Source organism: Shewanella hanedai (assembly GCF_007197645.1).
In the GTDB taxonomy this organism is placed as follows: Bacteria; Pseudomonadota; Gammaproteobacteria; order Enterobacterales; family Shewanellaceae; genus Shewanella; species Shewanella hanedai.
Map to the genome: position 1 here is coordinate 1 of NZ_VKGK01000020.1, position 57671 is coordinate 57671.

Here is a 57671-nt window from a genome sequence, read left to right on the forward strand (position 1 = left end):
TTTGTATTCGACTCACCGCTTCTTTAATTCCTTTATCGTCGTTAGCAACGGTAAAGAAGATATCGAGAGGTCGAATGTAAATGTCGAGTTGGAACTTGCCAGTATCAACACCGACGTTAATGTTTTGATTAGTGTTTGTTTTCATAATAAGCTAACTCTTGCTTGGTTTTCTACTCATGACTTCAGGGCGGGCTCCTGACCCAGTAGACTATTCGAGTGTTTTGCTTGGAGTCGTTTGTCGCGTTCGTTCTTGTTATCGGTCTCTCAATAGAGGAGCCATTGCTCAATCGAACTACGACAAATGAAAGCTTTAGTTGCAGCTAAAGCCTGGGTCTCACATTACCCGAAACTGGGAATTATTTGTAATTAGGTGGGTTTATTATCCATACAAGGCGCTAAAGAACGGACAAAAAACAGTTGGCTTTTGTTCACTGCGTTCACTATTTTAGCCAACAATTATTTGCTCCTTAGTCGAGCGTTATATGTACTTAATAAGCTGTTTATCGCCGTAAGGATAAAATCATCTAAAATTCATAAGGACGTCAGGTATTTTTCATTCTAATCCTATACATTCAAACCCTTACTTATAACAAGAACCTGTCATGCAATTTACAAGTGAGTGATTCGATATGAAAAAGATTTTAGTTTTTTTGTTTTTATTACCTTTCTTCAATGTTGGAGCAAGTGAGCACAAATTATACCCGATGCCTGGAACACAAGTTATTCCGATTAAAGATACTATATCGAATAAACAATACGAGCTACTCATCAAACTACCCGATAATTACGCGAAAAATAAGGACAAAAACTACCCGGTTGTTTACTTTACAGATGCCGTCGAGCATATCGAATTATTATCATCTGCCTCATATATGATTATGAAAGATGTAATTTTAGTAGGCATCTCCTGGCAGAAAGACATTTCAGAGGATTTAAAGCAACAATATGGGGTTCATGTCAGTCGTTATATGGATTACACATTTAAGAAGACCATTAATCCAAGACATCCCAAAATAAAATTTGGCCAAGCTGATAGTCACCTGGCTTTTATTCGCAAAGATGTTTTTAAGTTTGTAGAAAGCAATTACCGAACCGAACCTAACAATCGAACCTATTTCGGTTTTTCCGCTGGTGGAGTATTTGGTGTTTACGCACTGATGGTACAACCCGACACATTTAAAAATTACATTCTCGGTAGTCCATTGGACGAGAAAGTTCCTACTCTCTTTGCTCAAGAACATGCCGCTTTAAAAAATACACAATCTGCGATTAATGTCTTTATTTCTTATGGTGAATTAGAGAAAGAGTCAGAGCCATTTGTCGAAGATTTTGTTAGCCAACTAAGAAATAAAAAATATAAGGGATTAGCTTCAATAAAGCGCATTGTTGTTGAGTCCTATGGACATAGCGATTCGTCTCCTCTGGTGGCGGCACACAGTTTGAAATGGTTAAAAAGCTTGCAGCCAAAGTCAAAAGAGGATCAATAATGAATCCGATTAGCGATTTTATTGCATTGTCGCGTTGCGTGTTTTCGGTGACCAGCAAAAACAATTCGAAACATGAGTTTACGGTTCTGTAAGGTCCATTACATGGGTCTAAAGCCACGAGGTGGTAGATGAATTTATGTAGAGTGCAATTGCTAAGGAAAGCGAAATATTAATTCCCTAGGTTAACTCCTCCTCAACTTGGGTAGAATTAGCTTTGTTGAGGAGGAATTGTTATGCCAATACCACTTAGAACGTCAAAGAGTGAGTATTGGCTAGCAGCAGTTCAACCGATTAAAAATCTTCGTCGTCGCCAAAACCACCGAAGCTCTCTTCTTCACCAAAACCATTATTTGCTAATGTGTCAGCACCGAAGTCTGAGCTTGGTTCGCTATATTCAGAGGCAAAACCTGAGTCATCACCTAAGAAGCTTGAATCTGCACTTTCATCAGTTGAGGTTCCAGCATCTGCAGTTTGAGTATCAGCTGCGTCTGCTTCAGGTGTCGCCTCTGCAGTGGGTTCATCATCACCAAACAGTGCGTTACTGATTAGGTGACCTGCAACCATACCGGCAGCAACGCTGGCTGCGGTTTGCATAAAGCCACCAAATGCACTTGGTTGGCGAACAGGTTGTGGCTGAACAGGCGCTGGAGTTGTGCCGCCCATCATACGGCTCAGGGTGCCACGCTCAGATTCTTTTCTGAAGTGTTCAACTTGTGACTCTAAAAAGTCATTTTTTGACTTCATGTCTTTAAGTGCCATCTCTTGCACTAATACAGCTTGCGTCAGCTTGTAGACGATGTCTTCTTGAGATGCGATTTCTTGGCTAATTAGGGCATCAGCTTCAGGATCTTTTGGCTTATTTGGGATCGCTTTTAGTTTATCGGCGACATTTTGAATCAGTTCTTTTTCTTGTGGAGTCATGTTAATTCCTAAATAAGGCATACATCATTTGTGTATTCGAACTGCATCCTAGCGCAAGGTTCGCTCCTTGCGAACAAATAATAAAGCGACTTATTATCAAAAGCTTAAATAACTCTCAGTTAACAACAATTAACAAACAAGCAGCTTTAAAAACTTACAAAGATTAAGAGAGTTTTATCTAAACAGTGCTGGTGCTACAGGAGAGTACTTGTTGGTGTAGTTGTTTACTTGAATGCAAAAAATGCCTAGATCATGAGAGATGATCTAGGCGTTGTTTTTTTTGATTACCGCTAAATAGTTCAGTTTGAGTTATTTACTTAAAAAGAGATAAAAAGACCCACAACCGTCGCTGATAATAAGTTGGCTAGCGTGGCAGCTAACAGCACTTTCATCCCAACAGAGGCAATATAGCTAGACTGTTTAGGGATCATGGTGCTTAGCGCAGCCACAACCATGGATACTGAGCCGATATTAGCAAAACCACATAGGGCAACTGTAATGACGGCCACAGCCTTAGGTGACATCACTTCGCCAGTGGTTGCGACAAGGGTTTCACCTGAGATATAAGGTGCAAAGCCTGCGTAGGCAACAAACTCGTTTAATACCAATTTTTGCGCAATGAAGTTACCCGCAACGTTGGCTTCAACCCAAGGTACGCCAATTAACCAAGCGATAGGTGAGAACGCATAGCCCAATAGTAGTTCTAAGGTAATGTTCTCAAAGCCAAACAAACCGCCAGCCCAGCCGATCATGCTGTTGAGCATGGCCATTAAGCCGATACATGCAATCAAAATTGCGCCAACAACTGCCGCAATTTGCATACCTGCTATTGCACCTTTAGCTATGGCATCGATAAAGTTTGTTGGTTTTTGATCGTCAGGCAGGGCCGGAACATCGTTCACTGGCTGCTCTGTTTCTGGGATCATCAATTTTGCAAACAATAAGCCGGCTGGCGCACTCATAAAACAGGCCATCACTAGGTATCGTACTTCAACTCCCATACCGGCAAGTCCTGCTAACACAGAGCCTGCAATAGAGGCTAAACCCCCAACCATGATGGCAAAAATCTCAGATTTGGTTAGATGTGGGTGCCAAGGTTTTACAAATAGTGGCGCCTCAGTTTGGCCACACACAGTGTTAGCAATTGCGTTCATTGATTCTGCTTTAGAAGAACCAATGATCTTTTGTAAGCCGCCTCCGAGGATTTTTACAAAGAATGTCATGATCCCCATATAGTGCAGCAAGCTGACTAATGCAGCGGTGAAGATAATGGCTGGTAGCACTTGAAAAGCAAAGATGAAACCTAAGTTTTCCACTTGGAATGTCACCAAGTTACCGAACACAAAGGTGATGCCCTTGGTGGCAAAGCCAAGCACATTGGCGACTCCATTTGAGACCGCTAATAGCATGCTTGCGCCAAAGCTGGTGGCGAGCACGAAGCCTGCGATAGAGAATTGAATGATTAACGCGCCACCGACAGTGCGCCAGTTAACTTGTTTTTTTGCGTTACAAAAAAGATAGCCTACGACGAGTAGGGCAGCGATACCGAGTAAAGATTGCAACATAATAGAAAGGCCTATTGATGAATATGATTAATCAATTGATTAATAACGTGGATTAAACGCTCGGCGTGTTGCTGAGAGAGCTTGATGACCGTGTTTGGGTTGCCACCTTCGTCAGTCGTTGAGTTCATATTGAAGGTAATGATGGTGTCGACTATCTCCATTTGGGCCGCCTTAATGGGGTGCAAAGCTGCTTGTAGGTATTGCTCAAGTGGTAAGAAGTTAAACTCCCCTGGCTGATAAGAGTTTTCAGTTGCGCCGCAGGTTATCGATAGAATGACTTTCTTGTGTTTGAGCTGGTCGCCTTTTGGGCCGAAAGCGAAGTTATAACTAAACACTTCATCAAACCAAAGCTTCATCAATGCAGGGTAAGTTGACCAATAAAGGGGAAATTGAAAGATGATGATGTCGGCTTGCGTCAGGCGTGCCTGTTCCGCTTTTATATCTATGCAGTAGTTAGCGCAAACTTGGTCGAGCTTGTGCACTGAAAGAGAACTCATTTTTTGCAGTCTATTCAGGATTTCGTTGTTCGCAATTGAGCGTTTGAGATCGGGATGACCCGAAATCAGCAGCACCTTGCTCATTGATTGATTCATGGTGTTTACACTTAAATGTTAGTAAAAAGTAGGGATAAAAATGCTGACTGAACTTGCCTCAAAACAATTTTATTGAGGGCGCCCATTGTTTTATATGTGTGGTATTTTTGGTCGGGAACAGCAGCGCGCTAATATTGCACAGGCGATGATTAAAGTAGATTGGCTTGGTTAGATATTGATATAAGAGTCACATTTAACTTGTGCCTTAGGGGGATTTTTAATCAAGTTACTTATGGAGAGAGTCAGGTAATGAGAGGTTAAGTGGTAGGGATCAAATGGTGGTATTGATTATATTTCTTTTGTACTGAATCAAATCTAAGTAAAATAGTTGTAATGCCAAAGGCAGTCACATTGAGTGATTGTGTGGATTGAAAATTTGGATTTGAAAGATGAAAGCCGCACCAACAAAAATAACCTTTTTTGAATTTTTGACTCCTTTTGTCGCATCGGGCAAAAAAACCATCACAATTCGGGATGAGTCAGAGTGCCATTATGTGCCCGGTACGCAAGTGGAAGTGTTCACCCTTGAAACTGATATCAAGGTTTGCGATATCGAGATTGAATCGGTTAATCCTATTCAGTTTAGCGAGATAAATGAGTTTCATGCAGAACAAGAGTATTTGGAACTGGGCAGACTCAAAGAGATCATCTCTGAGGTTTATCCAAACACAGAACAACTCTATGTGATCTCATACAAGTTGGTTTAAGGGTTTAATGTTATTTGGCTGACGACGATAAGTCAGCCAAATACTCTCATATTCCAGTTCAGGCTATTTGGTCAGCATCTTTCTAATCTGCTTTGCACGCTCTTCATCGCTAAGCTCTGATGGTGGCGGAGTGATAATTCCAATTTGACACGCTTTTCGTTCAGCCAGTTCATTCATCCAACGCTGCAAGTGCTCCAGACCTGACATGTCGACGCCACTCCATTCATAAATACGCACCCAAGGCCAAGTTGAAATATCGGCTATGGAGTACTCATCGCCAGCTAAATAGCGGTTATCGGCCAGTTGCTTATCCATCACCTCAAACAGGCGGCGACTCTCGTTTTGGTAACGAGCGATAACGGCGGGGATCTTCTCAGGAAAGTAGCGATAAAACACATTTGCTTGCCCCATCATAGGTCCAACACCGCCCATCTGGAACATTAGCCACTGAATGACCTGAGAACGCTTTTTAGGGGTTGCTGGTAGGAGTTTTCCTGATTTTTCTGCAAGATACAATAAAATTGCACCAGATTCGAATACGGCGAAGTCATCATTGTCACGATCGATAATGGCAGGGATTCGACCATTTGGATTGATGGCGAGAAATTCAGGTTTCTTTTGATCAGCTTCCATTAAATCCAGATGATGAACTTGGTATTCGAGTCCCATCTCCTCTAATGCGATAGATATTTTATGGCCATTGGGTGTCGCTGCTGTGTAGAGGTCAATCATGATTACTCCAAAGTTTATATCGTAGTTTAATATTGAGTTATTTCGTTAAGTGTTAGTACCTGCATTGACACTTTGCACTGCAACTCGTTGTTCTATCTGTTGTTGCCACCGTTGTAGATGAAGCTGAACCGGCGTTGGTGTGATATCCAGATGCTGAATAAAACTCACCATGACATAAGCTGTGATATCTGCAATAGAAAAAGTGTTACCAGCGATATACTCATGCTGACTGAGTTGAGTCTCTAATGTGGGCAGAAAATCGATTAGTCTCAGTTTTGATTCCTCGCCCCAAGCCTCAATGCAGTTTTCTCTGTCTTCATAGATTTTAGTGATGTTCCTAAAGGCCTGAAAGCCGACGAATAAGCCTTGGAGCTCACAGATGCGCTGCCACATCTCCACGTTTGCCTTTTCAATCGGGCTATTGCCAAAAAGTGAATTAACCGGTTTGAGCAGTTCATCGAAGTAGCGGCAGATGGCAACAGATTCACACAGGGTTTGGCCATCATCTAACTTGAGCACTGGAATACGCCCGTTGATGCTCATGGCTTTAAATTCATCGGTTAAGTTTTCTCCGCCACGAATATCGACGTTGACTCTATCAACGCTGACGCCCAGTTCGGCAAGGAAAATATTAACGCGTCTAGCACTCGGTGTTGGAGCCAATTCATATAGTGTCATTAGGGTTTCATCTTATTGGTGGCAGTAAAGACTTTAACGGAACGATTGGTTAGGTTAGAATCTAAACTATATCTGAACGTTCGGTCAAGAATAAGTTTTGACTAAATAAGAGTAAAAAGATCTATGGCAAGAAGTTGTAATTTCGACAGAGAAGAGAAGTTGGTACTGGCTATGGAGCTGTTTTGGCAACAGGGTTATGAAGCCACTTCTATTGCAGATCTGGTTGCCTACCTCGGCATAAACCGCTTTAGCTTGTATAACACCTATGGTGACAAGTTAAGCCTGTATCGTGAATCTCTTCGCTACTACTTAGAGCAATATTCGCAGCCTAAATTGAAACCCTTAGCGGCTAATGGCGGGCTTGATGGACTGTTAAGCTATATCGAGCGCTTTGTGGTGATACAAAAGGAGCAGAAATATGGTTGCTTCCTGCAAAATGCGATACTGGAGAAGATCATCTCTGATGAGGTGGTTAAGCAGCAGTGTGAGCGACTGTTCGAGGGTATGCTCGCTGCGTTTAATTCAAGTATTGAGTACGCTAAAGCTAGCGGAGAACTCAGAGCCGATGTCGACCCGATACAAGTGAGCCGTTTTCTCTTAATGCAGATGCAGGGAATACGGATACTCGGTAAAGCGGGTCAGTTTGAGGTGATTGAGGGAGCTTATCAGGTATTGAAAAGCACCCTTATCTCTTTAAAAGAACAAGAGTAGCTGACTAGTAATCCAGATCCAGTGCAAAACATAAATAGGCCATTAATTTTTGGGTCTGCTCAAACTCCTTGGCACACCAAGAGACAAAGTCTTTATCTTGGAGTTGTGTCGCCTCAATAGGTTTGATGGCGATAAAATCTTTGCGTTTTAGCTCATCGAGCATAGGGTGAGTTTTGTCATAGCCTTTAGGCGGCCTGATCAAGCTGCTTCCTTCCATCTCAAACCCAGCAGCTCTTATCTGAGCGAGTGCTTTTTTATAAGCATTGGGGTTTTCATCAATACAGGTACGCAATTTATTGAGTGCTTTTGAATCTGGGTGCCAAATTCCTGCGCCGAGAAAACAGCCTTCGTTTGCAATATGGAGATAGAGCCCTGGAGCATGCACATCTTTGCCCTGAAAGTGCCTAAATTGAATACCTACATTGGTTTTATAAGGAGTCTTATCTTTACTGAATCTGGCATCTCTTTGGGGACGCATTAGGCTACCGCCTACTTTTTTAGGCAGGGCGATGAGTCTGGGCGACAAGGCAAGAATATGAGGTTGCATCGCCTCGATAAATTTAAGAGCCGGAGTGCGAACTTCAGCCTCATATTGAGTCTGATTGGCTTTGAACCATTCACGATCGTTATTTTTGGCCAGTAGGGATAAAAAAGAGAGGCTCTTAGGGCTAAACATAGAAATAGGATGCCTGATGTAGATGAATAATAAAAAAGTATCATAAGTGAAATATCAATGACATAACTTGATTTAATTATGCTGCTATATTCTTTATACAATAATGAGTACTTCTCTCTAAACACAATGTTAATAACTTGTTAATTTAAGGTCTCTCTGTTAGGTTCAGTAATGTAACTACTTGAAAGTAGAGTAAATGGCGTTAGTCGCAGCCGATACTTTTGCGCTATTTTCAGATTAAACAGTAACTCTATACTAAAACAATAACGGAGAGACTTTATGAGATTATCGAAAATTGCGGGAGCTATCATTGCCCTGACAGTGAGTGTATCAACGACCGCAACAGCTGATGACAATCGTTACATCATACAAGTAGATAATGGTAATAAGGGTGTTGTTAAGGCACTGGCTAACAAACTCGGTGCAAAGATCCATGTTGATGGAAATGGCTTTATCTCTGCCACATTTGCAGGTAAAGACCTATCTCAAGTGAAAGGCTTGATGCATAACCCTCATATTAAGCTGGTTGAAGCTGATCAACGTCGTCAATTAATGTCGGTATACAGTGACGATGCTGGCAACCCTATGGCGCAACAAATTACGCCATATGCGGTTTATCAATCTCAGGCGAATCAAGTGGCATTTAACGCCAGTGCTGGCATGAAAGTCTGTATTATCGATTCAGGTTTAGATGCCAGTAATGGCGATTTTGAATGGAATAATATTTCAGGTGACAATGATTCAGGCACGGGTAACTGGAACGAAAACGGTGGACCACATGGTACACACGTCGCCGGTACCATTGGTGCTGCTGATAATAACATCGGTGTGGTTGGCATGGCGCCAGGTGTCGATATGCATATTATCAAGGTGTTTAACGACGATGGTTGGGGCTACTCATCTGACTTAGCGCAAGCAGCAAATCTTTGTAGTGCCGCTGGCGCGAATATTATTAGCATGAGTTTAGGTGGTGGCGGTGCTAATTCGACAGAATCAAATGCATTTCAATCATTTGTTGATGCGGGTGGCTTAGTGGTTGCCGCTGCCGGTAATGATGGCAATAACGTACGCTCATACCCCGCAGGTTATCCTTCAGTGATGATGATTGGCGCTAACGATGCCGATAATAATATTGCGGATTTCTCACAATTCCCATCTTGTACTTCGGGGCGTGGTAAGAACGTCAAGACTGATGAGACTATTTGTGTTGAGGTCACGGCGGGGGGCGTTGATACACTATCAACCTATCCGGCGGGTATGGCGACAGCATCAAATATGTCTGTCGATGGTACGACATATGCTAGCTCTGCAATGGAAAATGCGGGTGCGATTGCTGGTGGTACTTACTACATGGGAACTGCAGAAGCGACGGACAGTGGTGCCAATGGCAATATCTGTCTTATCGACCGTGGTGTCATCTCTTTCCACGATAAAGTGGCACATTGTGAAGGTTCTGGTGGCCTAGGCGCGATCATTATCAATAATGAAGCGGGTATGTTGTACGGCACATTAGGTGACACTAATGCGACGACGATTCCGGCTATTGGTGCAGCATTTGAAGACAGAGCCGCTATTTTGGCTGCTGCTAACATCAGTATCGATATTGGTACATCAGATTATGGTTTCATGAGTGGCACATCAATGGCGACACCTGCTGTGTCGGGTATTGCAGCGCTGGTCTGGTCTAACCATAACGAGTGTACAGGTAATGAAATTCGTGATGCGCTAAAAGCGACGGCAATGGACAGTGGTGCGGCGGGTAACGATGCTTATTTTGGTTATGGCATTGTCAAAGCCGCGGCAGCAGATGCGTATCTGACGGCAAATAGTTGTGCTGGTGACGGTGGTGGAGAGCCAGGTGGTGACTTTACGCTGAGTGCAAATGGCTACAAGAGTAAAGGCGTTAAAAAGGTCGATTTGAGTTTTAGCGGCGCAGCTGGCAGCAATGTCGATCTGTATCGTGATGGCAATAAAATAGCGACAACATCAGCCAGCTCAACTTATACCGATACCATTACAGGTAAAGGTGGTGGTAGCTACACCTATAAGGCCTGTGATGAAGGGATGTCAACGTGTACCGCAGAGCAAATCGTTGTTTTTTAATTTAAATCAACAAACTGCCTAGTTAGGCTGCACATAGAAAAGGTTCTTCTAATTTAGTGCCTTAAACGTGAAACAAAAACCGCAGATATCGCTCTGCGGTTTTTTGTTCGTAGAAGAAAAAGGCTACCTAAATCAAAGCTCCGATTAATTAAGTCATTTTATGCTTCTGTGCATAGTCAGCAGCTAGGAAAGCTGCTTTAATAAGTTACTCTCTGATATTTAAAGGTTGTTATGTCTTTTCCCGTGTTAGATCTTGTCTCTTTGACCTGCTTTTTCGTGTGCTGGATAGGCTATACTAGCTTTGCGCGTCGTAAGGCGAAGACCACTAATTGTATTGCTCGTTGCTTGCATCAACACCGTATTTACTGGATGAATGAGTTGATTGGTCGAGAGATTAGAGTGGGGGAGGCGGCTTTACTGGCTAATCTTGAACGAAACATTACCTTTTTCGCATCGACAACCATGTTGATCTTGGCCGGTGTGCTTACTCTGTTTGCTCAAGTCGACAAATTAGAGTCTGTGATCGCGACGATTCCTTTTACCGCAGTGCCCAATCATACAATGATTCAACTTAAACTGGTTCTGCTGACCTTTATTTTTGTGATGGCGTTTTTCCAATTTACTTGGTCAATGCGTCAGTACGGTTTCCTCAATGTGATGATTGGTGCTGCCCCGGTTGATCAGTCTGGGACTGATGAAAGTTTGAAAAGCTATGCTCTACAGATGGCCATAGTGCAAGATCAAGCGGCGCACTCTTATAACTACGGACTGCGTGCGTATTATTTCTCGATGGCGGTATTGAGTTGGTTTTTTCACCCTATATTGTTTATTGGCGTGAGTTTATTGGTGGTGTACACCTTATATCAGCGTGAGTTTAACTCTAAGGCTGTGATTGCCATTACTGCGGCTATGCAGGTGTTATCTGAACATAAGGGACATGAACATAGAGCTTAAGATTAAGGTCTGAACATAAAACCTCTGTAGGCCTGAAGTGATACGTGTTTTTTAAATAGTTTTTTTATCTGATATATAGTCATTAAATGGTTTAAATGTTTTCAGCTTGTTAATTTTAAGTTGTTTAAGTTGGGTTTTAAGTGTTTTTTTAGCAATTTATTTCACTTTTGTGTATTTTTGTTTCCCTTTTTGTTTGGTTTGAATTATTGTCTTCGCCGCTAGGAGAGCAGAGTATTTAAATGAATTAAATTCTCAAGAGTATAATGGATTGAACAAGTTAAGTTTCAAGTCTACAGATCCTCAAATAATTTTATTCTCCTAGCTTCATAAATATAAGGGAATAAATTGATGAACAAATCTACAACAGCGCTAGCAATCTTACTGGGTCTAACAAGCATGAGTGCAGTCGCTGCACAAGATAATGCTTTTCAACATGAAGCCAGTCTGGATTACCAAACAAATTCTGAAGAAGTCAGTGATGGTGCTTGGAATGCCCAGTATCGTTACTATGTTGCTCCAGTTGATCAAAGCAAAAGTCCTTATGCACTTAATGGCTTTCTTGCACAAACATCAAACATAGGTGCTAACTACAGCACTTTTGATGTAGCTGATTATGATCAATACGGTGTTGATGGCACTTATGTTTTTGATTCAAAATGGTTTGTTTCTGCTAACTATCAGCAAGTAGACGTATCTAGCACTGATTTTAATACCTATGGCGCTCAGGTGGGTTACTACTTCAATGAGTCATCTTCTGTATCTGCATTTTATCAAGACGGCGATAGTAATGTTGAAGAGAGCTATGGTCTAAACCTACGTAGTTACATTGCGCTTCAGTCTACAGCTGGTGTTGATTTGAAAGCGACTTGGGTACATTTAGATTCAGATGATGTGTTTAACCTAGGTGCAGACTGGTATGTGAATAACTCATGGTCAGTTGGCGCTGGCTACATTAATAGTGATGCTGATGATACGTTCAATATTCGTACAGCATATTGGTTACGTATCTCTGACAGTTTCTCTGCCAACTTTAACGTATCTAAAGTCCTTGATTCTGATTACGATGGCGTTGGAATGGGTGTAGGCGTTGTGGGTCGTTTCTAAACTAATTTCAACATTAGTTAACTAGCTTGGCATAAACACTGTGACAAGCCGGTAAATAGACATAAAGCTGTAAGGTTTTGCCTTGCAGCTTTTTTATTTCTGAGTTATTAACTTTCTGCTCATCCTCTCTCCTATCTTCATTCTCATCTTATTTTAACGACCAAAAGTTTATATAAAACATCTATTTATAATCTACAAAAATAGAGATAAAAACGATGTTCTGTTCATGTGTTTCTCAGTGTTATTGAGTTATAGCTTACTGTCTAGTTTCGGAGTCGGTCGTGATTCTGCGGTTAGGTAATTCAGTGATCTTGCTGACAAATAAAGTCGTATTGATGGCTGTTCGCTGTGTGTAACACATACAGGAATAAACATATGAGAATCCTAAGTAACCCAATAAAAGCAACACATCCCAAGTTAACTGCGATTTCGTCTGTGGTATTAAGCTGTCTGTTCATCGCGCCTGCGTGGTCGGTAAGCAGCGATGTTGAAATCATCACCAAGGCTCCATTGAATAAATCTGTTTCAAAACAAGCAGTGCAAAAAGATCGTGAGGTTAAAAGCGTCACTCGCTACAACATGCAGTTGGGGGGCTTTAAGCAGGAGACGCGTTCACTTAAATTTGAGCTGCCGGACACAAGTGTCATTATTGCTCAAAAGACACTCGCCTATATTACCGCTTCAGGCTCTTTAGTTTGGCAGGGAGAGGTAGTTAACCAAAACTCACCTTTGTTTCCCGGTGATAACCAGATTATTTTAGTTAAATCAGGTGAGTTTCTGTCTGCCACCATCAAATTCAATGGTCGATTGTTTAAGATGAAACCATCAAATAATCAGCAGATTGAGCTAGAAGAGATAGATCAAACCTTGCTCCCCGACGAACACAGTGAGGCGTTAACGGAAGGTCGAAATAGTCCATTCAACGAGCGAGGCGGATATTCAGCGCAACCACTATCTGTGAGCCCATCGGCGGCAACAGGTTCTGTGATTCGAGTGTTGGTCGGTTATACCAGCGAAGCGTTAAATCAAAATCCTGGCATGCAGGCGTTAATCGATTTGGCGGTGGCTGAAACCAATCAAGGATTTACTGATTCAGGGGTCAATGCACAAGTTGAGCTAGCTCATAGCTATGAGCTTAACTACGCAGAATCAGGCGATCATGGTTTAGATTTGGACCGATTTCATCTGCCCAATGATGGCTACATGGATGATGTTTATCAAATCAGAGAACAATATAGTGCTGATGTTGCCGCTATCTTAATTGGTGATGCCAGTGCATGTGGGCGTGCAAGAGAGATTGGTGCGTCAGAAGATACGGCCTTTATGGTGGTAAAGGACAGTTGTGCAACTGGATATTACTCTTTTGGTCATGAGTTAGGTCACCTGATGTCTGCACGACACAACCCTGAAAAAGACAGCAACACCACTCCTTATGCCTTTGGTCATGGGTTTCTTTATAGCCAAGGTGGTTGGCGCTCTATTATGTCTTATAACAGTAATAGTTGCTGTACCAGACAGAACTTTTGGTCAGATCCTACTCGCAGTTTTCAAAATGTGGTGAGAGGAACGACGGGTACCCACGATAATGCCAGAGTGCTGAATTTGACGGCGGCAACCGTGGCGGGATTTAGAACCGGTGGCGATGGTAATCTGCCACCAATGGCTGCATTTACCTACAGTACGAATGATCTGAGCGTCGATTTTACCGATGCTAGCAGCGATCCCGAGAATCAAATATTGACCCTGTTATGGGACTTTGGTGACGGCGCCACTTCAACCACCTCATCACCGACCCACGTTTATCAATCAGATGGAAGCTATCAGGTTTCTTTGAGGGTGACGGATGAAGCTGGAGCCAGTAACACTCACAGTCAGACTGTTAGTGTTACTGCGGGGGCGGTGAATCAAGCACCTGATGCGAGTTTTATCTATAACGCGCAGGGGTTAACCCTTAACTTTATCGATCAAAGCCAAGATCTGGATGGGCAAGTCGTATCCTGGGCATGGGACTTTGGCGACAATAGCCAATCGAGTGAACAGGCACCTAAGCATGTCTATCAAACTGCTGGTAGTTATTGGGTTGAGCTGTTGGTGACGGACAATGAAGGTGAGAGTGCAAGCCATAGAGTCTTGATTGAGGTGACTGCGCAGACGCTAATCTCAACGGAAAATTTTGAATCAGGTCTAGGGGATTGGAGCAACAATAGTAGCAATGATTGGGATTGGAGCCGACTAAACAGTGCGACAGCATCAAGTTCAACGGGTCCTGATTCAGGTGTCGGCGGACAAGGTTATTATCTCTACTTTGAGACTTCAAATAACAAAGGTGCTTATACCGCTGGCGAGCAGGCTGTTATTGAGAGCCGTGAATGGAATATTACTCAACCACGTTTGAGTTTTGATTATCATATGTATGGTGCCAATATTGGCACCTTGGCCGTCGATCTGTTTAAAGATGGCAGTTGGAACAATAATATTTGGCAAATATCTGGCCAGCAGCAAGGCTCAAGTTCTGAGGGTTATCGTCAAGCCAATGTCGACCTATCTGCATATTCAGGAGCTGTTCGTTTTAGGCTAAGGGCTGTGGCCGCTGGGGGCTGGAAAGGGGATATCGCCATTGATAACTTGCAAGTGTATGGCACCCCGTTTACGCCAGAAAATCAGGCGCCTGTATTTACACTTAATCCTAGTGTGATTGCCGATGCCAGTGTCAATCTTGCTTATAACGCTGATATCTCTACTGCAGCAACCGATCCTGATGGTGATGTGCTCACCTTCAGCGTGCTCTCTGCTCCTGCCTGGATAAGCTTGACCGCCAATGGCCAAGTTACAGGTACGCCGGAAAGTGCCGATCTTGGATTGAATACTATGCAGGTTAGAGTGACAGATCCACAAGGAGCATCAAGTGAGGCTCAAGTAGAGCTTTACGTGGTAGAAGCAAGCATAACAGCACTCACGTCATTGGATTTTGAATCTGGATTCAACAACGGCTGGAGTCAGGGCACTGGTGCAAGTCACGTCTGGGAAACGGAAGCAGGAACAACGCCATCGAGTTCAACAGGCCCCGCTTCAGGTGCCAATACTCAAAGTACCTATGCTTATTTGGAAACCTCAAAAGACTTTGCTTACAGCGCGGGAAATACGGCATACCTAGATAGTCCAACCTTAGCCGGATCTTCACGTCTACTTAGTTTCCATTACCATATGTACGGTGCTGAAATAGGGAGCCTCTTTGTTGATGTCTTTCATCAAGGAAGTTGGCAAATAGCACTTTTTCAAGTCAGTGGTGAGCAGCAGATTAGCAGCAGTGAAGCTTACCAGCATCAGGAGGTCGATCTCTCCGCTTTTGAGGGCGATATTCGCGTTCGATTCCGTGCTGAAGCTGTTGGAGGCTGGAAAGGGGATATTGCCATCGATGATATTAAAGTCGAAGGTTATCCTTAGGGGCTTAAGCGGTTAAAGTCAGCCAGCATGAAAATTAAGAGGCTAACAGCACTATGTTAGCCTCTGTCGTATCTGACGATGGTTAAAATTTTTAGATTGAGAGTGACTCATAAACGCTTCGTTAAACTCAAAGGAAACTAAAGTTTTGGTTATAATTTAACCAGAGTTGAGCGATAATTATAAGAGTAATAAGGAACCTTATAAGGCAATCATAAGAACAATAGGAATAATATTAATTGTAATATTATTCAAGTGTAAATTAATAATTAATCGCCTTCACATCCTTGTTATTATTTTTTGGATGTGTTTGACCATTGGAATATATTCATGCGCTAGTAGTTCTTATGACTTACATATTATTTTTTTGGTTATGTATTCACCAAGCTGTCAAGGTGTTTCATACTTGTTTGTTTATATTTTTTAATTGATATTATTAATTAAAATTACTTGTTATTCATTTGTTAACTGCCATTTCTGAGTCTTTAGACTGATTTTATTCATGTCGCTGTAATATTAAATTGGTTTTTATTGAATATTGGTGTAGATCAATGTGAGTGTAAGTTTTATTGCATTTTTTAAAAATCTAATTCTCGACTTGAATTTATTTGTGGCTATTTAATGTATTATTTTAAATAAATAATTAAGATTTATAGGCGTGATGATAAGTTTTTAAACTGCCTTTTATTGATTGTAACTTGAGCAGTCTCTTTGTTTTACGTAAGAAATTTAAATATATAAAAATACGCGTTAAATACTTGAAATATAAAATTTAATTCTATTAGTATCCTTACTGTATTTTGTTGAAACCGAATGACTTCCCCATCCTTTCGACAGTTTAAATATACATACTGGTGTGACCAATGTTAATTTTTAACTTGTTTTTACTATTTCTGTAGATAGAATGACTGCTGTGATAGATCTACGTTGGTACTATGTACTATGGAAGTGGATTTGTAGTATGCATTAAGTTAAAAGACGGTTGTTATCGGATTGTTAGGTTAATGCTGTAAAGAAATTGGAATAGGGTTTTCCCTATAAGCCGTATATGGAGATTTTAAAATGGCAAAAGATGGCACAGTTGCACCTAAAGAACGCATTAACATCAAATATGTTCCTTCAACAGGTGACCAACAAGCGGAAATGGAACTTCCATTAAAAATGTTGATCGTGGGTGATTTTAAAGGCCACGGAGAAGATACACAACTTGAAGAACGACAGTCAGTATCTGTAAATAAAACAAATTTTGAATCTATAATGAAAGAAAGTGGCCTTGCAGTTAATACTACGGTCGCTAATAAATTAACTGATGATGAATCTGACGAATTAACTGTAAATTTAAATTTCAGTTCCATGAAAGACTTTTCTCCTGATTCCATCGCGACACAAATTCCTGAAATAAATAAACTCATTGAACTAAGAGAAGCCCTCGTTGCTTTAAAAGGTCCACTGGGTAATATCCCATCATTTCGAACAAAACTGCAGGATTTAATTGAGACCGAGGATTCTCGTGAGCAATTATTAGCAGAACTTCAAACTCTAGATAACTAGTACTTAAGTACTGGGAATCACTCAATATGGAAAAATGACGTGGACAGTATCCCCACTAATTTTGAAGGTTCATTAAAGGAATATAATTTCATGGAATCAATGGAAAAAGCGCAGGAAAGTAGTCAGGTATTGAATGGTAATTTGTTAGATGAAATCTTGGCTCAAACCAAGATGTCACCAGTCGACGAAGGCTATGATGTTGCTAAAAAAGGCGTCGCAGCCTTCATCAGTAATATTCTTGAAACGCGATCTAGCAGCGAACCAATCAATAAAGCGCTTGTTGATAAAATGTTGGTTGAGCTGGATAAAAAGATTAGCAGTCAAATGGATCAAGTTCTGCATAATGAATCTGTCCAACAGATGGAATCATCGTGGAGAAATCTGAAGTTATTAGTTGATAGAACAGACTTTAGAGAGAACATTAAAATCGAAGTACTTCATGTGACTAAAGGTGAGTTACTTGATGATTTTGAGTTTGCGCCAGAAACCGTTCAATCTGGCCTCTATAAGCATGTATATTCTTCAGGTTATGGCCAATTTGGTGGTGAACCGATTGGTGCTATTGTAGGTAATTACGCCTTCACTCCCTCTTCACAAGATATGAAGCTACTACAGTACGTTGCTGCTGTTGGTGCAATGGCACATGCGCCATTCTTGTCGTCTGTTGGCCCTGAGTTTTTTGGTATTGATTCATTTGAAGAGTTGCCAAACTTGAAAGATCTCAAGTCAACGTTTGAAAGCCCTAAATACACTAAGTGGCGTTCATTAAGAGAGTCAGAAGACGCAAGATACTTAGGATTAACCGCGCCTAGGTTCCTATTGCGTGTCCCTTATGATCCTATCGATAATCCAATCGGCTCGTTTAATTATCGTGAAGGTGTGCATGCAAGCCACGAAGATTACCTTTGGGGTAATACTGCATTCGCTTTAGCGACACGTCTGACCGAAAGCTTTGCTAAATACCGCTGGTGTCCAAACATTATTGGTCCACAAAGTGGTGGTGCAGTTGAAGATCTCCCTGTTCATGTATTTGAATCTATGGGGGCGCTGCAATCAAAGATCCCAACGGAAGTGTTGATTACGGATCGCAAAGAATTTGAGCTTGCTGATGAAGGTTTTATCAGCTTAACCATGCGTAAAGGCAGTGATAATGCTGCATTTTTCTCTGCAAACTCAATTCAGAAGCCAAAAGTGTTTCCAAACACTAAAGAGGGTCAAGAGGCCGAGACTAATTACAAGTTAGGTACTCAGATCCCTTACATGATGATCATTAACCGTTTAGCGCATTATATTAAAGTGCTGCAACGGGAGCAGATTGGGTCATGGAAAGAGCGTCAAGATCTTGAGCGAGAGCTTAATAGTTGGATTAAGCAATTTGTTGCTGATCAGGAAAACCCACCCGCTGACGTGAGAAGTCGCAGACCTCTGCGTGCCGCTAAAGTGGAAGTGATGGATGTGCAGGGCGATCCAGGTTGGTACCAGGTGTCTATGTCTGTTCGACCACACTTTAAGTACATGGGAGCCAATTTTGAACTCTCTTTGGTTGGACGTTTAGACCAGGAGTAACTCAAATTGTTTAATCATGACGACACTCTTGGAGTGAGCTTTTTTCAGCGTTTAGGCGATGAAAAAGAACACGTTTCAGATGGACCTGAATCCATTGAATATGTCATTGCTTCGATTAAACGCAATATCTCTGGCCTGCTGAATACGCGGGTCGGAGAATCTCAAAGTTGCCCAGAACTAGGATTGTTTGATTTTAATGATGCTAATTCTGGAAGCTTTGATTTAGGCGTTAGGATCAAGTCAGGCATAAAGATGTGTATTGAGCGTTTCGAACCGCGATTATCTCATTTGGATATTCGCGTGTTACACGATAACACTTGTCCTTTTAGTCTGCGTTTTCATATCTTCGGAAAAATTAACGTTAAAACTGAACAAGAAAAGATTGAGATAGATCTGTTTCTGGACAGTAACCGTACCTATAGGGTGAGTTGACCGTGTCTCAAGACAAATATTTCAGGGATGAATTGGCCTTTCTCAGAGAGCAGGGGAAGCAATTTTCCGATCTTCATCCTCAACTGGCTCGCTATTTACACGGTAACAATACCGATCCTGATGTGGAGCGTTTACTCGAGGGCTTTGCCTTTCTAACGGGCAGATTGCGCGAAAAAATTGATGATGAGTTTCCTGAGCTGACTCACTCAATGATCAACATGTTGTGGCCTAATTACCTGCGACCAGTTCCCAGCACGAGCATTGTTCGTTTCTCTCCACTTGAGCGTGGCATCAGCCATAAGCAAACGATTGAAAAAGGCTGCATGCTGGACTCAACTCCTGTGAACGGTGAAGTGTGCCATTTCACTACGTGCAGAGAGGTCAATGTCTACCCGTTAGTGGTGAACAATATCGACTCTTTGCATTCCAGAGAAGCATCAATCGTTGATATTCATTTTACTAATTTAAGCGATCTCTCATTAAATGAGGTCGGCCTTGATGATCTTCGATTTTATTTAGGCGGGCAAGATTACAGCGCACAGATGCTCTATTTATGGCTCAACCATTACCTAGACGTGATTGAAATTCACGTGGGTGATAGACATTACTCACTGCCAAAATCCAGTTTCAAATGCGTCGGTTTTGCCAGTGGCGATGGCATCTTGCCTTACCCGCAAAATGTGTATGAAGGGTATCGAATTTTACAGGAATATTTGTCATTTCCAGATGCCTTTATGTTCTTCGATATCTGCAATATCTACAAATGCCTGCCAAGCGGTTTAACGGGTGACTTTTCCATTAAATTAAAGTTCTCTCGTACGCTGCCAGCAGATGTGCTTATTCGGGATGAATCTTTTCAGCTCTACTGTGTGCCTGTGCTGAACCTTTTTTCACATGACGCTGACCCGATTGATCTAACCGGTAAAAAAATAGAATACCCCATTTTGCCATCGAGCCGAAAGCCCTCTCATTTTGAAATTTTTAGTGTGGATAAAGTGGAAGGCTGGGTGGATTCTGATGAAGGTCGATTCCGTGGTGAAGAGCGTATTTATACGCCATTTGAGAGTTTCCAACATGAAATTGAGCGCGCACGAGAGCGTGTCGCACTCTACTATCGCCTTAGAGTAAAAGAGAGTATTCGTGAAGATGGTTTCGACCACTTTATCTCTTTTGTCAGAGGGGATGAGACGCAAAGTTTCGATGTCAGCGAGGCGGTGTCGGTTAGCTTAACCTGCACTAATCGTCAGTTACCGATGAAGTTAGGCAAAGGCGATATCTGCATTGCCACCGACAGTTCACCTAATTTTGCCACCTTTAAAAATATCACCGAACCCAATGCATCATTACGTCCCGTTTTGGATGGCAGCATGTTGTGGACCTTGATATCCAATTTGTCATTGAATTATCTCTCACTGCTTTCCAAAGATGCCTTGTGCTCAATCATTCGCGCTTATGATTTTAAATCGCTTATCGATCGACAAGCTGAACGGATCACACAAAAGCGACTTGATGGCATCGTCAGTATTGAATCCAAGCCCACTGAGCGAATTCTGCGGGGCATGCCTGTGCGGGGCTTGATGTCTGAGATCGTGCTGGATCAAAGCTATTTCGGCTCTGAAGGCGATCTGTATCTCTTTGCCACGGTACTGAGCCGTTTTTTTGCTCTCTATGCCAGCATCAATTCATTTCATCAGTTGATTGTTATTAATGCGGCTAATCAGGAAAGGTATACATGGGATATTCAGATAGGTCAGCAGCCATTGATTTAAACGATGGTGAAAATGAGCTGATACTTCCTGAAGATGTTAGCTCCTATAATTTTTTCCAGCTAGTTGAATTAATGCATAAATTGGATGGAAATAATCCAGAAGGACAGGATTGGGAAAGCTTAGGTAATGTGTTTTTTTCTGCCAATCCCAGCTTAGGTTTTCCAGCAAGTGATGTGACAGGGATTGAGAGACACCCAAAAGAGAGAGTACAGATTGAGACCACTTTCTTAGGCCTTAATGGCGTGCAATCCCCTTTACCCAGTTACATGTTAGAGGAGTTGCTGCACGACGATAGGAACATCAAGCGAGATTTTTTAGATTTTTTTAACAACAGATTAATAGCGCTTTTTTATCGAGCGTGGCGAAAGTATCGATATTACATCCGTTTTCAAGACAATGCTGTCGATAAGTTTTCATCCCAAGTGTTTGCACTTGTGGGCTTGGCAAATGAAGACGTGCGTGGGGAAACCCCTATTAATTGGTGCAAGATGCTGGCGTATGCGGGCATGTTGGCGGGCAGAAGCCGTTCACCACAGGCTGTGGCGGGCATTGTTGCTCACTGTTTCGATCTTGAAGATGTATCGATTCGAGAGTTTGAATTTAGGCATGTGGAGATCCCCGATTCTCAACGTTGCCAATTAGGGAAATACAACTCTCAACTCGGTATGGATACGGTATTAGGGGAGAGAGTAGGGGATATCAGTGGCAAATTTGTGTTGTGTATTAAAGATCTATCACTAAGCAGATTTCACGATTTTCTTCCTTCAGGCAAAGAGTTTATGCCGCTGTGTAAAGTGATGGAAGTGATCCTGAGAGAGCAGATGGCATTTGATTTTGAACTGACGCTAAAAACAGATGAAATCCCTTTACTCCGCTTAGGTGAAGAGAAAGGAGGCCAGTTAGGTTGGTCCTCATTTTTGGGACAAGCTGAAATTAAAAAACAACACGTATTAATACAAATAAGGCAGTAATGAGGTGAATCTTGGATAAATCAATATCTCTCAATATCGTTAATTCCCAGATGTTGGAATCAGGGCTAATGCCTTTTGTTCGTTTTACACAGCAAGGCGGTATTTTAGGGTGTGATATCAATGCCGATTGGCGATTAAAGGACAGAGAAGGAGAGGTGTACTCTCAGCACTGTAAAATTCTTTGGTTGGATGAACAGTTCTGCTTAGAAGATCTGTGCGGAGAGGTCTTTGTTAATAACTCCTCTTTGCCTATCGGCCTGAATCGCATTGCCAGTTTAAATGAAAACGATGAGATTCAAATTGGCCCTTACAAGGTCAGAATTTCACTGGGATTAGCGTCAGACCCTTCCACCGGTCTAACTAAACGGGTTTCTGAGATGTTCAGCGAAAATGACTTTGCTGAGTTAATGAAAGAGCCTGTTGCAGAAAAAGCGGCGGAGATCCGTGATACATCCGTTGACGACCCTATGTTGGCGTTAGATGCATTACAGAATCGGAGCAAAGAAAACATATTGAGTTTTGAATCTAGGAAAGAGGAAGAGCTTGATCATATTAGCCTAATCGACACTGACGTTGTGGTTAGTAATAAAGAGTTAACCATGCAGGCAGATTCGGAATATACCCAAGATTCTGCCATTGCATTGAAGAAGCACACTTACTTGGATGAATTTACCATGGACGAAAAGACCCTCGATTTGTTGGAATCTGAATTACATGCTGGGCTTGAACAGCCCGCTGAATCGTTAGGTGAGCATATCACCAGCGGCCCTCTGTTTAGAGGATTAGGCGTACAAATTGGCTCACTGCAAAATAGCGATCAGATGCAATCGCTGTCTGTGGATCTTGGTGCTGCACTAAAGTCGGCAATTACAGGACTGCTCGCTTTGCACAACACGGCGAACCAGAGTCGTTATGAGTTGATGAATAAAAACATGCAGCCGATTGAAGATAACCCCCTTAGATTAGGTTTGGGTTATGAAGAGACGGTTAAAACTTTATTCTCACATGATAGAAGCCCGGTACACCTTTCATCTGCAGCTGCAATTGCTGAAAGTCTGCAGTCGATTGAGCATCACAATGAAGCCGTTCAATCGGCGATCAGTGAAGCGTTGGATTACATTTTAGCGGCATTTTCGCCCACTAAATTGTTAAAGCGTTTTGCCCAATACCGTAAGTCTAGTGATCTTAATTTAGAAACCGGTGATGAGTGGGCTTGGTCTATGTACGAAAAGTACTACGAAGAGCTGACCTCTAACCGCCAAAAAGGGTTTGAAAAGCTTTTTTGGGAAGTATTTGAACAGGCATACGATCGTAAGTTACGTGAACTTCAAAGGGATATTTGATGAAAACACTGCGTCTTGTACTTGTCATTATCTTGATGGGGCAGCTGACAGCGTGTGGTTCTGTATGGGAGGGCACTAAAAAGGTTGGTGCGGTGATTTGGGATCCCTCAATTCCTGTTGGAGAACCTAAAGATCTGCCAACACAACTGACTTATAGCATCGTGGCTCAAAAGGATGTGAATCGAAATCCTAATGGGGATTCAACCCCGATTGAGTTTCAACTTTTTGAGTTAGAAGACGATTCTAAGTTGCTCGCTGCAGATTATGATTCTTTGGTGAATGATTTCGAAGACGCTTTGGGATCAAACTATATCGATCATAGCGACTTCACTATGTTACCTGGGCAATTTAAGTTTATTGAGCCTTTTGAAGTCGACGATGATACACGCTACATAGGGGTCATGGCACATTTTGGTGATCCAGAAGTTTCACAATGGAAAAAAGTGATAAAAATCAAACCAATTGGTAGGGAATACCATATTTTGATTTTATTTAAAGAACAGGAAGTCATTCTGGATAAAGTGGAATAAACATGTCGTCAAGAAATCGAGTAATTTGGGCTGAAGGTCTATTCATAAAACCACAACACTTTCAGCAGCAACAGCGTTATTTTGAATATGTCACCGATGAGCGATTAAGCTCGGTAAACAGTTATCTGTACGGTGTATCTCAACTCGAGCTAAATCCTGAATATTTAGGCTTTGGCCGCATTGCGATACAAAGAGCCAAAGGCGTCATGCCTGACGGAACCGTGTTCAATATTCCTCAAGAAGATGTATTACCAAATGCACTTGAGGTTATCGACGGTTCATTGGCAAACCAAATTGTGTATTTGGCACTTTCACTGCGCAGTGATTCCATCACCGAAGTCACAGAGAGCTCCTCTTCGGCGAGCTCACGCTTTGTGTCTCATCGACATGAAGTGCGTGATATTCATAGCGAACAGGGCGACTTTTCAACCATCGATGTCAGCCCAGTGCAGATGAGACTGATGTTTGAAAAGGAAGACCGCAGCGCTTATTCGTCGGTGGCGATAGCTAAAATTTTAGAAAAGCGCCCTGATGGCAGTGTGGTGCTAGACCCTAACTTTATTCCTTGTCATTACAATGTATTAGGTGTGCCATTTTTGCACCGTTTTATTGGTGAAATGGCTGGGATGATGCGTGAAAGGGCAAAAAATATAGCAGTAAGAATTGGCTCCCCAAGCCAAGGTGGCGTGGCAGATGTATCTGATTTTATGCTGTTACAGGCATTAAACCGAATGCAACCCATTCTGCAGCACTTATCACAGTTAAAAGGCCTGCATCCTGAGCAGTTATATCTGACCTTGGTCAGTATTTGTGGCGAGCTATTTTCCTTTACCGATGACAGCCGTATCGCACCAATATTTACCCCATACGATCATGATATGCCCGTTGCCTCATTTGGTCAGTTGATGAATATGTTACGCCAGTCGTTGAGCATTGTGCTTGAGCCTAAAGCGGTGTCGCTGCAATTGCAGAAACGTAAGTACGGCTTAATGGTCGCGCCAGTTCAAGATCCTGATCTGATTAAAGAGGCTGATTTCATCTTAGCGGTGCGAGCCAAGTTGCCATTAGAAGAGCTGAAAAAGCTCTTTATCCAACAAACTAAGATTGCATCGGTTGAGAAAATTCGTGAGTTGATCTCATTGCAGCTTCCCGGTGTTGGGCTTACACCTTTACCCGTTGCACCAAGACAGCTGCCATACCACGCAGGCTACACCTATTTCCAACTTGATAGGACAAGTAAATCTTGGGAGATGCTAAGGCACTCTACTGGGTTTGCTTTCCATGTTGCTGGCGATTTTCCTGAACTTGAGCTGCAGTTTTGGGCGATAAGGAATTAATACCATGAAACCACAAAAACAGCCGCTGACAGAGCAACAACTTGATGACGTTTTGTTTGATGAAGTTCGCAATATTGATGCTGATAAGGAGTATTGGTTTCAATTACGTGGTGACAACATTAATCAGTTGGTCGATGCCGCTACGCCGTTAATGGGCATGGTATTTCGAGTGCGTAAATTGGCGGTTTTAGATGACGTACAAAAGCTTTATCACAATACGGTTGATGACATCACGGCCATTGAAGCTGAGCTCACCGAATCTGGTTATGATCGGGCGATTATCTTAGCGTACCGCTATGTGCTGTGCTCTTTTATTGATGAAGCTGTCATGAATACGCCTTGGGGAGCGGACAGTGTTTGGGCTGAACATTCATTGCTCACCCGCTTTCATAATGAAACCTGGGGCGGCGAAAAAGTCTTTAGTATTTTACAACGACTCGAAACTGAACCTGCAAATTACCGTGAGCTGCTTGAGTTTATCTATTTGTGTTTATGTTTAGGTTTTGAAGGGCGCTACAAGGTTGTGGTGAATGGCCGTGAAGAGTTCGACAAAATTGTAAATCGACTCTATGAGACGTTAAGGCATCTTAGGGATGAAGAGCCTGAATTGCTCTGTAATGCGACCGATCACGTTGTGAATACCAAGTTCCAAATTGGTCGACAGATGCCAATTTGGACCATCTTCGCAGGCTTCTCTGTGATGCTGACGGTGATCTTTATTTTCTATTCGGTGTCGCTAGCCAATAAATCAGCCGGTGTGTTAGACCAACTGTTTCAGATCTTAAATTAAGGACGTTTTATGATCCGTATTGAATTAAGTACGCTTATTACCAAGTTAAACCCAATCACCAAGCTTGCCATGGAAGAAGCGGCTTCATTGTGCATTGGCAGAAGAAATGAAGAGATAACCCTATCTCACCTCTTGTATAGCTTATTAGAAAACCCGCTTTGCGATGTTAAGGTGCTGCTTAAGCATTCCGAGTGTGATGTTAACGAGTTCAAAACAATATTAGGCAATAGCCTACCAACAGGGGATACCTTAGACACATACCCTGCATTTTCACCGCTGTTGGTTGAGTTGCTGCAAGATGCGTGGTTGTTATCGACCACTGAGTTACAAGAAACAGAGCTGCGATCGGGCACTATTTTTCTTGCCGCTTTGATGCAATCGAGTCGTTACCTGCCTTTTGAGTTGGTGAATTTTTTCAGTGACATCAACAGAGAAGCATGGCGCAAGAACTTTACTGCGTTAACTTCCGCGTCAGCAGAATCAACAGCAACAGAGAGTTCGGGGACTCGCCAGCCTTTGACTGATACTGCCAACAGCGCGTTAGATAAGTTCACCACCAACTTTACTCAGTTTGCTAAAGATAATGAACTCGATCCTGTGCTATGCCGCGATGATGAAATTAATCTGATGATTGATATTCTTTGTCGTCGTCGCAAAAATAATCCCATTGTTGTCGGCGATGCCGGTGTGGGTAAAAGCGCGGTTGTTGAAGGGCTCGCACTGCGCATAGTGGCCGATAAAGTGCCTGATTCGTTAAAGGGAGTGCAGTTACTGTCACTCGATCTTGGGCTACTTCAGGCGGGCGCATCGGTTAAAGGCGAATTCGAGAAGCGCTTAAAAGGGGTTATCGACGAAGTTAAGCACTCAGCCATCCCGATTATTTTGTTTATCGATGAAGCTCATACCTTAATTGGTGCCGGTAACCAAGAGGGCGGTGGTGACGCTGCCAACCTCTTAAAACCTGCATTGGCCCGTGGTGAGCTGCGCACGATTGGCGCGACAACCTGGAAAGAATACAAAAAATACTTTGAAAAAGATCCGGCGCTCACTCGTCGTTTTCAGTTGGTTAAGTTGGATGAGCCAACTGCCGAACAAGCGGTGACTATATTACGTGGTTTACACGGAGTGTATGAATCTGAGCATAAAGTATTGATCCAAGATTGCGCCCTTAAAGCGGCGGCTCACTTGTCAAACCGCTACCTTTCTGGACGCCAATTGCCGGATAAAGCCATTGATGTGTTAGACACTGCGTGTGCAAGAATCGCTATCAATTTAACATCTCCACCAAGGTACCTTGCTGAGCTTGAAGGGATTATCCATCAAACAGAAGTTGAGATGTCCTTGCTATTAAGGCAAGCCTCACTGGGTCAAGTGGTTGATGAAGAGCATTTGACGAAGCTAAGAGAAAGAACCGCTGATGCGATGTCAGAACATGAAACCCTTGAGTTTACATGGCGACAACAGCAAGATTTGGTTAATAAAATCATTGAATTAAGAGGCGTCATCTTAGCCGATGATGCTGAGAGTGATCTTGAGGCTTTGCGCATCGAACTCAATATCATTGAATCTCAACTTGAGCTATTAAGTGTTGAGAATCGACTGGTTATTCCACAGGTGGACGAGCATCAAATTGCATCTGTTATCGCTGATTGGACTGGCGTGCCCGTTGACCAGATGAACAGTGACGAGCTACATAAGATCACCAATCTGCCACAACTACTGGGTGAATCGCTTAAAGGGCAGGATATTGCGATATCTCGGTTGCATAAAAATATGCTCACAGCTCGCGCTGACTTGCGTAAAGCGGGTCGTCCTAAAGGCGCGTTTTTACTGGTGGGGCCTAGTGGCGTAGGTAAAACTGAAACCGTAATTCAAATTGCTGAGCAACTCTATGGTGGCAAACAATTTTTGACCACCATCAACATGTCTGAGTATCAAGAAAAGCACACTGTATCGCGCTTAATCGGCTCACCTCCTGGCTATGTCGGTTATGGAGAGGGAGGTGTATTAACAGAATCGATTCGTAAAATGCCTTACTCCATTGTGCTACTTGATGAAGTCGAAAAAGCCCATCCCGATGTGCTGAATCTGTTCTATCAAGCATTTGATAAAGGCGAGTTGGCCGATGGTGAAGGACGCTTAATTGATTGTCAGAATATCCTTTTCTTTTTGACCTCGAACTTAGGTTATCAAACGATAGTGGATAACGCTGAAACCCCTGAGTTGATTGAAAACAGTCTTTACCCTGAATTGTCCGAATTCTTTAAACCTGCGCTCTTAGCTCGTATGGAAATCGTGCCCTTCTTACCCCTTGGGGAAAGTGTATTACGTGAAATTATCGCGTCTAAATTAGCGGCGTTAATCCAGAGACTTGAACTTAGGTACAAGGCTGAGGTGACGTGTGAACAGGCACTCACCGATGAGATCATCAAACGTACGACGCGCACTGAAAATGGTGCCCGTATGTTAGAAGCGATTATTGATGGACAGATGTTACCGCCAATAGCCCTGGCTTTACTCAATAAACTGGCTGATAAAGAGCCTGTTTTAAGCATTCGCTTAGGCTGTGTGGATGGCGAGTTTGTGGGAGAGGTTAGCTAGTGAGCACGGCGCAATGGCTGCAGCACACATCTAGCCTGCTTGAATGTAAGCAGGTTGATGATTTGATCGACCAATTTATGCAGACTTTAGAAGTTGAGTTAGCCCTGTCTGACTCATTCTTCTTGAAGCCGTCAGCTGATGGGCGTCACTTGGTGCCGTCAGCGTCAAACGACACTGGCCTATTGAAGGTGGATGGTCAAGCAAGCTGGAATGTGACTGATTTTCAGCATCCATTTGCCCATGTTCTGCAAACGGCAAAGCCGATGATGTTGGATTACTACAGCCTGGCTTATTGGCATGACAACCCTGAATTTGCCGCGCTCATATCTGAGATTCAAAGCGATGAAGGCTTACTTCTCTACCCTTTGAAGCAAGATAATCATGTGTTAGGCCTGCTTTGTTTTGCCTTGAAGGCGAGTGACAGCGTGCTTCAACGTCAGGAGTGGCAGCAATATTGTGAGGTCTTTGTCCGCCATTGGCAGTGGTTAAATAAAGTGGCAGATCAAACTGGCCAAGCCTGTCAATTAACGGATTCGATTGCAGAAATAAGAGACGAGATGACCTTACAAGTAAACCTTGCTCGTTTGTCTGATGAGCTGGTGGGTGAATCAAGTGGGATGGATAGACTGCGTAGAGATATTTTACGCGGTGCAGGGACGGTTTTATCTGTGTTGGTACAAGGTGAAACTGGCACCGGAAAAGAGTTGGTGGCTAAAGCGGTACACGATTATTCATGCCGTCATAACGCACCATTTGTGGCGATTAACTGTGCGGCTATCCCTGAAAACTTACTTGAGTCTGAGTTATTTGGATATGAAAAAGGTGCTTTTTCAGGGGCCAATAGCAATAAGAAGGGATTGATAGCGCAAGCCTCTAAGGGCACGCTTTTTCTCGATGAAATTGGTGATATGCCGCTGACCTTACAATCTAAGTTGTTACGTGTGCTTGAGTCGGGTCATTTTCGCGCGTTGGGCGCAGCCGCTGAGGTTCACTCTGATTTTCGCTTAGTGGCAGCAACGCATGTGAATTTAAAAGAGAAAGTTAATTCTGGTGAGTTTAGACGAGATCTTTATTACCGCTTAAATCAGTTTCCGGTCATGGTGCCTGAGCTTAAAGACAGATTGGATGACTTACCGAAACTGATCCACCATTTTATCGAACGTTTCAATAGCCATAATCAAGCACAAATCAGTGGAATTCGTTCTGAAGCCTTAGGCAAACTAAAAGCGCATCAATACCCCGGTAATGTGCGTGAACTGAGAAATGTCGTTGAATATGCTTGCGCTTTAACGTCCCTGAACGGTGAGATTGATGTGCCGGCATTGCCTGTTTTTGAAGAGTCATTAAGTGCTGGGGAAGGCAATGTTCAACATGAGTATGAATATGAAGATATCGGCGACTTGAAGCTGGCAGTGGCACAATTTGAACGCAATGTTATCCGTACTCGGATAAATCGATTTAAAGGCGATCGCACGAAAGCGGCGATGAGCTTAGGCCTACCTAAAAGAACATTTTCTCATAAATGTTTAAAGCTGGAGATAAATGAATAATGTTACAGGGTAAGGGATGGATCCTGTTTGGACTGCTATTTTCAGCTGCAAGCTGTTACGCAGAGGAGCATCAGCTGAGCGATGCTAAAGCGTGTGTGCTCATTAAGAGCAAACTTGAGCGGCTTTATTGTTTTGACCAAGCTTTTATGACGCCTTTAGCTGCCAATAGCACTGAAGATGTGGCCCAAGTTCGTGGTACTGAGTGGATTAGGGCACATGCGAGCGAAGCCACTCGTCAAGGTGAGACGCACTTCCTATTTGGGGCTGAAAAGGATAAGCCAAACAATATATGGCTGACGGCAAGCGCCATCGGGGCGATCCCGCCAAGGCCGATTTTAATGCTGAGCTGCATCGATGAGATTAGCCGTGTTGAGCTGATTATCCCCGAGGAGATAAGCGAGGGGTCTGTACGGGTGGGCGTGAATAAACCCAGCAGTCAGGGACAGTTATGGATGAGTGATAATTCAGGTTTGGTGTTTAGAACGGGTCGCGGTATTCCTGCTATTCACGTGATGAAAAGCATGCTCTCTGGCGACACTGTCTCATTCCGTTCTGATAATGCTGTCTTCAATGACTTGCAGTTTGATGGGACAGGCTTATCGCAAGCCATCACGTCTCTTCAAAAAGCCTGCAGATGGTAACGATATGATGCATCAATATATTAAAAAAATCTCAGACCCCATTGATACGGCTAATCCTGTCGGTGAGCGGCTATTTGACGATGTACTGTTTGATTTCGTCGAGGGTCAGTTAATGAAAGTGGGGTCTCTTTCTCATGCTGATGTGCAGTGGGGGGAAGTCGAAACGGCGGTGGTGACTCTGCTCGCCACGCGGACGAAAGATCTTAAGTTAATTACCTACTTAATGCAGTGCCTTCAGTATCAAGCCAGTCTGGACCGATACAGTTTATCCCTTGGGGTTTTAGATGCCTTTATGAAGGAGTATTGGGAAACGTGTTATCCCGCTCCTGGGGCCCGTGGTGTACTTCCAAGACGTAAGTACTTCTCGCAAATTGTGCAACGCACGGTTAAATCTGGCGAGAGTCTAGACACGCAATTTTGTGAACCACAGAGCAAAGAGCTGCTGCTCGGTCGACTAGCCAGTTTGCAAGATTCAGCTGAAAAGCTAGCACTGCCAACCGATGGGTTGTCGCTGTTAACCACAAAGTTAACTCAACAGTTTGAGCGACATGACAATAAGGTTTCAGCCACGCCCCAAAGCGCGCCTATTCAGTCTATTGACGGTACAGCATCTAAAAGTGCACCTAAATTAGAGATCGATTCGAGCAGCGAGAAAGCGACAAAACAAACTCTGCTCAAGGTTGCTGATTTTATTTCAGAGTTTGAGACCGGCATGGGGCTGAGTTTGCGGATCCGCAGATTCGCGACCTGGTTTTCTATCACCGGTGGTCCTGAAAATGCGAATGCGGCTGGCGAGACGAGTTTGATGCCAATTCCCCCAGACAGGGTGAGTGAGTACCAAAGTCAGTTAGAAAAAGGCGCGGATATGGCGTTACTCAGACGTGTGGAGTTGAGTTTAACCTTGAGCCCTTTTTGGCTTGATGGTCATTTTTTAAGTGCACAAATCGCGGTTGCACTAGGGCAGGAAGATTGGGCTAAAGCGATATATGAAGATACCACGGCATTTATTGAACGTATCCCTACGTTATTAACCATGTCGTTTAAAGGAGGCGTTCCTTTTGCGAGTGCTGAAACGCGTGCTTGGTTAGATGAGGGCTATGGACACAACCGCTTTGAAGGTAATGGACAAGGTGTTGAGCAAAAAAGGGCTGAGGTTGTTGAACTCGCCGAGTCAGGAGGTTTATCTGTTGCTTTTACAAGTTTGAATGAGCATCTACAACAGGCATCGGAGCCTAGAGATTCATTCTATTTACGTCTGCTTGGTGCAGATTTAAAACAGAGTAATCAGCTGTCAGCAATGGCTAATATCGATTACCAAGTCTTGTATCAGCAAGCAAGTCATATGGTCTTAGCAGACTGGGAGCCAACTCTTATGGCTCGATTAAAACAAAAAGCAAATCTGGATTAAGTACAGGGAATAAGTATATGTGGTCTAAGCTCAAATCTTTTTTTATCAGGCTATTACCGGAACTAAAATCGGCTTTGCCTATTTTGTTGGTTGCCATTTTTGTTTTGATTAATGTGGGGATCTGGTGGGCAGGTCCTTGGCTTGTTATCGATGAAGCTAAGCCTTTATCAAGCGTAAATTCTAGAATCATCGCCAGTATCATTTTTTCATTGTCTTGCTTTACAATTTGGGGCTGGTTCCAATGGCGTAAATTGAAGCAGTACAATGTGGATGATGAGAAGTCGCAGCAACTAAAAGATGATCCAATTATTGGCAGGCTGGAGCGTCAGGAAGTTGAACTGAATGACGTGATGTTAGGCCTTAAGGAGAGTCTCAACACCCGAAACTACCTTTATGCCTTGCCTTGGTACTTAGTGCTTGGGGTCGAAAATGCCGGTAAAACGAGTTTGATTAATCGTTCTGGGCAAAAGTTTATCTTTTCATCGGTGATGCGAGCTTCGGGTCAAAAAACGGAAAATCCTTATTCGTTTGATTGGTGGATCAGCGATGATGCAGTGCTGATCGATCCCGATGGCGAACTGCTGACGCAACGGACTGAAGAGGGCAACAATAACGGCGATATGACTAAGCGTCTTTGGATGCACTTTGTTGAATGGCTTGATAAAACACGTAGCCGTCGTCCATTAAACGGGGTGGTACTTGCCCTTGATATGGCCAATATGGTCAGCTCGGCGACATCAGACCGTAAAGCCTATGCGCATCTGATGCGTGCTCGTTTACGTGAGTTGATGGAGACGTTATCGACACGTCTGCCTGTGTATATCACCTTAACTAAGTTAGATCTTCTTTTGGGTTTTGAGCCCTTCTTTCGCCATTACAATCAGGCCGAGCGTGATGAGATCATGGGATTCACCTTTTCGCTGAACTCCGTCAATGATCTTGATAGTTGGATTGAAGAGTTCAATGTCGATTACACCGGCTTTATTACACGCATTAATGCGCATCTTCCTCGTGCTCTGCTCCAGTGTCGAGACAAGGAGGAGCGAGCGGCCATCTATAGCTTTGTTAGACAGATAGCGGGTGCTCATCAAGTGCTGCAAGAGTTTTTTGCTGATGCGTTAGCCAGTGATCAGTTTTCAACATCAGCTTTAGTGCGAGGGGTATATTTTACCTCGGTATACCAACAAGGAGTGCCGACCAATGCTTATGTCGATAGTGCTTCTCGTCGTTATGGATTAAGAGAGTCGATTAACAGTGCTCAAAAAAGTGATAATTCGACACCTTACTTTATCCATACCTTGTTCCAAAAAGTTATCTATCCAGAGGCTGGCTTAGCCTCTGATAACTTTAAAGTGGCTAAGCAGAAAAGACGTTTGATGATGTTGTCGTTTGTGGCATGTTCTATCGCTTCGGTATTGTTGGTGGGAACGTGGCATCGGTATTATTTACAAAACAGTGAACAAGCCGATGCGGTACTTAATAAGGTGACTGAGTTTAATGAACTCAATGATCAATCGAGTTTTGATCAGTTAGGAAAGAGCATTATTCCGCCGCTAAATACCATACGTACAGCAACATTAGAGTTTGGTTTCTTCCGTGAAAAATCGAGGTTCATTTCAGATTTTGGACTCTATCAAGGTCACACCATTGGCCCTAAAGTCGAAGAGACTTACCTGAAATTACTGTCATACCGTTATCTACCGACCTTGTTAAAGCAAGTGGCCGCAGATATGTCTAATGCGCCAGCCAATAGTAATGAAAAACTTGCCATCTTGAGGGTTTTTCGAATGATGGTTGATAAAAGTGGTCGTCATGATGACTTTGTAAAAGCCTATTTTACTGATGCTTGGCAAAAGTCTTATGAAGGCGATCGGATACTGCAAACGCAACTGATGGCGCACCTTGAATATGCGCTCATGCATACCGATCTTCAGGCGATGCGAGATGCGGGCGCGGTAGAAGCTGAAACCAAGTTAAGACCTTATGATTTCTTGATTTCGAAAACCCAAAGAGAGTTGAGCAGCTTACCGATAGAGCAGCGCGTGTATCGTCAGCTTAAGCAGTCTGCATCTTCACAACTTGGCAGTGCCTTGGATCTGAAACTCGCAACGGGACCGGCTTACGAATTGGTGTTTGAACAGCGTTCAGCCAATACGGATGGGGCTGATGCGATGAAAATTCCTCGCTTGCTGAGTAAGCAAGGTTTTGAGCGTTATTTCATTCCGCAATCGGACTCTATCGCCGATCTGGCGTTGATTGATAGTTGGGTGTTAGGCCAATCTGAATCAACCGATTTTAGTGACGCGGATAAGATTGCCTTAAGAAATAAGATCATCAATCAATACATTTTGGATTATCAGTCATCGTGGCGCAAAGCGTTAAATGACTTTGAGCTAAAGGACTTTTCTGACATTAACCATGGTGTGTTGGTGATCGATAACTTTGCTATCAGTAATCGTCCGGTTAATCGGATTCTAAATAGCTTAACCAAAAATACAGAGCTTTTCCCCTCCATGCCCGATGACCCAAGTGCAATGGCGGAGATTATTGTTACGCCTCAATACCAGATAGCGGCTAAGATCGATGGCGATTTTACGGTGTTAAATCAGCTGACTAAAGCTGATGGTACCGAACCTGTTTATCTCGATGAGGTGATGGAATCTGTAGGACGTTTACACGCATATCTAAAGTCGATACAAGATGCGCCTGATGTGGGTAAAGCAGCGTTAAAAGCGGCGCAAGAACGCCTAACCCTTAATGATGCTGATCCTATTTATGCACTTGAAAGGATCTCGGCCAATTTACCTAAACCTATGGATACCATGGTGGGTAAGTTAGCCAGCGAGAGTTGGAAAGTGGTACTGCAAAGCGCAATAAAGCACTTGGAAGTTCGCTGGTATAACGAGGTTTATCAAGAGTATCAACAGAGTCTAGCGTCACGTTATCCTTTTAATCCTGCTTCAAATAAACAGGTGTCGATAGATGATTTCCAAAACTTCTTTGGCCCTCAAGGTACGTTAAATCGTTTCTATAACGACCAGATGAAGATGTTTCTCGAAGAGAACTTTGATGCGTTGAATCAATTTAGTAAAGGAGATGCCAATTTAGTTCGCAACGAGGTGCTGCAATCACTAAAGCAGGCACAGCAGATACAGAAAGCCTTCTTTAATCCTAAAGGTAATCTGGATGTTGAGTTTTCATTAGAAGCATTACAGATGAGCCCCAATAAACGCCGAAGTGTGATGAACATTGATGGCCAGTTTGTGGAGTACACTCACGGCCCGCAACGAGGCATCGATCTGGTTTGGCCTAACACCTTAAGGGAGTCTGCAGTCAGCAAGTTAACCTTAGTGCCGAGTGAATCCAACGCATCACCCCGCTCTATTATGTACGAAGGTCCCTGGGCGTTCTTTCGCTTATTAGACAGCGCAAGAATGTCGGGTAGTAGCTCAACCAGTATCGATTATCAGTTTGAAGTTGATAAAGGTGATGTGACTTACCGTTTACGAACTCGGGATAATGTGAACCCATTCACGAGCAAGTTACTGAGTAGCTTTGAAATTCCTAAAACTTTGTATTAATTGATGACAGGGGGCTTCCCCCTGTTTTTTATGTAATGGAAAACAACGCCATACGTTGTTTGTTGGTGATGCCTTAATGCACAACACGAGTCGTAAACTTGAATGTTTTAACCTAGCTTCAGATCTCATCAAACTGAGAAATACTGCCGCTTATCAGCAAATGAGAGTCGAGATAAATCGACGTAATAATCCCTTGAGTGGCGGAACCGATTGGGAAAAAGTACATCAATTAGCTGAGCAGATTTCATCGGGATTGGGAGCCGATTTACTGACCTCTGCTTATTTTGTTACCGCAGCCTCTAAGACCCGCGGTGTGAGTGGACTCGCCTCCGGTTTAGAGTTGATGTTGTCAGTGGTCTCTTATTCTGCTGAATTAACGCAGCTTCCCAATGAAAAAGTTGCCGAGATTATTAACTGGGCGGTCACCAAAGTGACGCCTGAAATAAAGAAGATGACCGTGACCTCGGATAATGTTCGCGATTGGTATCGCTGTGAATATTCATGTCAGAAGTTGTTTGAATTAATCACTCAAAAACAACCACAACACGTCCCAAATTTAGATGTGTTGGGATATTTGATCTTTGAAAAGATAGATCTGCTTGAAACGAACAAAGTCACTGTTCCTAATAACCTCACTAGTAGCCAAGTCACCCTTAAGGCGAAAGCGAGACGATGGCCCGTGTTGGCGATCAGCTCATTCATTCTGGTGTGTTGTGTCGCGAGTAGTTATTTAACGGTGATTTACCATGAGCAGGTGAGCGAAAGATTACCATTATGGCTCTATCAAGAGCCGGAGCTAATTCCTGAGGTTGAGCCCTCAGTCGCCCAGCGCATTGATGATGTGTTTAGTTTGCCGCAGCAAGCCCCTTTGGTGTCTATCTATCCTGAGCAAGTGAGTTTGCTGGTTGAGTTGGATAAAAATTATCAACGATTTGCTAATGCAAGAACCCTCTTGGCTAACTTAAGTTTGCTGGCTAAGGAGTTGCCGAGTAGTCGGGCCAAAGTTCAACAGGAGTCATTGGTGCTTGCCCAGTATGCCAGCAGCTTGTCTCCTATTTTAGGTCGAACTTACTACGTTGAGGATCTGTTAGAAGCGAAGGAGTATGTACGGGCTGAAATTGAGCTTGGTCAGTTAAATAATCATCTGAAGGCATTACTGATAAAGCGGACGCTATTGACTCAGCAGTTGAAAAACAACACGCCAATACAGACTGGTGCTGTTTTGCCACAAGTTGGTGCTCAACAAGCGACAAATGAGCGAGTCCCAGCAACAGAGGGTCACTAGGATATTTGGCACAGTGGGCCACTTATTGCTCGCTGGGCCATATGTTGCTCACCTTCGGGCCATATGTTGCCCAGATTGTTTACTCTCAAATAAAAAACTTTTAAAGTCAGTGTGTTACGTTTTGGCATGATAACTGCTAGTTCATATTTAGGTTTACGAATAAACCCATTTAACTTTACTAATTCGACTATTTAAAAGGAATTTCCCATGCCAACACCTTGTTTTATTTCAATCACAGGTCAAACCCAAGGACACATCACAGCAGGCGCATTCACTGCTGATTCTGTCGGTGATATTTTTATTGAAGGCCATGAAGATGAGATGATGGTCCAAGAGTTTGATCATATTGTTACCGTCCCTACTGATCCGCAATCGGGTCAACCTTCAGGTCAGCGTGTGCATAAGCCATTTAAGTTTACCGTGGCGTTAAACAAAGCTGTGCCTTTGATGTACAACTCTTTGGCATCAGGTGAGAAAATCACTGAAGTGGAACTTAAGTGGTACCGCACATCAATTGAAGGCAAGCAGGAGCATTACTTCACCACTAAGCTCGAAGGCGCAACGATCATCGATATCCAGTGCCATATGCCACATTGTCAAGATCCAAGCAAAGGCGATTTTACGCAGCTGCTGACGGTTTCAATGGCGTACCGTAAGATTGATTGGGACCATGTGACGGCGGGTACGTCAGGTTCTGATGATTGGCGTAAGCCTGTTGCAGCGTAAAGAGTTTAACAACTCGTAATATGTTGTAAATCATACAAGCGGGGGGCTGCTCAAAGTTCCCCGCTTACATTAAGGCTATAGCAACAGCCGAGTCGACTAATCAATAACGGTTTTATCAATAAAAAAATCATAGGTAAACACATTGAATGGAATGTATTTCCCTATGATTTTACCTTCATTGGAATGATGGAGGTTAACCCCATTTAGATAAGGATATTGGCATGGCGCTTTTAGGCTCCGGATTGCGGTTTCATTTTAAAGCGCAAAGCTTAGACTTAGACAGTTTTGACCTCCTCGATTTTCATTTTGTCGAGCGCTTATCAACTCCCTTTGAAGTGAAACTGAGTTTATTAAGTCGGCTTGATAACCTAACGCCTGAGGCGATTGTTGATCAAACGGGCTTAATGACTTGGACTCAAGATGACAGTGTCGAGCGCTGCGTACACGGTATCGTGAGCCAGTTCAGTAAAGGCGACAGTGGTCATCAGCATACCCAATATAACATTACCTTAGTCCCTGCCTTATCTCGTTTAAAGTTAAGAAAAAACAGTCGAATCTTTCAACAGCAAAATGTACTTGTCATCATCTCGACCTTGTTAAATGAGATGGGGATCAGTGATTATGCGTTTAGTTGTGATGCGCGATTTGAGTCTGAAGTGCGTGAGTACTGTGTGCAATACAGTGAAACGGATTTTGAGTTTATCAGCCGCTTAGCTGCTGAAGTGGGACTGTTTTACTATTTTGAACACACCCAAGATGTGCATACGCTGATTTTTTGTGACAGCACCAGTAAGTTGAGCGCACTAAAAAGTCCGTTTCCCTATAATGCGCTTAGTGGTGGTGTGGCGGATAATGCCTTTGTAAATCAATTTAGTTACCAACATCAGATAAAGTCTGCCAGTGTCAGTTTAAAAGATTACAGCTTTAAGAAACCGCAATATAGCTTTTTACAAAGCAGCACAGGCCAAGAGCTTAAATTCCAGAAGCCAGATTATGAGCACTTTGATTACCCCGGCCGTTATAAAGACGACACCACAGGGGTTCCTATTACTCAAGTGCGCCAAGAATACCTGCGTCGAGATGCTCAGGAAGCATCGGGTCAAAGTAATATCATGCAGGCGATATCAGGGTATAAATTCGATCTCATCGATCATAACGATGCAGCGCTCAACCGTGACTGGATTCTAACCTCAGTTGAACACACGGGCGAACAAGGAGCGGCGGCAGAAGAGGCTAATACTCAAAAGCCAACTCGATACAACAATCAATTTCATGCCATTCCTGCCAGTAATCCTTGGCAGGCGGAGCCCAATAGCAAACCTTTGGTCACTGGCCCGCAGATGGCGATGGTGGTTGGCCCCAAGAATGAAGAGATATTCTGCGATGAATTTGGCCGGGTAAAAGTACAATTTCCTTGGGATCGATACGGCGAGAGTAACGAGCTTTCTAGTTGCTGGATCCGAGTGAGCCAAGGCTGGGCTGGTGGACAATACGGCATGATGGCGGTGCCACGTATCGGTCATGAAGTCATCGTGAGTTTTTTGGAGGGGGATCCTGATCAACCGATTATTACTGGTCGCTCTTTTCATTCCACGAATGTTACCCCTTATATCTTGCCTAATCATAAAACGCGCACTGTGATTAAAACGCAATCCCATAAAGCCGAAGGCTTTAATGAGTTACGTTTTGAAGATGAGGCCAGTCGTGAGCAAATATATGTTCATGGGCAGAAAGACATGGATGTTGTGATTAAGAATATTCACCGAGAAGAGATAGGGTTTGATCAACATATTACGGTTGATCATGACCAGTTTGAGTTAGTGAAACAGCATCGTCACACCACCATAGGTCAAGATGAGATTGCCCAAGTAGGGCGTGATCATCAACTTCTTGTGGGTCGTAACTTTGTTCACCGCGTTATTGGCATGGTGAAGCGCTATATCGGCGGCGGTATTATTACTCAAATAGATGGCGGGAGTCAGACGACCATTGCCGCCTCTGAAGAGAAGATTATTGGCGCGAACCAACAGATAAAAGTCGAAAATGAGAGTTATTTAAAGGCGAGTAAAATCGTGCTTGAGGCGGGCGAAGAGCTAACGATCAAGGGTCCTGGCGGCTTTATTAAGATTGACAGTGGCGGGGTGACTATTTCTGGCAACAAGGTGAAGATTAATGAGGGCGGTTCTCCTGGAACAGGGACAGCGCCTAAAGCGGTTAAGCCTGAAGAGCCCATGAAACCTTCGATACCTGAAACAGCGGATAGGCGTTAAGGAACTCTTATGCCAAAAGCGGCGCGTTTAGGGGATAGTTGTGCAGGGCATGGATGCTTCCCTGCAACGCCCATTGTGGCAGGCAGTGGTGATGTCAGTGTTAATGGCATGCCAGCTGCACGTCAAGGTGACACGGTGTTACTGCATGCTTGTCCTTGTCCACATATGCCCCATGGTATTCACGGGCGTAGCATTTCTGCTGGTTCATCGAATGTATCTATAAATGGTAAACCGGCTTCTCGTGTCGGTGATGCCATTGGGTGTGGTGGTTCAGTTGCTGCTGGTTCTGGTGATGTGTTCATTGGTGATACGCCCTATAAGTCACCGACCCATAAGTGTGGTGAAAAGGCTGTTAAGGATAATACGCCATTATTGGCAATGGCGCCGATGCCGATTCTAGCTGCGATTAAGTGGGGAGAGCCTGCAAATCAGTTCATTACCTTTGACTCTGTTGTCACCACAGTTAAACAGCGAAAAGCACGTTACGAGGCACGTAAAAAACTGGTTAAATCCACTGCGGATCAGCCTCAAGTGAAGGCCGCCAGTGAAAGGTTGGCTTTTAATAATGACAGTATTCTCCGCGCGGAAGCTGCAGATTATGTCTACAGAGTCGATGAAAACTTGCGTGATCCTGAACAATACCCGCTGCCAGAAGCGCCAGTAGGGCTGGAGTTGCTTGATACCAAGACTATTCCTGGGTTAGAAAATGCAGTATTAATGGACAAGGAAACAGGCTTTGGTGCGGCGTTATTTAAATCAGAGATCAATGATGCCACCATGCTCACCTATCGAGGCACCAATAACGGGGTAACAGGGTGGAAAGATTGGAGCACGAATGGTGCTCAAGGTGTTGGCAAGCAGACAATGCAGTATGATCAGGCAATGGAATTAGCCCTAGAGGTTAAACGTTCTTTAGGTAAAGAGATTGATATTGTTGGCCACTCCTTGGGGGGCGGACTGGCAGCCAGTGGAGTTGGGGTGACGGGCATTAAAGGTTATAGCTTTAATTCTGCGGGGTTACACCCAGAGACAGTTAAGCGTGCAGGTGGACTTAAAATAGAGAAAATCAGTCAATTAATCCAGACTCAAGCGGTTGATGGTGAAGTACTTACTATGTTGCAAAGTAAACGAACTGCCATCGTCACAGGATTAGTTTCAGGAGTTGGAGGGGCGCTTGGAGGCAACGTAGGGGCTGGAATTGGCGCCCTCATTAGTGCTGGGTTGCTAAGTAAAGGAGACATGCCTGAGGCGCCGGGGAACATGCGTGCACTTGAAAGCATTGACGGTGGTAGCCCTGTCACCCGCCATTTAATGCCAGCTGTGATTGCCGGAATCGAAGCACAAAAGAAACAAGATATCAGCACGCTAACACAATACCATTGGGGGCAATAATGGCATTTAAACGAACATCTACCCTTGTATTATCGCTACTATTGGGCTTTTTGGTGGCTTGTGATTTTTTACCTAATGCTAGGGCTGGCGCTAATGGAGGCGCAAACATGAAAGCAGAACAATTTTTTGAACCAAAGATGGTGCAGTTACTAAAAAGTATCCAAAAAAACGATATTAGCACCGCCAAGCAGCTTATTGCAGAAGGTGTTGATCTTAATGTGTTAGGCGATGAGGATATCACGCCGTTGTTGTGGTTAATTACCCAAACAAATGACTTAAAAGCGACACAACGGGCACTGGATTTGGGTGCAGACGCCAATTTTAAACAACCCAATGGTGATAATCCAGTCACCTTTGTGGCGCGTGATTATGCACCTGAATGGCTAAAAATGTTGCTTGCCGCGGGAGGCAACCCCAATTCTATTGATAGGAATGGAAAACCTGCAATGTTTAATGCAATAGGTGGTGAGAATTGGGGCAACATCAATACCCTATTGGAATATGGCGCCGATGTTAATCTTAAGGATCGCAGTGGTAAAAATAGTGCGCTGTACCCAACGTATATCATGAAGTATGAACTAGCCTATTTTTTCTTACTTAAAGGCGCAGATCCCTATATTTACGATGATACTGGTTCAGATCTAGCGTGGAGTGTATATGAACCTCTTGAAGATGGCATCATCGCGCCCGATAGCATTAATTACCCCTGGGTGATGAAAATTAAGCAACACCTTATCGACCAAGGCGTTAAATTTCCGCCACCATCACCAAAAGAAGTGCGCGCGATGTGGGAGAAGAATGGTAAGCCTGAACATTAACGGCCACTGGGTATCGTTGATATCGGTCTGTTAAGTAGTCAGCACTCATGACGAGTGGCAAGGATATTTATCGCGGCTAGGAGGCTGCAGACATGAGTGAAAATAGCAGCCTTGATGGATACCCTAAGCGTTATGATCTGTTTGAGATCTTAAGTACTCGTTCAAATAAACAAGTATATTTACTGGTTGATGCTGCTTTTTATGAGGATTTTTGGGACTTTTGGTCTAGCTTTCAACCCAAAGCTCGTCAGTCATGGTGTTACCTATTTCAGAATAGTGCTTATGATGAACTTAGATCTGAGTCTCCACTCTTAATCATTATTGAAGAGGGAGAGGCGGGGGAGACCTTGTATTACTGGTTACTCGAACAACCGCAGCTTTTTAGCAAAGCGTGTATGTTGATTGAAAGTCTGCTTTCCCTTCATCAGTTACTCCATTTTTGGCATCAAAGAATCTCTGCCATGTATCCCAATGGTGAATGCGACCTTCTCACTTGCTACTCATCGCCTTTACTGGCCTTATTTTGGCCAAGTTTATCCCCAAAGGAGCAAGCGGATTTTGTTGGTATAGATAACCAGATCTATCTGCCAACGTGTTTACTGTTAAATGAAGCGCAGCGTTTAGATAATTCAGCCGAGATAGAGACAGGCTTTTCGTTACTGACGTGGGCGCAAATTGATGAAGATGGAACTGCAGATAATACCTTCAGTATTGATTCCCCTTACAGGTTAAGCGACAGCCAGTACGAGTTACTGACCAGAAGCCAACGTCGCCATCGCATGGTTAACGATATCTTCCTGCGTCTTTCCCAATACTTTGCTTTTGTATTGGATATCAATCAGCTTTCAGCACTTTTTTTTAGCAGCATTGAGATTGCTAAAGAGGCTTATCCAGATGAGGCTGAGTTCTCATTTGAAACGTTCGCTGTGTACCGATTCGTTTTAGACAATGATTATTTTGAAACAAGTGATTTTAAAGCACTGCAGCCTAAATATGACCTTCGAACAAGCATTCAGATGTTCAGCCAACTGAATCCCCCCATTTATGATAAGCCGTTTCAATCTAAACAAGCGCTATGGATAACGAATGTAGAACAAGGAAGTGATGAGATATGACGGCGAAAAAAAATAGTAACTTGCAGGTAGCGCCAATTGATTCTGCGCTGTGGTTAAGCTCCATTGCCGAAGGTGGGTGTTTTATTCTCGCGGAATCGGCGATTAATGATGAGGTGCCCTCTTTAGCTGAATCTATTAATGGCTTTCCCCTTGATTATTGCCGTCTTTATTGGGATGAAACGGGCCGGATACACGCTTCAATCTCTCCTTATCTCATTCACGTGACTGAAGATAATTGGCCACGTCTTAAAGACAAAATATGCCAGCAACCCAATTGGGGTATAGGGATCCAACTTGAATGGTATATGAATGCCTATACGCCAGCTCAACAGCTCACAGAGTTATTGAGTCACCTTAGGGAGTGGACCTGGTTAGAGGCTGAAAATGGAGAGTCTAGGTTATTACGACTTTCTGATTGGAGCGTATTGTCGACCTTGATGGAAGCCAGTACAGATAGCGAGGTATCGGCGATATTTGGACCGATAGCTAAATTTGTCTCTGTCGAGGGGGAACGCGTGAACTTGATGACCCGTTCGATAAAAGAAAAGTCTGATATTACACCGCGTACGCCCCAAGTATTAAGCGAGCATCGATGGCAGGCGCTTAATCTCATGGAAGAAAGTGATCAGCATTTAGCCTACAAAGAGCACCTTAAGGAACATCATAAAGAGACCTTAAATTGGTCGGATGAATACTTTGATAACTTTGTGAGTCAACAGACCCGCAGCGCTAATGAGCAAGGTTTTACGAATCGGCAAGACACGGTGAAGTTTTTGAGTTTATCGCTGATTTTTGGTGACACATTCGTGACGCAAGAGTGGGCGGGAAAAGTACTAAAAGCGAAACAAGAGGGCACAAAAACCAAGATGGAAAAGCTCTATCAAGCTGCCTTAGATGAACTGGATAAGGAAGTTTCAGTATGAGCAAGAATCGTAAGGCAGAGTTGATATCAAGTGAGCAAGCGGCTGAGAAGAATTTTTCTACCGATAATGTGGTATCAGGTGGCTGCAGTGAGTGCGGTTGCACCGCATTAATCCATTATCACTACGATGACGGTAAGCCGGTACCCGAAGCCCCGTTTATTCTCACCGACAGTAATAACACTGAAATTGAAGGTAAGACCGATAAAAAAGGCTTATGTCTTATTAAAGACATGGGCTGTGGTGGGTTCGATTTACTCCTTGATGAAGGTAGCGATGATTTTAAACCCGCTAAGACAGTCATCAATAACCCAGTAATACAAGACAATGCTGAATACGCAGCGTTAGCAGGGGAGTATTTTACTCTGTTTACCTTGTTACGCAGCAAAGGTTATCTGAAATATGACGCCAGCGACAGTTCAGACACTGAAGTCGATGTTGATGATACCAGTTTTTTTATGGATGTGGCTGACGAATATGAACCTGCTTATAAGCGGTTTTGGCAACTGGATAAACAGATAAACAATGGCAGTAAATCGTTTAAAATTGCGATAAATAAGATTCATACAAGCCTACCTGCAGAGGTGGTGAGTAAGGCCGGTGATAACAGTGCGGTGTTGCTGTTTTGCCAAGTGGCCGTGGGCTTTATTCCCGTTGTTGGGCAGGCCGTCGATATTTACGATTTAGGTGAGTGGGGTTGGCAGACTTACGCCAAGGAAGATAACCGCAGCGACCCTTGGCATTGGGCTGCAGGGAGCTTAGCCGTAATTGGTTTTATTCCTGGGCTGGGGGACGCCCTGAAAAAATCAGGTAACACCATTATCAATGCATTGAGAAAATCGGATTCGAAGTTAATTCAGGTCGCCATAAAAACCTTAAGAGGCTTATCTAATGGCAATTTAGTGAAATTTCTTTCGACTTTCGAGAAGAACATCAGAGAGAAAGGTAAAGATGCCATTGTATTGCTCAATAAGATCATCGATGGTTTAAAACGCACCATATCAAATGCAGGGAGTGCTAGCTCGAGTTGGATTATTCGTTTGATGAAGGGCACATTTGAAGCCTTAATCGACATTATGATGAAGCTGTCTAAAAAAATTGATGAGATGATTGCTTGGATTTGCAATAAGGTCTCCGAATTTATTGGTAAAATTGTCACTAAAGTCAGTGGTTCACCTCGACCTAAGGCCACTAAAAAGCCGAACGTCGAAGTCAATGCAGGTAAAAATAGCGGCGATGTAGGTGATGCCGCCGCTAGGGCTAAAGCCGATAAGTTAAATAATCAGAAGAAAGGTAAAGAGGGGGTATGCACTAAAGGTTGTCCGATCGATATGGCAACCGGCTTTGTGGTCGATTGGCGAACTGATTTTACGGTTAATGGCCGACTTCCTTTAACCCAAAAACGTTATTATCATTCATCAGGTTTGATGTTAACCGGACTGTTAGGGACACGTTGGCGCAGTGTCTGGGATATGACGCTGGAACTTGAGGGAGAGCAAGCGACTTTTACTGACGATCAATACACCCAAGCTGTGTATTTGTTACCTAAAGAGGGGGAGGCAAATCTTGCTGCTCATCTGCCAGAGTGGCGATTAACGCGACAAAACAAACAACTGATCATGCGCCATGTAAGTGGGCTGCAATACTGCTTTGATCATGCATTAGCCAATACCTTGCTACTGACTGAAATTAGTGATGGAAAAGGTAACAGTAATCACTTTCTCTATGATCGCGGTACGCTAAAACAGATAGTGTTAGCTGATGGTCAGCAGATCCAAGTTGATTGTCGACACCACCGTATCGAAAAGCTCACTTTACTCGATAGCAAGCTTAATCCAATCCAAACGTTAGCCCGTTATGAGTACGATAAACAAGGCCAAATGCTCACTTGTCGAGCTGCGCCGGGTTGCAGTTTTGACTATCAATACAGTGAAGAGGGTTATCTACTTCGTTGGTCAGATCTCAGTCAGACTTGGGTCGAGCATGACTACGATGACAAAGGGCGTGCCACCGCTTCTAGAGGCGCAGAAGGCCGCTTTAGCGATCAAATTCGTTTTGATGACGTCAATAATATCGTCTATTACAAGAGTGCCATTGACGGTATTGTGCAGTATTACCATGATGAACGTAATAATATCTTGCGGATAATCTTTCCCAACGGTGATGAGATACACAACGAGTGGATTGATAATCAACTTGTTGCTCAAACTAATGCTTTAGGAGAGAGAACCGCGTTTACCTATGATGCGTGGGGGCAGATTGAGAAAGTCATCGCAGCAGATGGCATCACTTCTGAGTATCAATACGATCAAAATGGTTTGCTAATTGGGTACTTAAATCCACTTGGCGCCACTTGGGAATATGAATATGACCCTCAGGGCAATCTCACCAGTGTGTCTGATCCACTTAAACAACAATGGTTTTATCAGTATACGAGCTTAGGTCAACTGGCTTGGGCTATTTCCCCAGAAGGTGCGCAGACGGGCTATCGATATAATGACTCAGGTCAGTTAATCGAAATCTCACCTCCACTCGGGGAAAAGCTGATATTTAATTATGACGGATTAGGGCGTTTACACACCCAAACCAGAATATCCTCAACATCATCACCAAGCATTTCAGGTACTGGGTCAAAAAGAGTACGACAATGGCACTACCAAGGCAGCCTACCTTACCCAAGATCTGTGACCCACGAGGATGGTAGTAAGAGCGTCTATGATTATGACATTGAAGGCAATGTCACTTGCTTTACAGATCCCCTTGGGCATCAATTCCATTATGAATACGGCGCATTTGACAAAATGCTGGCAAGTTTAGATCCACAAGGCGGCAGGACACAGTACCGATACAATGGTGAGTGTCAGTTTGAAGGTGTGATTAACAGTCAGCAGCAAGAGTGGCGCTACCATTACAATAGCAGTGGTCAAATTGTCGAAGAGCGTCACTACGACGGGAGACTCACACACTTTACCTATGATGGTGCAGGTCGAATTAGCAGTAAAACTGCCGCTGATGGCACAAGCCTACATTACTATTATGATCTTGCTGGTCGATTGATTCAAAAACAGAGTCGAGATTCGGGTGAACGGATAAGCGCGAATACCTACTTTGAATACGATGATGCTTCTCAATTATTAAAAGCTGAAAATGCCAATGCGGTTATTGAATTTGAATATGATGAGCTAGGAAGACGAATAAGTGAGCGCCTCAACGGTGATACCGTTAATAGCCAATATAACCAGATGGGTTATCGCACCAAAATTGAATTAGAAAGAGCTGAATTCGAAAGAGTTGAAGCTGGCGGGCAAGTCCAAAACCCAATGGATGATGCTATTGAGTTCAACTGGCAGTTAGGCCAACTTCAAAGTCTGCAAATTGGGGGGCATAACCCCTTAGAGTTTTCGCATAACCAGCTAGGACAAGAAACCACGCGCACTAACGGGCTCGGTTTTCACTTAGCTCATCATCACGGACCCGATGGTTTGCTGCTTAACCAACAGCTGATCCAAACTGCGCATCATGGGGCCCCGGTAAGCGAAGGTGCAGAGCACCTCATTCACGGGACTCATCAAGGCGGCAAGAGTGAGGGCCGTTATCAGCATCTGCAACGCAGCTATCAATATGATGCATTAAATCAGATTAGCCAGATTGATGACAGCCATTGGGGCATGAGTGAGTTTGAACATAACTCAGCAGGTCAAATAACCCAATTGAGCCAACGTGCGCCCACATCAGGCAAGGGAGCTACCGAGGCTGTTCAAACCAAACAATTTAGCTACGATAGTGAGCAAAACCTCACGCAAACGAGTCAGGTTTTATCAGCAGATAACAGCAACGTTGTTGATTTTGTGCAAAAGCGTGTTGAAAAAGCCCTTAAATATCAGCAAGCAGGCCGAGTAGAAACCCTAGGTGAGCATACCTATCGTTATGATGCTAATGGCCGTGCTATTGAGAAATGCACTCGTAAAGCGGGTTTTAGGCCGCAAAGCACCTTTTATCAATGGGATGAAGAAGATCAATTAATCGAAGTCGCGTTGGCCAATGGTGATTGTTGGCGTTACCAATACGATCCATTTGGTCGCCGTATTGCAAAAATAAAACAAACCAATCAGCAACAGAAGCAACAAAAAAGCCAGCTTGAAAGTCAAAGTCAGCCATCAAAGTTCCGCTATCTGTGGGATGGCAATAACCTGGTTGAACAACAAAAATGCTATGCCGATGGCACGCTGGCTCACACCACTCAGTGGGTCTATGAGCCAAACAGCTTTAAACCGCTCGCACAGTTAACTCAAAGCCATGCGCTAAATTGCAATACTGGTAATAGCGGTAATGAACGTTCAGAGATGTTAGTTGAGGCATCAGCAGAAAAGCTAGCACCTGAACTGCACTATATAGTGACCGACCAAGCAGGAACGCCAAGAGAGCTCTGCACCGAATCCGGTGACATCGAGTGGCGCGGAGAGCAAAGCTTATGGGGTGAACATCATAAGTGGCGTCTAAGTATTCAGCAAAAAAGTAAGCATAAAAAGTACCTTGAAGATGCGGCAAATGATCCCGTAAACTGTGACCTAAGGTACCAAGGTCAAGTGTTTGATTTTGAAACGGGTCTGTATTATAACCGCCATAGATATTATGACCCTGAAACCTGCCAATATTTAAGCCCAGATCCCATAGGCATGGCGGGCGGATTAAGACCTCAAGCCTATGTACACAACCCGATGGAATGGATTGATCCGTTGGGATTGATAGGGGATCCCGCTAAAGCAACCCATATAACTTATGAAGGTGTAAAAGATGGGAAATCTTATATTGGATATGCAAGTAAGCCCGGTTTAGGACACAATGCTCAAGATGTATTGGATTATCGTTACAGTAACAATTACAGTGATTTTGATATAAAACCAGAACCTTTTTATGTTGGTGATGGACAAGCAGGTAAAGACACTGCACGAGGCTTAGAGCAGAGGAGGTTTGAAGATTTAGGAGGGTTAGATGGTACATCAAATAAACAGAATCCAGTCGGTCCCAATAACGGTCGACGAACAGAGTATTTAGCAGCAGCCGATGAGCATAGGGGACAAAATAAATGCCCAAAATAATGAAGAAGCACTTAGTTGATGGTGCTGTATTCTCCATTAAGATTGAAGGAGGAGGGTACACAGCGGCTCAATTAAGAGATGACTGTCAAATGGATTTTTTTGATATTAGAAATGAGAGTGATGACTGGGAAGGTATTAATTTTAATAATGTTGATGTGTTATTCTGTATAGTGGTTGCTGCACATCGGCTATTAAAGTTGTTTAATCGTGATATCACCACTCAAGTTATTGTGAACATGCGCCCACGAATCTTATTGGGATTGAGTTACTCATCAGAGAAAAGACATACAGGTCTTCCTGGATTTGATTTTATTGAATATGACAACCCTTTTAACCCAAATGTAAAACGTGTATTAATTGAAAAGTTAGATCCTGTGAAAAACATGGATGTTTTATATTCATATGAACATCTCGGTATGCATGGTGAACCAGAAAAAGTTATGCAACGATTAAATAATTATTTTGTTGACGGTGTAAATTGGGATGTTCAGAAGTCAATTTTATATCCAGAACTTTCCCCACCACCTAAAGGCTATGAAAGAGTCAAATACACAGATGTTCATGAATGATTTCGCTCTATTTTTAAATACTTAATAAATAATTTTATTTTGCTATTTGTCGATGTAGGGGGATCATGGGGATAAATTACTATTCTTTTTATACAGACGATGAAGGGATGTCAGTAAATATTACATTGAAGGATCCAAAGTCATCTGAAGTTCAGTTTATATATTTAGAGGAAGAAGTAGAATCAGAACATTTCATTGAATCTATAGAAGAGATAATAGATATGTGGGATAGAGTTTTTACTAGTTTAATACAAGAAGTTGAGAATTATTCTTTGAGGTTTTATTCAAAAAAATTAGGAGGTTATGAAATAGAGAAAATATATATAACCTTAGATGCTCATAAAGGAGATTTTGGTGTGTTAATAAGGTATGAAATAGATGTAGATCATGGAATCGGCGTACGTTTTCATGATTTTAAAGTTCAAAAAGTCGGCGGAGCCGATGTCTCATTCATGTAGTAGGTTTCTTGTTTATTTTATTAAATTAATATCCCATGGAGGGGTAATGTCATAAATTATTGGCATGGATATAGGCTCAATAAACAGCCTAGTGTCTTATTGGGATGGTGATCCGAGCTACAAAAAATGCTGCTAGACTGAGGCGAGAATTAGATCCTGCAAGGCATTCAAGACCATGATATTAAAAGAGCTATATTTATATCCCGATCTGGTGGATTTTAAGGACGATATCGTTCATCCGTTTAGGGACCAATCAAGAAGTATTTGTAATTACTTAGAGCGGGTATTAAAGCCGATAAAGTATGATACTAAGGGCTTTAAGCGAATTTGCTTTATTGGAAAGAATAAACCTAATTTAGAGTGTTTTGTTAACTCTTCAAAAGTATTGATAGTTGAAATATATTTTGATGAGAATAAATACAAATCGCTTGAAAGAGAACAACTTAATCCGTTATTTTCTCAAATGCTTATCTCAGGAGTTGAAAAGTGTCAAGGACAGTATGAAATTCCAAGAGATGAATTACTAAGAGGATTAGCTGATTTTTGCGAAAGTGGGTATGTAAATAGATGGACGTTTAAAACAAAGTTAATCAAAGATATTGATGTTAAATGCGCCTTGGAATGCGAGTTGACAACGGACACTTTCCATTTGAATTTGGTGTTTTATAAGGGGAGTGAGATGCTTTCTACTCGTGAAATATTGAAAACTGAACCAGATGAAATGGTTTTTACTTCAATGTTTAAAGATATTAGTCTTGAAGGTGATTCATTAGTGATTATGGATAAGTTTGGCGATGCTATTTTTAGTGCGACATTTGATGAACTAGGTCTTTGAATATTAAATCGCAGCGTTTCTGAGACTTTTTCATGCCTACGATATATCGGCATTAAGCCATACATATAACAATGCTCCCAAAAAATTGTAGATGCAGGTTACTCTACTTGGTGACTTTGAACATAACGCTGCATGCCAATTACCTTGCAGAGACAACATTCTCTGGATTTGATAAGGAGTACTGCAGAACCAGACTAAACACTAGTCAGAGACAACAAAGCCAGATCGCAAGTAAAAGCCAGCCATCAAAATTCCGCTATCTGTGGGATGGCAAAACCTCGTTGAACAACAGAAGTACTATGCCGATGGCACACTGGCCTACATCACTCAGTGGCCAGTGGTTTTAAAGAGCTGAGCCAAACAGTTTTAAACCGCTCGCACAGTTAACCCAAAGCTATGCGTTAAATTACAATAATGGTAATAGCGGTAATGAACGTTCAGAGATGTTAGTTGATGCATCAGCAGAAAAGCTAGCACCTGAACTGCACTATATAGTGACCGACCAAGCAGGAACGCCAAGAGAGCTCTGCACCGAAGCCGGTGACATCGAGTGGCGCGGAGAGCAAAGCTTATGGGGTGAACATCATAAGTGGCGTCTAAGTATTCAGCAAAAAAGTAAGCATAAAAAGTACCTTGAAGATGCGGCAAATGATCCCGTAAACTGTGACTTAAGGTACCAAGGTCAAGTGTTTGATTCTGAAACTGGTTTCCTCTATTGGATAAAGAGTCAACCGTCACAGATATTATGACCCCGAAACCTGCCAATATTTAAGCCCAGATCCCATTGGCATGGCGGGCGGATTAAGACCTCAAGCCTATGTACACAACCCGATGGAATGGGTTGATCCTTTGGGATTGGCAACATGTCCATTGAAAAAACTAGAAGAACGTGGTTTTCATGGGGTTAAACAAAATGAAAATGGTGGATTGGATTACTCAGAAAGTAATGCATTATATTCTAATCAGAAAAAACCTGATGTGAATCCAATTCAAAATATTGAATATACGGGGAACTATCATAAAGATTTCGAGGCTGCCAATATGGCTGCTTTAGGTCAGAAATCTACTCCTAAAGATTATGTTTGGCATCATGTGGATGATTATAATGCCAGCACTAATACAGGTACTATGCAGCTTGTACATAAAGATGCTCATAGAGGAATACCGCATAATGGTGGAGTCAGTCAATTTAAAAAGGCAACAGGAAGTAGTTATGTATTTAAAACATGGTGATAATAATGGATAAAATAGAACTTGAGCTATGTGATGAAACTGTTACTGAGGATATGTGGGCTAACCTAGAAAGAGTTGTAGGAGTTTTACTGCCAGTAACGATGAAGAATCATTATAAGAAATTTAATGGCGGGCAGCCAATCCCTTCATTTGTTCATGATAGAAAAAATCTTTTTCCAGTGAATGCGTTTGATTCTATAAATGATATATTAAAAAACTTTGAATGGGCTACTGTTGATTCCTTACCTAAAGAATTTAAAATTAATGAGTTATTGGTATTTGCCTATGATCCAGGTTCGGGGAGTTTTGCTGTTTCTCTTAGGGAAAGTGATTTTGGTAAAATATATTTTTATGTTTTAGAGTTAGAAGCCATTATTTATGGCGAATGGGATTCTTTCGATGAGTTTATTGATTCATTTGTAGAAGACAATAATGAATAGAAGAGTTAACTCTTACAAATCATAATTGATGATGTTCTCCTTGGCACGAGAATAAACTGGTAGTTAGGTATATGCCATACTAATGAATGGCTTATAGCAAAGGAAATAGTCGTCATAAATTTATTTTCGGTTATTTGTTAAAGCGGGATGAACTAAAGTTTGGAATCGTTTTTTCACATAACTAGCGTGTTAACCGGTGTTCTAGGCTGTATTACTTGGCTGGGACTTATGCTTGCAAGCTTACCCGGTGCAGAGGTCAGTAAGAGTATTTATGCGCGGATGATTCGGGGGATGTTTTATGTTCATCCTGTGTTGGTGATTATGACGGTATGCCTAATACGTTACTATGTTGATTCTGTACCTGTCGCCTTATTGTTAGCAGCAGTGCCATTGCTCCCGATTGGATTAATGTGGTTGATTTTTGGCTTGTGGGAGCGGAGTAAAGTGAAGTAAGACGTATTGATTGAGTAAAGCAGAATAGAGGCTAACATGACGCCTCTTTCTGCATCAAAAAGCCAGCACCAAAAGCTAGCCTCAACAATACACTGTTTACAGGTTAATCAAGCTGTTCAAGGGCTTGTTGTACATCAGCAATGATATCGTCGATATGTTCGATGCCTACCGATATACGTACTAAATCTTCGCTCACACCTGCTTTAGCCAATTCTTCTGCATCCAGCTGTCTGTGGGTGGTTGAAGCGGGATGGCAGGCGAGGGATTTTGCATCACCGATATTGACTAAACGTAGGATCATGTTTAACCCATCGATAAAATGTCCACCTGCTTCTTTACCTCCACCTGGCATTGTGGATTTAATGCCAAAACTGATAATACCAGAGGCTTTGCCGCCGGTGATTTTATGGCAGTTGTCTTGAAAAGGACTATTTGGCAGGGCTGCGTAATTGACCCAACTGACTTTAGGGTGTGTCTCTAAGTATTCAGCCAATGCTAAGGCATTGCTGCAATGACGTTCCATTCTTAGTGCCAGTGTTTCTAAACCTTGAAGTAACAAAAACGCACTTTGTGGCGAGAGGGCGGCACCAGTATTTCTAAGTGGCCCGACTCGGCAGCGACCGATAAAAGCTGCTGGCCCAAACGCTTGGGTATATACCACACCGTGGTAAGAGGGATCGGGTTCATTGAGCAGGGCAAAGCGTTGAGGATGGGCTGCCCAGTCAAACTTACCAGAGTCGATAATCACGCCGCCTATGGTCGTGCCATGTCCGCCAATGTATTTAGTCAGAGAATGAATCACGATATCTGCACCAAACTCGAAGGGACGGCACAGTACTGGAGTTGCAACCGTGTTATCGACCATTAAAGGCACACCGTATTTATGAGCGATATTGGCCAAGCGCTCAATATCAACGATATTCCCCGCTGGATTACCAATCGATTCACAGAACAACGCCTTGGTATTGTCATCAATCAAGGCTTCTAAGCCATCGAAATCGTCAAAGGCCGCCATACGCACATTGACGCCTTGGCGAGGAAGGGTATGGGCAAACAAGTTATAAGTACCACCATAGAGCTGGCTAGTGCTGACAATATTGTCACCCACTTGAGTGAGCGCTTGAAGTGCATAGGTAATGGCCGCCATTCCTGATGCAACCGCCAAAGCTCCAATTCCGCCCTCAATGGCCGCTAATCTTTGCTCCAGTACATCTGTGGTGGGGTTCATGATACGGGTGTAGATATTGCCCGGTACTTTAAGATCAAACAGGTCGGCACCATGCTGTGTGTTATCGAAGGTATAAGACGTGGTTTGATAGATAGGCACCGCGGCCGATTTGGTCGTGACTTCCGATTCATATCCGTGGTGCAGTGCCAGTGACTCTAGTTTCATCTTCTCTTCCGTATCCATTTGAATGAAAACTGACCATAACAAGAGAGCGATCAGGTGTCTAAGGTTTTAATAAGAGAAAATGTACTGTTCGATATACATCAAGCATGGCTGCTTGGTGCTCATCGCTTTGTCGTAGTTTTAACTATTAGTTAAATAACTCTATGTAAAACCGTGTTTTAGAGTTACATTTTCACTATCATTAAGTGGTTGTAGTCGTAAGTGAGCAGGAGTTTAATGCAAAACAATCTTGTTAAAGGCACCTTAGTTCGTTGGAAAGATGACAAAGGTTTCGGTTTCATCCACGCTGAGCCTGAATTGGAACGGGATGTTTTTATTCATGCTTCGACTTTGAGTCATATGAGTCGCCGCCCCGTTGAGGGCGATCTGATCTACTTCCACATTGAGACAAAAGCGGACGGTAAGCTGAACGCTATCGAGGCCAATATCGAAGGTGTCGAAGTGAAAGTTGATCTCGACAAAGGTGTAAAAGTAAAGAAAGGCCTTCGAAGTCACCAAAGAGATAACGACAATAAAAGCAGGAGAAAAGAAGATAAACCTCACAGTCCGATAAAGGGCATACTTTATCGAATTTTCATCATGATGCTACTGCTTGCAGGTGCTAGTTTTGCCTATAACAGAGTCGTTAATGCAGCGGGATTATCAACTGCCAATACCAGCTCACAAGCGACACACAGTGGTATAGCAAGCATTGCTAAAGCTTACCAAGATAGAAAAAATAGTGTCCAAGTCAGTGCCTCGGGAACTGTGATTAAATTGTTAGCAGATGACAATGATGGCAGCCGACATCAGCGGTTTATTTTACGTTTAGCGAACGATCAAACATTGCTCGTGGCGCACAATATTGATCTGGCTCCGCGTGTTGAGGGCATCAACTTAGGCGATACGGTTGAGTTTGCAGGTCAATATGAGTTTAACCATATAAGGTGGGGTGATCCATTGGACCCATCATGATCCTCAAGCCCGCCACCCTGGCGGTTGGCTTAAACATAATGGACAAACCTATCACTAGTCCTGATTAGGCTAACCAGAAAATTGTAGAAAGTCAGTTTGTTTCATCAGAATTAAAACGCAGCCCCTAGGCTGCGTTTGTAGTTTGGCTTAGCTCATTAGAGTCCGCCAAACTTTCCATTTTTATTTTTCCACTCACTCATCGGTGGAATGGCTTCAATCACATCCCAATGCTCAGCAATTTTGCCATTTTCAATTCGGAAAAGATCATAAAATGAACTCTTTTTATCGGCAAAGGTTCCCTCGCTGATACTGAGAACAAAGTTACCTTCCCCTAGTATTTTATGGTTCTGGCTATAGACCATTTTAATGCCTTGTTTGGCCATCGCTTCAAGCGCTTTCCCTAAGCCCGAGACCCCATCTCCTATTTGAGGGTTATGTTGTATATAGTGATCGCCATCGAAGTAGTCAGCGAGTTTATCAAACTCTCCTTTTACCAAAATAGTGTTCACGAAATCGTTAACCAATGCCTTATTTTCTGCAGTTTTGTCTATATCAACAGCTTGAGTAGCTCCATCAGTTTGACTGTGACCACTTGGGTTTAGCTGCGCCGATTTTTCTGTCAGATTATCCCAATGTTCGACAATGACACCATCTTCAAACCGAAACAGGTCGAAACCCACTTTCGGACCAAAGAAGTTATATTCTGTATGGGTGAAAACAAAGTCTCCCTCTTGAAAAGTACGGATAATATTAACCTTTGCGCTGCCTTCAGGAAGAGCCTGTAATACCGCACCAAATCCGGCTAAACCATCACCTACGGCTAGGTTATGTTGGGTGTATTCCTTAGGGTTGATGTAGGAGATGGCCTGCTGGTCGCCTGTTTCAATACTGTTTAGCACCGCTACAGCTTTATCTGATAATGTCATGCTCTTCTCCTTTGAGGTGGGATGGGCGTTACAGCTAGTTATACCCATTGGTATAACGAAGGCAGCAATGAGTGCGCCAGATACTATCTTGTTCATTTTGGTATTATTTCTCGTTATTTGATTGGGGTAGCTTAAAGGAGTTAACAAGTCACCGGCAGGTCAATGGTGGATGAAAAAGGGTCAATATCGAACTTTTAGTGTGATGGATTATTTATGGCTGACTTAAATTGAGACGGTGTTTGAGAGGTGTGACGTTTAAAGTATTTAATGAAATTAGTGACTTCATTAAACCCTAGTGAGAATGCTAGTTGCTGCACTTGAACCTGCTCGACAGCGAGCTGTCTTTTGGCTTCGAGTATCACATGGGCATCAATCAGTTGTTTGGCGGTTTTATTGCAAACCTGTTTACAGAGTTGGTTTAACGTTTTGTAGGTTATGTTCATCAAAGCAGCATAAGAGTTAGCATCGCGGTTATTTGTGTATCCTTGTGCAAGCAATTGGATAAATTGATTAAATTGAGTCTGATGTCGTTCGCTGAGTTGAGACTGTTGAGGTAAACGCTCACGATTTAGCTTTAGCAATAACGAGGTAAAGAGCATCTGAACAAGCAAAATATCACTCTCTTGCCTGCTCAGTTCAGATGCAATCTCAGAAATCAATGCGGAGCAGCTGTCCATTAATGTGGGGCTTAAATTTAACGTGGCTGAGTTGCTTGTTAATACGCCTGTTTGTGGAAACAGTGAAGTACGAATGTTACTGCGCAGATTATTGAGGAAATCATCAGTAAACAGTATCAAATAACCTTTAGGCTTAGAGGTAAAATTGAAACTCTGCACTTGGTCTTTATTAACAAAAATACAGCGACTAGCTTGATATTGATGACTGACAAAATCAATAAAGTGACTGCCTTGAGCTTCAATAATATAGAGTAAACCATGAAACTTGATGCGATGAGGTTCATAAGGAGGAGAATGGAGAGTACCGAACCTTTGATAGAACTCACCTAACTCTAAGATATCGATGTA

At 42.9% G+C, this 57671-nt stretch carries 47 protein-coding genes and 1 pseudogene (1 of these 48 running past the window's edge); 38 read left to right on the plus strand and 10 right to left on the minus strand.

Features of this window, described 5'->3' with window-relative positions; genetic code table 11:
• Positions 1-145, minus strand: a pseudogene (locus tag FN961_RS15765) (IS110 family transposase); the annotation flags it as partial.
• 484 nt (positions 146-629) lie between these two features.
• Between FN961_RS15765 and FN961_RS15775 the strand changes: the two are divergent.
• Positions 630-1487: an alpha/beta hydrolase gene (locus FN961_RS15775; RefSeq protein WP_144041141.1), complete on the plus strand. Its 858-nt coding sequence runs from the start codon at positions 630-632 to the stop codon at positions 1485-1487.
• 291 nt (positions 1488-1778) lie between these two features.
• On the opposite strand, the gene FN961_RS15780 is transcribed toward FN961_RS15775, so the two are convergent.
• From FN961_RS15780 to FN961_RS15790, 3 genes are all read right to left on the minus strand, one after another.
• Positions 1779-2408 carry a DUF2076 domain-containing protein gene (locus FN961_RS15780; protein WP_144041142.1) on the minus strand — a complete coding sequence of 210 codons (630 nt, stop codon included), beginning with the start codon at positions 2406-2408 and terminating at the stop codon, positions 1779-1781.
• Between the two features lie 317 nt (positions 2409-2725).
• The gene (locus tag FN961_RS15785) at positions 2726-3973 is read right to left on the minus strand and encodes a NupC/NupG family nucleoside CNT transporter (RefSeq protein WP_144041143.1); all 1248 of its coding nucleotides are present in this window, start codon (positions 3971-3973) and stop codon (positions 2726-2728) included.
• Positions 3974-3984: 11 nt separating this feature from the next.
• Entirely contained in the window at positions 3985-4566 is a 582-nt protein-coding gene (locus tag FN961_RS15790; protein WP_144041144.1) for an NAD(P)H-dependent oxidoreductase, read from the minus strand.
• Between the two features lie 389 nt (positions 4567-4955).
• Between FN961_RS15790 and yqfB the strand changes: the two genes are divergently transcribed.
• Positions 4956-5273, plus strand: coding sequence for a N(4)-acetylcytidine aminohydrolase (yqfB, locus tag FN961_RS15795; protein WP_144041145.1), 318 nt, complete (start codon positions 4956-4958; stop codon positions 5271-5273).
• Between the two features lie 63 nt (positions 5274-5336).
• Here the strand turns inward: yqfB and FN961_RS15800 are convergent, their stop codons facing one another.
• Positions 5337-6005, minus strand: coding sequence for a glutathione S-transferase family protein (locus FN961_RS15800; protein ID WP_144041146.1), 669 nt, complete (start codon positions 6003-6005; stop codon positions 5337-5339).
• A gap of 45 nt (positions 6006-6050) precedes the next feature.
• Entirely contained in the window at positions 6051-6683 is a 633-nt protein-coding gene (locus FN961_RS15805) for a glutathione S-transferase (RefSeq protein ID WP_144041147.1), read from the minus strand.
• Between the two features lie 123 nt (positions 6684-6806).
• Here FN961_RS15805 and FN961_RS15810 point away from each other — a divergent pair, with 123 nt between their 5' ends.
• Positions 6807-7394, plus strand: coding sequence for a TetR/AcrR family transcriptional regulator (locus FN961_RS15810; RefSeq protein ID WP_144041148.1), 588 nt, complete (start codon positions 6807-6809; stop codon positions 7392-7394).
• Between the two features lie 4 nt (positions 7395-7398).
• Here FN961_RS15810 and FN961_RS15815 read toward each other — a convergent pair whose 3' ends face one another.
• Positions 7399-8070: a DUF2461 domain-containing protein gene (locus tag FN961_RS15815; RefSeq protein WP_144041149.1), complete on the minus strand. Its 672-nt coding sequence runs from the start codon at positions 8068-8070 to the stop codon at positions 7399-7401.
• A 279-nt stretch (positions 8071-8349) separates the two neighbouring features.
• Here FN961_RS15815 and FN961_RS15820 point away from each other — a divergent pair, with 279 nt between their 5' ends.
• From FN961_RS15820 to FN961_RS15975, 33 genes are all read left to right on the plus strand, one after another.
• Positions 8350-10173, plus strand: a complete 1824-nt coding sequence (locus tag FN961_RS15820) for a S8 family serine peptidase (protein WP_144041150.1) — start codon at positions 8350-8352, stop codon at positions 10171-10173.
• A gap of 231 nt (positions 10174-10404) precedes the next feature.
• Positions 10405-11127: a DUF599 domain-containing protein gene (locus FN961_RS15825; protein ID WP_144041151.1), complete on the plus strand. Its 723-nt coding sequence runs from the start codon at positions 10405-10407 to the stop codon at positions 11125-11127.
• 348 nt (positions 11128-11475) lie between these two features.
• Positions 11476-12231 carry a putative porin gene (locus FN961_RS15830; RefSeq protein WP_144041152.1) on the plus strand — a complete coding sequence of 252 codons (756 nt, stop codon included), beginning with the start codon at positions 11476-11478 and terminating at the stop codon, positions 12229-12231.
• 375 nt (positions 12232-12606) lie between these two features.
• Entirely contained in the window at positions 12607-15675 is a 3069-nt protein-coding gene (locus FN961_RS15835; RefSeq protein WP_144041153.1) for a PKD domain-containing protein, read from the plus strand.
• Positions 15676-16734: 1059 nt separating this feature from the next.
• Positions 16735-17223: a type VI secretion system contractile sheath small subunit gene (gene tssB / locus FN961_RS15840; RefSeq protein ID WP_144041154.1), complete on the plus strand. Its 489-nt coding sequence runs from the start codon at positions 16735-16737 to the stop codon at positions 17221-17223.
• 90 nt (positions 17224-17313) lie between these two features.
• Positions 17314-18789, plus strand: a complete 1476-nt coding sequence (gene tssC / locus FN961_RS15845) for a type VI secretion system contractile sheath large subunit (protein WP_144041155.1) — start codon at positions 17314-17316, stop codon at positions 18787-18789.
• Between the two features lie 6 nt (positions 18790-18795).
• The gene (gene tssE / locus FN961_RS15850; RefSeq protein WP_144041156.1) at positions 18796-19221 is read left to right on the plus strand and encodes a type VI secretion system baseplate subunit TssE; all 426 of its coding nucleotides are present in this window, start codon (positions 18796-18798) and stop codon (positions 19219-19221) included.
• A gap of 2 nt (positions 19222-19223) precedes the next feature.
• Complete coding sequence (gene tssF, locus FN961_RS15855; RefSeq protein ID WP_144041157.1) at positions 19224-20990, plus strand: type VI secretion system baseplate subunit TssF; 1767 nt, start codon at positions 19224-19226, stop codon at positions 20988-20990.
• Positions 20954-21961: a type VI secretion system baseplate subunit TssG gene (gene tssG / locus FN961_RS15860; RefSeq protein WP_144041158.1), complete on the plus strand. Its 1008-nt coding sequence runs from the start codon at positions 20954-20956 to the stop codon at positions 21959-21961. The genes tssF and tssG overlap by 37 nt, the downstream gene beginning before the upstream one ends.
• An 11-nt stretch (positions 21962-21972) precedes the next feature.
• Positions 21973-23304 (plus strand): type VI secretion system-associated FHA domain protein TagH, encoded by a 1332-nt coding sequence (gene tagH / locus FN961_RS15865; RefSeq protein WP_144041159.1) that lies wholly within the window; start codon positions 21973-21975, stop codon positions 23302-23304.
• Positions 23304-23834, plus strand: coding sequence for a type VI secretion system lipoprotein TssJ (tssJ, locus tag FN961_RS15870; protein WP_144041160.1), 531 nt, complete (start codon positions 23304-23306; stop codon positions 23832-23834). The genes tagH and tssJ overlap by 1 nt, the downstream gene beginning before the upstream one ends.
• A 2-nt stretch (positions 23835-23836) precedes the next feature.
• Positions 23837-25171: a type VI secretion system baseplate subunit TssK gene (tssK, locus tag FN961_RS15875; RefSeq protein WP_144041161.1), complete on the plus strand. Its 1335-nt coding sequence runs from the start codon at positions 23837-23839 to the stop codon at positions 25169-25171.
• A gap of 4 nt (positions 25172-25175) precedes the next feature.
• Positions 25176-25961: a type IVB secretion system protein IcmH/DotU gene (gene icmH, locus FN961_RS15880; protein WP_144041162.1), complete on the plus strand. Its 786-nt coding sequence runs from the start codon at positions 25176-25178 to the stop codon at positions 25959-25961.
• A gap of 9 nt (positions 25962-25970) precedes the next feature.
• Positions 25971-28562 (plus strand): type VI secretion system ATPase TssH, encoded by a 2592-nt coding sequence (gene tssH / locus FN961_RS15885; protein ID WP_144041163.1) that lies wholly within the window; start codon positions 25971-25973, stop codon positions 28560-28562.
• On the plus strand, positions 28562-30112 hold the full coding sequence (locus FN961_RS15890) for a sigma-54-dependent Fis family transcriptional regulator (RefSeq protein WP_144041164.1): 1551 nt from the start codon (positions 28562-28564) through the stop codon (positions 30110-30112). Before tssH ends, FN961_RS15890 begins: the two co-directional genes overlap by 1 nt.
• On the plus strand, positions 30112-30753 hold the full coding sequence (vasI, locus tag FN961_RS15895; RefSeq protein WP_144041165.1) for a type VI secretion system-associated protein VasI: 642 nt from the start codon (positions 30112-30114) through the stop codon (positions 30751-30753). The genes FN961_RS15890 and vasI overlap by 1 nt, the downstream gene beginning before the upstream one ends.
• 4 nt (positions 30754-30757) lie before the next feature.
• Positions 30758-32161, plus strand: coding sequence for a type VI secretion system protein TssA (gene tssA, locus FN961_RS15900; protein WP_144041166.1), 1404 nt, complete (start codon positions 30758-30760; stop codon positions 32159-32161).
• Between the two features lie 17 nt (positions 32162-32178).
• Entirely contained in the window at positions 32179-35742 is a 3564-nt protein-coding gene (tssM, locus tag FN961_RS15905; protein ID WP_144041167.1) for a type VI secretion system membrane subunit TssM, read from the plus strand.
• A 76-nt stretch (positions 35743-35818) separates the two neighbouring features.
• The gene (locus FN961_RS15910; RefSeq protein WP_144041168.1) at positions 35819-37027 is read left to right on the plus strand and encodes a type VI secretion system ImpA family N-terminal domain-containing protein; all 1209 of its coding nucleotides are present in this window, start codon (positions 35819-35821) and stop codon (positions 37025-37027) included.
• Positions 37028-37234: 207 nt separating this feature from the next.
• Positions 37235-37753 (plus strand): Hcp family type VI secretion system effector, encoded by a 519-nt coding sequence (locus FN961_RS15915; protein WP_144041169.1) that lies wholly within the window; start codon positions 37235-37237, stop codon positions 37751-37753.
• A 221-nt stretch (positions 37754-37974) separates the two neighbouring features.
• Positions 37975-40023 carry a type VI secretion system Vgr family protein gene (locus FN961_RS15920; protein WP_144041170.1) on the plus strand — a complete coding sequence of 683 codons (2049 nt, stop codon included), beginning with the start codon at positions 37975-37977 and terminating at the stop codon, positions 40021-40023.
• 9 nt (positions 40024-40032) lie between these two features.
• A complete protein-coding gene (locus FN961_RS15925; protein WP_144041171.1) occupies positions 40033-41415 on the plus strand; it encodes a Tle-like phospholipase domain-containing protein in 1383 nt (460 codons plus the stop codon).
• Positions 41415-42233 carry an ankyrin repeat domain-containing protein gene (locus tag FN961_RS15930; protein WP_144041172.1) on the plus strand — a complete coding sequence of 273 codons (819 nt, stop codon included), beginning with the start codon at positions 41415-41417 and terminating at the stop codon, positions 42231-42233. Before FN961_RS15925 ends, FN961_RS15930 begins: the two co-directional genes overlap by 1 nt.
• 92 nt (positions 42234-42325) lie before the next feature.
• Complete coding sequence (locus FN961_RS15935; protein ID WP_144041173.1) at positions 42326-43348, plus strand: DUF4123 domain-containing protein; 1023 nt, start codon at positions 42326-42328, stop codon at positions 43346-43348.
• A complete protein-coding gene (locus FN961_RS15940; protein ID WP_144041174.1) occupies positions 43345-44271 on the plus strand; it encodes a DUF4123 domain-containing protein in 927 nt (308 codons plus the stop codon). The genes FN961_RS15935 and FN961_RS15940 overlap by 4 nt, the downstream gene beginning before the upstream one ends.
• Positions 44268-49367 carry an RHS repeat-associated core domain-containing protein gene (locus FN961_RS15945; protein WP_144041175.1) on the plus strand — a complete coding sequence of 1700 codons (5100 nt, stop codon included), beginning with the start codon at positions 44268-44270 and terminating at the stop codon, positions 49365-49367. The genes FN961_RS15940 and FN961_RS15945 overlap by 4 nt, the downstream gene beginning before the upstream one ends.
• Positions 49355-49936, plus strand: coding sequence for a hypothetical protein (locus tag FN961_RS15950; protein ID WP_144041176.1), 582 nt, complete (start codon positions 49355-49357; stop codon positions 49934-49936). Before FN961_RS15945 ends, FN961_RS15950 begins: the two co-directional genes overlap by 13 nt.
• Positions 49937-50001: 65 nt before the next feature.
• Complete coding sequence (locus FN961_RS15955) at positions 50002-50394, plus strand: hypothetical protein (protein WP_144041177.1); 393 nt, start codon at positions 50002-50004, stop codon at positions 50392-50394.
• 175 nt (positions 50395-50569) lie between these two features.
• Entirely contained in the window at positions 50570-51229 is a 660-nt protein-coding gene (locus tag FN961_RS15960; RefSeq protein WP_144041178.1) for a hypothetical protein, read from the plus strand.
• A 443-nt stretch (positions 51230-51672) separates the two neighbouring features.
• Complete coding sequence (locus tag FN961_RS25945; RefSeq protein ID WP_221936129.1) at positions 51673-51978, plus strand: RHS domain-containing protein; 306 nt, start codon at positions 51673-51675, stop codon at positions 51976-51978.
• A gap of 40 nt (positions 51979-52018) precedes the next feature.
• Positions 52019-52462, plus strand: a complete 444-nt coding sequence (locus FN961_RS25950; RefSeq protein WP_221936130.1) for an HNH endonuclease signature motif containing protein — start codon at positions 52019-52021, stop codon at positions 52460-52462.
• 5 nt (positions 52463-52467) lie between these two features.
• Positions 52468-52902, plus strand: coding sequence for an SMI1/KNR4 family protein (locus FN961_RS15970; RefSeq protein WP_144041179.1), 435 nt, complete (start codon positions 52468-52470; stop codon positions 52900-52902).
• A 159-nt stretch (positions 52903-53061) separates the two neighbouring features.
• The gene (locus FN961_RS15975; RefSeq protein WP_144041180.1) at positions 53062-53355 is read left to right on the plus strand and encodes a hypothetical protein; all 294 of its coding nucleotides are present in this window, start codon (positions 53062-53064) and stop codon (positions 53353-53355) included.
• 103 nt (positions 53356-53458) lie between these two features.
• Here the strand turns inward: FN961_RS15975 and FN961_RS15980 are convergent, their stop codons facing one another.
• A complete protein-coding gene (locus FN961_RS15980) occupies positions 53459-54748 on the minus strand; it encodes an O-acetylhomoserine aminocarboxypropyltransferase/cysteine synthase family protein (protein WP_144041181.1) in 1290 nt (429 codons plus the stop codon).
• Positions 54749-54982: 234 nt separating this feature from the next.
• Here FN961_RS15980 and FN961_RS15985 point away from each other — a divergent pair, with 234 nt between their 5' ends.
• Both FN961_RS15985 and FN961_RS26205 read left to right on the plus strand, forming a co-directional pair.
• Entirely contained in the window at positions 54983-55720 is a 738-nt protein-coding gene (locus FN961_RS15985; RefSeq protein WP_268241161.1) for a DUF3465 domain-containing protein, read from the plus strand.
• A complete protein-coding gene (locus FN961_RS26205) occupies positions 55698-55778 on the plus strand; it encodes a DUF3465 domain-containing protein (RefSeq protein ID WP_268241163.1) in 81 nt (26 codons plus the stop codon). The genes FN961_RS15985 and FN961_RS26205 overlap by 23 nt, the downstream gene beginning before the upstream one ends.
• 97 nt (positions 55779-55875) lie before the next feature.
• On the opposite strand, the gene FN961_RS15990 is transcribed toward FN961_RS26205, so the two are convergent.
• Together FN961_RS15990 and FN961_RS15995 are read right to left on the minus strand one after the other, a co-directional pair.
• Positions 55876-56646, minus strand: coding sequence for a nuclear transport factor 2 family protein (locus FN961_RS15990; RefSeq protein WP_373293456.1), 771 nt, complete (start codon positions 56644-56646; stop codon positions 55876-55878).
• A gap of 194 nt (positions 56647-56840) precedes the next feature.
• Positions 56841-57671, minus strand: partial view of an AraC family transcriptional regulator gene (locus FN961_RS15995; RefSeq protein ID WP_144041183.1) — the 3' portion only. Its footprint extends 51 nt past the window's final position; 831 of the gene's 882 nt are visible here — the last part of the coding sequence; its start codon lies beyond the right edge, outside the window — the gene reads right to left on this strand; the stop codon is at positions 56841-56843.

What these genes read in the sequence shown, in the direction of transcription:
- FN961_RS15775 (WP_144041141.1), top strand. Translation starts at nt 630, where the DNA reads ATGAAAAAGATTTTAGTTTTTTTGTTTTTATTACCTTTCTTCAATGTT.
- FN961_RS15780 (WP_144041142.1), bottom strand. Translation starts at nt 2,408, where the DNA reads ATGACTCCACAAGAAAAAGAACTGATTCAAAATGTCGCCGATAAACTA.
- FN961_RS15785 (WP_144041143.1), bottom strand. Translation starts at nt 3,973, where the DNA reads ATGTTGCAATCTTTACTCGGTATCGCTGCCCTACTCGTCGTAGGCTAT.
- FN961_RS15790 (WP_144041144.1), bottom strand. Translation starts at nt 4,566, where the DNA reads ATGAATCAATCAATGAGCAAGGTGCTGCTGATTTCGGGTCATCCCGAT.
- yqfB (WP_144041145.1), top strand. Translation starts at nt 4,956, where the DNA reads ATGAAAGCCGCACCAACAAAAATAACCTTTTTTGAATTTTTGACTCCT.
- FN961_RS15800 (WP_144041146.1), bottom strand. Translation starts at nt 6,005, where the DNA reads ATGATTGACCTCTACACAGCAGCGACACCCAATGGCCATAAAATATCT.
- FN961_RS15805 (WP_144041147.1), bottom strand. Translation starts at nt 6,683, where the DNA reads ATGACACTATATGAATTGGCTCCAACACCGAGTGCTAGACGCGTTAAT.
- FN961_RS15810 (WP_144041148.1), top strand. Translation starts at nt 6,807, where the DNA reads ATGGCAAGAAGTTGTAATTTCGACAGAGAAGAGAAGTTGGTACTGGCT.
- FN961_RS15815 (WP_144041149.1), bottom strand. Translation starts at nt 8,070, where the DNA reads ATGTTTAGCCCTAAGAGCCTCTCTTTTTTATCCCTACTGGCCAAAAAT.
- FN961_RS15820 (WP_144041150.1), top strand. Translation starts at nt 8,350, where the DNA reads ATGAGATTATCGAAAATTGCGGGAGCTATCATTGCCCTGACAGTGAGT.
- FN961_RS15825 (WP_144041151.1), top strand. Translation starts at nt 10,405, where the DNA reads ATGTCTTTTCCCGTGTTAGATCTTGTCTCTTTGACCTGCTTTTTCGTG.
- FN961_RS15830 (WP_144041152.1), top strand. Translation starts at nt 11,476, where the DNA reads ATGAACAAATCTACAACAGCGCTAGCAATCTTACTGGGTCTAACAAGC.
- FN961_RS15835 (WP_144041153.1), top strand. Translation starts at nt 12,607, where the DNA reads ATGAGAATCCTAAGTAACCCAATAAAAGCAACACATCCCAAGTTAACT.
- tssB (WP_144041154.1), top strand. Translation starts at nt 16,735, where the DNA reads ATGGCAAAAGATGGCACAGTTGCACCTAAAGAACGCATTAACATCAAA.
- tssC (WP_144041155.1), top strand. Translation starts at nt 17,314, where the DNA reads ATGGAATCAATGGAAAAAGCGCAGGAAAGTAGTCAGGTATTGAATGGT.
- tssG (WP_144041158.1), top strand. Translation starts at nt 20,954, where the DNA reads ATGGGATATTCAGATAGGTCAGCAGCCATTGATTTAAACGATGGTGAA.
- tssJ (WP_144041160.1), top strand. Translation starts at nt 23,304, where the DNA reads ATGAAAACACTGCGTCTTGTACTTGTCATTATCTTGATGGGGCAGCTG.
- tssK (WP_144041161.1), top strand. Translation starts at nt 23,837, where the DNA reads ATGTCGTCAAGAAATCGAGTAATTTGGGCTGAAGGTCTATTCATAAAA.
- icmH (WP_144041162.1), top strand. Translation starts at nt 25,176, where the DNA reads ATGAAACCACAAAAACAGCCGCTGACAGAGCAACAACTTGATGACGTT.
- tssH (WP_144041163.1), top strand. Translation starts at nt 25,971, where the DNA reads ATGATCCGTATTGAATTAAGTACGCTTATTACCAAGTTAAACCCAATC.
- vasI (WP_144041165.1), top strand. Translation starts at nt 30,112, where the DNA reads ATGTTACAGGGTAAGGGATGGATCCTGTTTGGACTGCTATTTTCAGCT.
- tssA (WP_144041166.1), top strand. Translation starts at nt 30,758, where the DNA reads ATGATGCATCAATATATTAAAAAAATCTCAGACCCCATTGATACGGCT.
- tssM (WP_144041167.1), top strand. Translation starts at nt 32,179, where the DNA reads ATGTGGTCTAAGCTCAAATCTTTTTTTATCAGGCTATTACCGGAACTA.
- FN961_RS15910 (WP_144041168.1), top strand. Translation starts at nt 35,819, where the DNA reads ATGCACAACACGAGTCGTAAACTTGAATGTTTTAACCTAGCTTCAGAT.
- FN961_RS15915 (WP_144041169.1), top strand. Translation starts at nt 37,235, where the DNA reads ATGCCAACACCTTGTTTTATTTCAATCACAGGTCAAACCCAAGGACAC.
- FN961_RS15920 (WP_144041170.1), top strand. Translation starts at nt 37,975, where the DNA reads ATGGCGCTTTTAGGCTCCGGATTGCGGTTTCATTTTAAAGCGCAAAGC.
- FN961_RS15925 (WP_144041171.1), top strand. Translation starts at nt 40,033, where the DNA reads ATGCCAAAAGCGGCGCGTTTAGGGGATAGTTGTGCAGGGCATGGATGC.
- FN961_RS15930 (WP_144041172.1), top strand. Translation starts at nt 41,415, where the DNA reads ATGGCATTTAAACGAACATCTACCCTTGTATTATCGCTACTATTGGGC.
- FN961_RS15935 (WP_144041173.1), top strand. Translation starts at nt 42,326, where the DNA reads ATGAGTGAAAATAGCAGCCTTGATGGATACCCTAAGCGTTATGATCTG.
- FN961_RS15940 (WP_144041174.1), top strand. Translation starts at nt 43,345, where the DNA reads ATGACGGCGAAAAAAAATAGTAACTTGCAGGTAGCGCCAATTGATTCT.
- FN961_RS15945 (WP_144041175.1), top strand. Translation starts at nt 44,268, where the DNA reads ATGAGCAAGAATCGTAAGGCAGAGTTGATATCAAGTGAGCAAGCGGCT.
- FN961_RS15950 (WP_144041176.1), top strand. Translation starts at nt 49,355, where the DNA reads ATGCCCAAAATAATGAAGAAGCACTTAGTTGATGGTGCTGTATTCTCC.
- FN961_RS15955 (WP_144041177.1), top strand. Translation starts at nt 50,002, where the DNA reads ATGGGGATAAATTACTATTCTTTTTATACAGACGATGAAGGGATGTCA.
- FN961_RS15960 (WP_144041178.1), top strand. Translation starts at nt 50,570, where the DNA reads ATGATATTAAAAGAGCTATATTTATATCCCGATCTGGTGGATTTTAAG.
- FN961_RS25945 (WP_221936129.1), top strand. Translation starts at nt 51,673, where the DNA reads ATGTTAGTTGATGCATCAGCAGAAAAGCTAGCACCTGAACTGCACTAT.
- FN961_RS25950 (WP_221936130.1), top strand. Translation starts at nt 52,019, where the DNA reads ATGGCGGGCGGATTAAGACCTCAAGCCTATGTACACAACCCGATGGAA.
- FN961_RS15970 (WP_144041179.1), top strand. Translation starts at nt 52,468, where the DNA reads ATGGATAAAATAGAACTTGAGCTATGTGATGAAACTGTTACTGAGGAT.
- FN961_RS15980 (WP_144041181.1), bottom strand. Translation starts at nt 54,748, where the DNA reads ATGAAACTAGAGTCACTGGCACTGCACCACGGATATGAATCGGAAGTC.
- FN961_RS15985 (WP_268241161.1), top strand. Translation starts at nt 54,983, where the DNA reads ATGCAAAACAATCTTGTTAAAGGCACCTTAGTTCGTTGGAAAGATGAC.
- FN961_RS15990 (WP_373293456.1), bottom strand. Translation starts at nt 56,646, where the DNA reads ATGACATTATCAGATAAAGCTGTAGCGGTGCTAAACAGTATTGAAACA.